Genomic DNA, 57671 nt, shown 5'->3' with positions numbered 1-57671 from the left:
CGTACAAACGCACCTTTCCATCACCAGAAAAACGGTTCCTTATCGTTTCAGCAAACGTGGGTATCGGCTCAAAAACTGTAACATCTGCGTCACAAATCGATCGAAACTTGGCAACGAAGTCTCCCGCATAACCACCAACATCCAAGATATTTGCGCCCTGCGGAAGATCGTATCTGAACCTGAGATCCTCGGATGGATTATTTGTAATCCATTGCTGATGAGACCTGTAGAATTCGTTCGTGACGTATTTCCAATAATGCACGCACCTCTTCTTGGCAAAAGACGCCTTGTATTTAAATGATCGAAGAATACTCAACACGGCTGGGCGATGTTCCACGTACGAGCGTGCTCGCGCTCTTAATCTTATCGGAAGAGGCAAAAACTCATTCTCTGCATAAAGTGTCCGTATGGGCTTTCTGTCACCCGCACTATTGGCAGCGCTCAGATCTTTTGCAACCTTGGCCAGCAACGCAAAAACGTTATGTTCATACATCACACGCCGGCGCGCTTCGCTTAGATGCTCACGATTTTGTTCTGCAATATTCGAATGTATGACTTCTTTGATGATGGCGACTGCATTCTCCGGATCATAAATATCGATTGCTCGGAATGCACCAGCAGGGAAATAGTCCGCTGCATTAGGACAACCGTGGTAGATAGGGAAAGTTGACGTCAAAAAAGGATCGGCAAGTTTTTCCGTCCAATAGTCATCAATTGCACAGTTCTCGAGAGCGATATGATACCTATATGCATCAAGGACGTCACGTTTATCTGAAAAATCAGCGATACCGCGCCCAAATACGTCGACCTCGTCACCTAACGCCTCTTTCAATTTCATGACGAATTCCAGCCTCGCACGGTGCTCTGCAGTGAATGTCTTATTTGACGACACGACAGACACAAGCTTCGATTTTTGCGGGGAATGTGTCTCGAACTCGTTAAACTGCATTGGAGATGCAAGAAGTTCACCTCCGGCAGACATAGTTCCAACATGCCAAGGAAGACCGGCTTGGGTAAGTATCCGCTTAGGGTGTGGAGTCTCTCTATCCGCAGTGATAACTGCATCAAATTGAGCCAAGAACCTTTGGTTGTATCTCTTAACGTTAGATGGCTCAGAGACGACGAAAACAGTCGGAACTGGCTTACGTAAAACCAGACTGCGCTCTGGAAGGGCATCATACACGAACACAACGTCCGCATCGTCTGTGTCCACAAAAAACTGCACATCCCCAAACGAGGTGCTTCCAGACGGAAGTTGACGCCTCCACGGCCAATTTGAATGCTGAGTAACAAATGCCGCTTTGATCATCAAACTATCCTTAACATCCTGCATGCACTCAATCAGCGACCCAATCCAAAACCGGAGCGACGATACCGGGTCGACGGGCCCGCCAATAGGGCGATGGGCTCAATCCGCCAGACACCTGGAGGAAAACACTCACTGGCGTATTACCTGGCTCTGAAAACCAACCCTGCCCGTGAAGAGAGGCAAAGAAATCCACTCGGTAACGACCTTCGTTCAAGAAATGAGCGGGTATTTTTGCTCTTATAACGTTGTATCCGATTTTCAACTCGGGCCAATTCTCAGCATCCTTGTCGGTCGTCACAGACCAAAATACGTGCTGACCATGTTCATCGATAACCACACAACCAAAATTCAACAAGGGACTGAGGCGATGGATATCGAGGTCAATCTCCACACCGAATTCTCGATTGCCTGGAATCGGGTGATCAAGTGTCTCGCCTGCCATGTCGGTTAGACGGAATGTTTTCAGTGAGAAAAAGTCACAGTCGAGTGGACCGTGTACATCCGCGCGGTGAAATCCCTGCAGTTTCCCGTCTTCACCCATCAGATACCGCGCGCACGTCTCTTGCACGTCTGTGCTATCGGCCTTTAACCGTCCGCGCTCCATCCAGATTATACGCGAGCAAAGCTGCATGACTGCATTCATGTTGTGCGACACAAACAGCACCGTACGACCAGCGCTGGCAACATCACGCATTTTACCGAGGCACTTGTTCTGGAAATCAACGTCACCAACAGCCAGTACTTCATCAATGATCATGATCTCTGGCTCCAGATGAGCAGCCACAGAGAAAGCAAGGCGCATTTTCATGCCGCTGGAGTAGCGTTTTATTGGAGTATCGATAAATTCTTCCACGCCGGAAAAAGCTACGATCTCATCGAAGCGAGCCTTGATCTCCTGTTTCCTGAGGCCGAGGATCGTGCCATTGAAGAAAACATTTTCGCGCCCGGTAAGTTCAGGATGAAAGCCTGTTCCAACCTCCAACAATGAACCAACGCGTCCGTTCAGAATTGCTTCGCCAGATGTCGGTGTTGTAATTTGGGAAAGGACTTTTAAGAGAGTACTCTTCCCGGCGCCGTTGCGGCCAATGATACCAACAACCTCACCTTCATTCACATCGAAGCTGACGTCGTTAAGCGCCCAAAACTCACGCGGCTGAGATGGCTGGCCATTTTCGGCGGCCTCTGCTCTCTTCCCTTTAAAAATAGACGCCAGCAAATCGCGCAAAGTATCATGAGCAGGTCCTGAGCCGCTCAGTTGATACCGTTTGCCAATACCATTCACACTGATGATCGGAGACATGATTAAATCCTATCGACGATCGTCGGTTCTAGCTTACGGAAAATGCGGAAGCCAAAGTTGAAAATGATCCCTGCCCAAAGCAATACAATTCCAACAGCAGCGAGAGACGGAAACGGAGTGCCGAGAAGCACAGCACGCGCTGTATCCAAAAGTGTGGCAACTGGATTGAGGATAAACACCCACTGATACTTCTCTGGAACGAAGCTAACAGGATAGATCACTGGTGTCAGGTACATCCCAATCTGAACAAAGAATGGTAGAGCAATGCTGATATCACGATAGATAGCGTTCAGCGGCGAAAGCATTAATCCTATTGCGTATCCGAGCAACCCGCCGAAAATTAGCAAAAGCGGTAGAAGCACCACATAAGGTGTAGGCACAACTCCGTAAATCAGCATAAGCGCCAGCAAAATAACAAGGGAGATGCATAAGTCCACCCCAGCGGATATTGCGGGAACCAAAGGAAGAATAATACGAGGAAAAAAAACCTTCGTGATAATACCTTCGTTTTTTACAAGCGCACCGGATGCCTCCACAACGACCTTGCTAAAATATTGCCAAAACAGCAGGCCTGAAAGGACGAAGACGGGATACGGAATGCCATCGGCAGGAATTTTTGCCAAGAAACCGAATATAACCGAAAAAATAATTGTCGTTATCAGCGGCTGCACCACGGCCCAAGCCACACCGATCACCGATTGCTTATATCGAATCTGGATTTCTCGCAAAGCGAGCGTCCAAGCGATATCTCGATTTAACCAAATATCCCTTAGACCGTCCCACACTGTTCGATCTGCTCGCGGTCGAATTACAACACGCGCTACGCCGTGTTTCGGGAGCATATCTGTCATTAGGCTAATTCCGTTTTGTTGAATTCTTAGTCACGTACTGCTTCCGACAGCAACTGCTTCTTCAATTGCCAAACGCAGTAACCCGAATTCTTCATCAAGCGGAAAATGATGATTACCGATAAAAAGCCCGGCGCCGTCGATAATCTCCGCGTTTGGAAGATTGCCGCTGATTGAATAATCAAACCATTTCAGAACTTCGTTCTTGGCGAAATTTCCTGCGACGATCGGTCGGACATCAATTTTATGATTATTAAATGCACTAACGAGCTGTTCGCGGGAGAATGGCGCATCCGGGCTAACAATCATTGAAAAGCCAAACCAGCTGCTTTCACCAATCTCGCGTTGGGTCCGTAAAAACGGATAATCGGCCAGGATTGCCTTGAACGTCTCGGCATTGCGTCTACGTTCACTGACAAGCGTTGGAAGTTTGCGCAGCTGAGCCAAGCCAATTGCACCACTCATCTCCAATGGCCTGACATTATATCCCGGCAAGATAAACCTGAACGATTCCGTGAAGGCGTCATCACTCTTAGGCGTTGTTATCTTATTGACTTTTGGCAGATTTCTCGTCCAGCCATGCGCTCTGAGCGCAAGCAATATGTGATAAAGCTCCTCATCATCAGTAATTACCATCCCGCCTTCCATGGTCGAGATGTGATGACTAAAGAACGCGCTAAAAGTGCCCATGATACCGTGTGACCCGGCCTGCCGCCCCTCGAAAGTTGCGCCCATCGATTCACAATTGTCCTCGATGATATCAATCTGTCGGTCACCAACGATCTTTCTAATCTTGGAAAAATCGTTCGGATTACCGAGTAGGTTGACGACCATAATCGCCCTGGTGGCCGGCGTTATTGCTCGCTCCAGTTTGCCGAGGTCATAGTTGAGGGTATTGATATCGATGTCCACGAACCGGAGCTTTAGTCCGTATTGGTGGAGTGGATAATACGTTGTGCTCCATGATACCGCGGGCACAATAACTTCGTCCCCCGGCAGCAATGGAGAATTGCTGCGATATCTGAGCGCGCCAACCATAATCAAATTAGCAGATGAACCCGAGTTCACCATGACGCAATATTTGCTGCCACAGTACTCAGCAAACGCCTGTTCAAACTCAGCCACGCGCGGCCCCATCGAGAACATGCCCGATTCGGTTACGCTACGAATTGCTTCGTACTCTTCTTCGTCCCAGCTCGAATTAGCCAGCGGATAAGTCATTTGCATCATCCAATGTCAAAAAATATTCATAGGCTTTCTGGATACCCTCCCGCAACGAAGTTGGGGCAGACCAACCCAAATTCTTCTGGCGAGAAACATCCAACAATTTCCGCATCATACCAACCGGCTTTGTGGTATCGAAGACGAAACTTCCATCAAATCCAATTACATCAGCCGCAGCCTGGTAGTACTCCAATACGGACAGATCAGAACCCAAGCCGACATTCATATCGCCAGGCAATTCCGAGGTGCGCTCGAGGAAGAACACGATCGCGTCCGCCAAATCGCCAGCGTACATAAACTCTCGCCTCGCACTGCCGTCCCCCCAAATCTCGACATGACGTTGTCCGGTGAGGCGGGCGACGTGCAGCTTACGAATGATAGCTGGAACCAAGTGAGATACTTTCGGATCAAACTTATCGTATTTTCCGTAAAGATTGCACGGAATCAGTGTCTTGTATTGCAATGTTGGATCTTCACTTCGCATGTAACCGCACATCCGTGCAGCAACACACTTAGCAAGAGCGTAGCCTTCATTGGTCGGCTCCAAGGCGCCAGTCAGAACATCTTCCTCACGCAGAGCGTTTGGACTGTTCTTAGGATACATACAAGAACTGCCCAAATTAAGGACAGTCTCAACACCAGCCTCGCGAGCTCCAAGTAACAGATTCTGCCCCATGGACAGATTTCGAGCCAAGAAAGCTACTGGCTCGCGGATGTTTGCCTGAATCCCACCGACGTGACCAGCACTATGAATGATCACGTCCGGACGATGTTTTTTCAACCAGGCAAACGTTGCACCGTGAGCCATGAGATCAAGTTCTGAACTACTCGGCGCAAGGACCTCGTGATGGCTCGCCTTAAGAAGCTCTAGCAGATTGCGACCAACCATGCCTGAGCCGCCGGTAACAAGAACTCGCGCCATGGTCAGACCTTCGCCGCATGACTTCGGTCAAGACAGCGCGCTTCTTCCAGATCGCTTGCAACCATTTCCTTTACCAAGTCGCGGAAAGGTGTCGTATGGCGCCAACCCAACTTGTCAAACGCCTTAGAAGGATCGCCAAGCAGCAGATCAACTTCTGTTGGGCGGAAATACCGAGGATCAATCTTCACCAACTCAGCGCCGCTTTTCGCATCGACACCAACTTCGTCTACTCCGGTACCGCTCCACGCGATTTCGCGACCAACTTCAGCAAAAGCAAGCTCTACAAATTCGCGGACAGCATGGGTTTCACCAGTCGCCAACACATAATCGTCGGATTGATCCATCTGCAGAATTCGCCACATGCCCTCGACGTAGTCACGCGCATGTCCCCAATCTCGCTTCGCATCCAAATTACCGAGATAGAGTGCTTTCTGCTGTCCAAGCTCGATCGCAGCAACGGCTCGTGTAATTTTTCGAGTAACGAACGTCTCACCGCGAAGCGGGCTTTCGTGATTGAATAGAATTCCGTTAGAAGCATGCATGCCATAGGCTTCACGGTAGTTCACCGTAATCCAATAGGCATACAACTTCGCCACCGCATAAGGGCTGCGGGGGTAAAATGGTGTCGTTTCTTTTTGTGGTATTTCTTGTACCTTGCCATAAAGCTCTGATGTCGACGCCTGGTAGAACCGCGTCTTGCCTTCGAGCTTCAACAGTCGAATAGCCTCAAGAATACGCAGCGCTCCGGTAGCATCAGCATTTGCAGTATATTCGGGAGTCTCAAAACTCACTTGAACATGACTCTGCGCCGCGAGATTATAAATCTCATCAGGCTGAATTTCTTGAATAATTCGAATAATATTCGTCGAGTCAGTCATATCTCCGTAAACAAGACGGAAATTCGTAGCCTCTTCGTGTGTGTCTTTAAACAGGTGGTCAATTCGACCGGTATTAAAGGACGACGACCGCCGTTTTACGCCCCAGACAGCATAGCCCTTGGAAAGCAGTAGTTCGGCCAGGTAAGCGCCATCTTGTCCAGTTACACCAGTGATAAGTGCGCGTTTTTGCAAAGATAAAATCCATATTTTAGTGATACGAACTTCGCGATCATGTAAAAAACCGTCGCAGAATTGACCACCATTTACACGAAGCACTACCTATCGACAACTGTCAAAATTCTACGATACCGCCGCTCCAGACCTGTAAAACCACCCTACTACTACCGCAACCGCCGCACACGCCATCCGGGTAACGGAGAAAGCTTGAGCCTCGGCCGGGACAAAAGCGATGCTGTTATCAACATCAAAAAACTTGCCAAGCGACGTTCACGCCATGCCGATGCCGCGCGTTCGTAAAACAGGTAGGCATCAGCGGTCTTGCGCAAGGATTTGTCGGTGGTTAGCGATGCAATTTTCTGGCGGATATAGGCGGACGCATTCGTTACAGCAACGAGGTTTGTATTATTGCCTCTTTCTACAGCGACACCGATCATGTCTTGAATTTTCAGCTCAAAGTTAGCCAACGCAATACGTACGAACCATTCATAGTCCTCCAAACGACGTAGACTGACATCGGAACCACCAGCTGAATTCATGATTTCAGCGCGATTTAGTATGATGCACGACCCCGGCGCGAACCAGCACCCTCGGAAAAACTCCTCCGGTGTGGAAGCAGGTAGAGGAACCCTCTCCTGCCATAAAACTCCACTCGGCAACACGTCCAACCAGCCACAGCCATAAACGGTTCGGCCTGGCACTGGGCAATGCTTCTCTGCGTCATCAAGATATGCCCACCGCGCTTCCATCGTGCCGGGGAGCAGCCAGTCATCACTATCCAGGAAGCTAACCCAATCGGTTTTGGCAATCTCCAAGCCGACATTGCGTGCGTTTCCCGCACCGCCATTCGCATCCAGCCGGACAATCCTTACTATGCCTGTTGATGCAGTACGTTCAGATAACACCAGCGGTTCCGGCGACGCATCGTCGATAACCAATACCTCTACCGGCCAAACATCTTGCTCCAAGATGCTATTTATAGCGCGCTCAAGTTTTTGCTGACGCCCATATGACGGAATTACAAACGTCAGTGGTATCTGTGCCTTCATCCAATTTCACCTGATAAATGCGTCGTTGCTGCAATCCGGATGTCGCGCATTGACATCATAAGTCGGACAATGGCAATGCAAACTAAACTCCAAGTCAAATTAGTTTGAGGAAACTCTACTTTTTGGAATGTGTCGCGCTGTTTTCGCCCTAAATTCTTGCACTTCAACTGAGATAAAAAAAGATGGCTGGCCTGGTGGTAATTTGTAACGACCTTGACTACTTCCTGCGGCACAGGGCGGAGGTCCCACTCAGAATTAAAAAAGAAGGCCATCAGGTTACGATTGTAACGGGAGGTCGATTTGGGCGCGCCTCGGATCAACCGGACCTTGATTTTGAGCACACACCGATTGAACGTTTTTCATTCAATCCGTTCTTAGACGCTGCTCTGACTATCAGGTCGTTGAAAATATTTCTTCGGACGAAACCTGAAGCAGTTCATCTGATAACTTTAAAACCCGCAATCTATGCCGGCATTGCCGCGCTAATTTCGCGAGCCTTAGGCCGAGGCCCACAGCGAGTTCTGATCACCATACCAGGTCTAGGGCGGCTCATGTCACCATCAAGTTCCCTGTCTGGGTTCATGGCAAATTTTGCTCGAAAACTGATAGGATTGGCCCTCAGATTTATCTCATCGCAAAAAGACGTTCATTTCACTTTCGAAACTCAACACGATTTTTCTGTTTTTGTTGAAAAAAAACTTGTCAAACAAGCTGGCGCATCTGTCATCAAGGGAGCTGGTGTCAACCCCGCCTTATTCTACCCGAAAGAAAAAAGCGAGCCGATGGGCGCTTTGCGGATTTTGTTTGCCTCCCGACTATTGAAATCAAAGGGCCTGGAGGCGTTCCTCATGGCGGCCCAAAAAAACGTCCATGGTCGTTCAATCCAATATATCGTGGCCGGGATGATCGAAGCAGATGATCCCGATGGCTATTCTGCAGAAGAACTGGCACGCAATCCAGCAATCACTTTTTTGGGTGAGCAAAATGATATGCCGTCACTTCTTAGGACCGTTGATGTCGTTTGCCTTCCGACTTTGTACGGCGAGGGTATACCCCGTATTTTAATTGAAGCAGCGGCCTGCGGTATAGCATCAATAGCGACGGATGTTCCCGGCTGTAACGAGATCGTGCTGAATGGCGAAACCGGGGTACTTATTAAGCCTGGAATGCTCCCTGAGATGGCCAATGAAATTGCGTCTGCAACCGATGCATACGCTAAAAACCCTTCACTATTGGCAGACCATTCACAAGCAGCCCTCACTCACTTCCGTGCAGGTGGATTTTCCGAAAGTTCTGTTATCGAGCATTTTGTTGAACTTTTGGGTTTTTCTGGCAGATCCCTTAAAAATTGACCAAAAGAGGAATAGGCGATTTCCGCCCACGCAAAACAGCGGTAAAACGTTGCAGTTGCGCCTTTTTAAACTTATTACCAAAATTTCAAGACATGAGAGATGTCGCATTATAAAAACATATCCATGTTTGATAAAGCTTCATGACAACCAACCTCCTTCGGCTGCGATTGCTCCGTGACGGAAATACATCTGCGGTAATGGCACCAGGCATCAGCGAATGGCATTTAGAAACATTATTTCGGTCGTTTTGAGCCTACCGCGCTGGATAAAGCGCTTCACTGCTCTATGCGTCGATAGCGCCCTTTGTGTCCTGACACTCTGGCTAGCCTTTTCTTTGCGGCTGGATACATGGGATTTCCTGTCGGGTGTCCAGCTTATGACAATCCCGGTTTCTCTCGCCATTGCTCTACCGCTCTTTGTCGTGAACGGCTTGTACAGAGCTATTTTTCGATACATTGGTTGGGCCGCGTTCCTGGCTATCATCCGAGCTATCGCGCTCTATGGCGTTCTGTTCATGCTGGTGTTCACCTTTATCAGCGTGCCGGGCATACCAAGAACCGTGGGCATCATGCAGCCCCTCCTCCTGCTGTTGGCCATCAGCATATCGAGATTGGTTACACGCCAGATACTCGGCGCTCCCTACCGGCGTGAACTCAGCAAAAACGCCCAACGCAACGTGCTGATTTACGGTGCGGGGACCGTAGGGCGTCAGCTTGCGAGCGCACTACTGAACGGCGGGCAGCTCTCGGTGCGTGGTTACCTTGATGATGACAAGCACCTTCATGGCGCGCTGATCAACGGTGTGCGTGTTTATGCACCCCACGAACTCAAAGATGCCGTGACTCTTTTGAATGTCAAAACCGTTCTTCTCGCTGTACCAAATATCAGCGCTGAACGCCGAATGGCGATTATAGAAAGCCTCCGGGGCGTTGGTGTTGCGGTTAGGCTAGTGCCGAATGTCAGCGAGATTGCACAGGGCCGCGTGCATATGGCTGACTTCCAGGAATTGGCCATTGACGACCTTCTAGGCCGCCCACCAGTCAAGCCGTTCGAAGAACTGCTCAAACGCAACATCAAGGACAAGGTTGTCATGGTGACAGGCGCCGGCGGCTCGATCGGCAGCGAACTGTGTCGTCAGATCCTGCAGATCGGTCCCGAGCGATTGATTCTGTTCGAACAGAACGAGTTCACACTTTATTCCATTCACGCCGAACTGGTGCGTAACGATCCCTCCAAGGAAGATATCGTTGTGGCACTTCTGGGCTCTGTGCGCGATGCAAAGCGCATGGCCGACATTATGGAGAGCTTCAAGCCACATACGATTTATCACGCTGCAGCCTATAAGCACGTCCCGATCGTCGAACAGAATCCGGTAGAGGGTATTTCCAACAATGTTCTCGGCACGCTTGAGACCGCCCGCGTGGCGATTGAAAAAGGCGTCAAATCATTCGTATTGGTCAGCACAGATAAAGCCGTTCGTCCGACCAACATCATGGGCGCATCAAAGCGGGTAGCAGAGCTTGTTTTGCAGGCTCTCGCCGTCAAGAACCCTGACATTACCTTTTCGATGGTGCGATTTGGCAATGTGCTTGGCTCATCCGGCTCGGTCGTGCCTCTCTTCCGGCAGCAGATTGCCAATGGCGGTCCAATCACGCTCACCGATTCAGAAATGACTCGTTACTTCATGACCATTCCTGAGGCATCTCAGCTTGTCATCCAGGCCGGCGCGATGGCAACAGGCGGCGACGTTTTCGTTCTTGATATGGGCGAACCCGTAAAGATTATCGACCTTGCCCGACGTATGGTCGAGCTGTCAGGCATGACAATCAAGGATGAGACAAATCCGGACGGTGATATCGAGTTCGTCATGACCGGACAAAGACCGGGAGAAAAGCTCTACGAGGAACTGCTGATCGGCGATAATCCTGCTGAAACGACACACCCTCGCATCATGACGGCCCGTGAGGAGTTCTTCCCCTGGCCTCAACTGCAATCCATGCTCGAAAAGCTGAAATCCGCGATGGATGTCAACGATCTCGTTGAGGTGCGCAAGCTGATGGGCACAATGGTATCGGGCTACCGACCAAGTGCGGATATCGTTGATTTGGTCATGATGCGGCAGCGGGAAAACGACACATTGTTAGACCCGTTTACCGAAACACCAACCGGTTAAGACGCATAGACAATATATCTGGTTACACAGCCATTTGAACAAAGTGCTCGATTGGCTGTTCACGCCGCTCGAGCGCTGGTGCAAATGCGTTGCCAATGCCAATCAAAACCGGCTCATCTACACCAATTTCAATAATTCCGGCATCAAGATCGCTCAACCGTCCGCACCAGCGCCGCTCTCCAGCTCGGGTGATAGCACTCATGATAACAAGGGGAGTGCAGTCGCTCATGCCATGTTCGATGAGGCGAGATTTAATTTCTGTTGCCGTACGACCGCCCATATAAAAAACCGTCGTCACAGTCGGGCTTGCCAATGCGTTCCAGTCGAGGTTTTCTGGCAAATGACCAAGGCGCGAATGACCCGTCACAAACCGTACCGACTGCGCATGATCACGATGGGTTAAAGAAACGCCAAGGCGGGAGGCCATAGCGCTCGCCGCAGTTACACCGGGGACAACCTCCACCGGAATATCCTGTGCTTCAAGCGCTGCAATTTCCTCCCCTGCCCGACCAAAAATCATAGGATCACCTGATTTTAGCCGCACAACCCTTTTGCCTGCCTTGGCGAAATTTATCATCATGGTGTTGATGTCTTCCTGCTTGCAACTGGTTCGACCTCCCCGCTTGCCAACCAGCATACGTTTTGCCTCACGCCGAGCCAGTTCCAGCACCTCATCCGACACAAGATCATCAAACAGAATAATATCAGCGGCCTGAAGTGCACGAACGGCTTTCAACGTTAGAAGCTCAGCATCACCTGGCCCTGCTCCAACCAGAGTAACCTTGCCGTACGTGCCTTCCCCGCCACCGAAGGCATGATGGATATCTGATATCAATTTATCCTGCATCAGTTCATCGGCTTTTTCCGTGAAAGCCCGATCAACAAATCGCTCCCAGAAATTTCGACGGGCATTGCCCGGCGCCAGTTTTCCATTCACCCGTTCGCGCAGGCTTTGCGCCATATCCGCCCAACCTTGCAACGAATGCGGCAACAAGGTTTCGATACGCCGGCGAATGGCCTGCGCTAAAATTGGTGCCGCTCCATCCGTGGAAATTGAGACGACAACAGGCGATCGATTGACGATCGAACCAAACTGAAACTGGCAGAACTGGGGTTTATCGATGACATTGGCAGGAACGCCTGCACGTTTCGCGGCCTCAAAAAACACCTCGGCATCCTGCTCATCGTCACAGTCAGCAATGGCCAGTACTGCGCCAAGAAAACACTCTGCAGACCATTCTGTATCGTGGTGAAGGATGGCTGCCGCCGGGTTTGGTAAGTCCCGAACCGTAAGCGAACACATTGTTTCACCAAGCGAGCGCTGCGGACAGTAAATGTGCAGTTGCGCTCCACAAGCGAGCAGAAGCTCCGCCTTCCACGCCGCAGCATCCGAGCCGCCGCACAGCACAACGGCTTTACCAGTTAAATCCCAGAACACAGGCAGTTTGGCCAGCGTCTCCATTCGCACCGCTTCATTTCTCTTGGTTTGCACGACATCCATGGATGATCCCTTCCATCGCAGCGGCCGATCTGTTGCAGGTCGCGTTGGTATTGAAAATGTGGCTGTTGTGTTTGAGCCTGCGCCAGGAGAAAATGGCGCATGCGTTTTCGGATCTAGGACCGCGACTAGACTGCGGTTACTCTGCCGCGATCATCAGCGCTTCAAGCGCAATGGCCAGCATGCCATTTACATTGCGAACGGGAATGGTTCTCACCTCCCCCTCATCCGCTCCCAAGGCCTTACCCGTCTCGAGCGAGATCACCCAGTTGTGCAGCGGACATGTCACCGAGACGCCATGCACGATACCTTGCGAAAGCGGACCACCCTTGTGCGGGCAATGATCTTCAATCGCAAAGACCTGATCCTCAGCGGTACGAAAGACAGCGATCTTTCCCATCGGAGTTTTCACACAGCGCGCGCCACGCAAAGGGATATCCGAGATATGTCCAATGTCGACCCAGTTGTTCATGCGTCTACTCCGCAGCCTGATTAAAGCCGATGGTCGCCATCGGATTGAACTCGTGTTTATGTTCGCCCGACACACGTTCGGACCATGGGTCGACCTGCGCAAATTTCTGACTGAACACAAAGCGGTCGTAATACGCGCGCCGCTTTTCGCCATCCTCCATGATCTGGCGGCGAACCTCGTCGTAACCGATACGCTTGGCCCATTTGTAGATGCGCTCAAGATACCGCGCCTGCTCACGGTACATCTGGGTCAGAGCCACAATGTGCTCCAATGCCTCATCCTCGGTCTTAACAAGACCAAGGACCTCGGTCCCCTTGATATCCAGACCGGCGGCACCGGCGAAATGGATTTCGAAACCAGAATCCACGCAGATAACGCCGATATCCTTGCAGGTCGCCTCAGCACAGTTGCGTGGACAACCTGACACGGCCAGCTTCAATTTTGCAGGTGTCCAGGAACCCCACATGAACTTTTCGATGCGCACACCAAATCCGGTCGAATCCTGTGTTCCAAAGCGGCACCACTGCTGGCCAACGCAGGTTTTCACCGTCCGCAGACCCTTGGCGTAGGCCTGGCCGGAAATGAACCCGGCCTTGCCAAGATCAGCCCATACCGCTGGCAAATCCTCTTTCTCGATCCCCAACAGGTCGATACGCTGGCCGCCTGTGACTTTCACAAGCGGAATTTCGAACTTGTCGACAACGTCGGCGATTGCGCGCAATTCATTGGCATTGGTCACACCGCCCCACATTCGCGGCACAACTGAATAGGTGCCATCCTTTTGAATATTTGCGTGAACGCGCTCGTTGATGAAACGGGACTGGTAATCGTCGGCATATTCATCTGGCCAGTCACAGACGAGGTAGTAGTTCAGCGCCGGGCGACATTTCGCGCAACCGCATGATGTCTTCCATTCCAGCTCCTGCATGACAGCAGGAATTGACTTCAGACCCTTGGCTTTGATCAGTCGGCGAACATCATCATGGCCAAGATCCGTACATTTGCACATCGGTTGAACGGCTGCCGGATTGTAACTGTCGCCAAGCGTCAGGGTCATCAACTGCTCAACCAGACCAGTACAGTTGCCACAGGAGGCAGAGGCCTTGGTGTGGGCACGAACGTCGTCAAGGCTCGTCAGACCCTTGGATGTAATGGCACTGACGATCTGTCCCTTGCAGACGCCGTTACAGCCGCATATTTCCGCATCAGCTGACAAGGCTGCCACTGCCGCCATCGGATCGAGCGGAGAACCACCCTGATAGGCTTGCCCGAAAATCAGTGTCTCCCGCATTTCGGAGACATTCGTGCCTTTCTTCAACAGGTCGAAGAACCACGAGCCATCCGAGGTTTCACCGTAAAGCACAGCACCGATAATACGGTTTTCTTTAAGGATCAGGCGTTTGTAGACGCCGGCCGTGGCATCACGCAGCACGATCTCTTCACGGTCGTCACCCTCGGCAAAATCACCTGCAGAAAACAGATTGATGCCTGTGACCTTCAGCTTAGTATTGGTAACGGAGCCATGATATTCCGCTTGGCCGCCAATCAGCCTGTCTGCCAAAACCTTTGCACTTTCATAGAGCGGAGCGACAAGGCCGTAGCACATGCCACGATGTTCGGCACATTCACCCAACGCATAGATCGAAGCATCAGAGGTCATCATACCATCGTCGACCACGATACCGCGGTTGACGGCAAGGTCGGCATCTTTTGCAAGGCCGGCGGACGGACGAATGCCGACCGCCATAACCACCATCTCACCTGCTATGATGCGGCCATCTTCGAGTTCAATACCCTCCACCTTGTCCTCACCGAGAATACGCTTGGTGTTGGCTTTGGTGATGATGTCAATACCGCGATCCGTAAGAGCCTTTTCCAGAAGATAGGCAGAGGCGGGATCAAGCTGGCGCTCCATGATGGTCGGCATCAGGTGAATGACGGTAACGTCCATTCCCTGGCGCTTCAGCCCATAGGCCGCCTCAAGTCCCAGCAGACCTGCCCCGATGACAATTGCTCGGCCGCCTCGCGCCGCAATGTCCAGCATCTTTGTGACATCATCCAGGTCGCGGTAAGCCAGAACACCCGGCAATTGATGGCCCGGCACTGGAATGATGAAGGGAGAAGAACCCGTCGCAATCACCAGCTTGTCATAGGAAACTGTAATCCCGTTTTCGCTGGTTACCGTCTTGCGATCACGATCAATTTCGGAGACCTTGGCTCCCTTGTGTAATGTCACATTATTTGCCGCATACCATTCATCCGAATGAATGATGATATCTTCATAATCTTTCTCGCCGGAAAGCACCGGTGACAGCATGATACGGTCGTAGTTAACTCTCGGCTCGGCATTAAAAATCGTAACATCATAAAGGCCTGGAGCCGTCTCAAACAGATTTTCTAGCATGCGGCCCGGAGCCATGCCGTTGCCGATAATGACAAGCTTTTGCGTCATGGTTTCACTCCGCTGCTTCAACAAAACGGTGACGTTCGTAAAGGAACTTCAAAACGGCTTCGCGGCATTTGAGGTAGGTTTTGTCGGCCGCAAGCTCGATCCGGTTGCGTGGTCGAGACAGCGGCACGTCAAGCACTTCACCGATATGGGCGGCTGGTCCGTTGGTCATCATGACAATGCGATCGGACAGCAGGACCGCTTCGTCGACATCATGGGTAATCATCACCATAGTGTTCCCGAGGCGGGCATGGATTTCCATCACCGCATCCTGGAGATGCGCACGCGTCAGCGCATCCAGAGCGCCAAACGGCTCATCCAGCAGCAGAATTTTTGGCTCCATAGAAAGTGCCCGGGCAATGCCGACACGCTGTTTCATGCCACCAGAAATTTCCGAGGGTTTCTTGTCCCGGGCGTGCCCCATCTGAACCAGATCAAGATTGCGCATGACCCAGTCATGCCTCTCGGATTTGCTCTTAGTGGAGCTGAATACTTTCTCGACAGCTAGATTGACGTTCTCGTAGACCGAAAGCCAGGGTAGCAGGCTGTGGTTCTGAAACACGACGGCACGTTCTGGCCCTGGTTCATTCACCTCACGGTTTTCAAGCAGAACAGCGCCGGACGACACCTTCGTCAGGCCGGCAATCAGGTTCAGCATCGTTGATTTTCCGCATCCGGAATGGCCGATGACCGACACAAACTCGCCTTTGTCGATGGTGAGATTGATACCTTTCAATACCTCGGCCCGAGAACCACCCTTGTCGAAATATTTGTCGATATGATCAAGCTTGAGATAAGCATTCATGATGGGCTCCTCAATTTGCCGCGGCGCCACGGGTGATGAATTTTCCAAGTGCGGCCACCAGCTTGTCGAGGACAAAGCCAACCACACCGATATATGCCAACGCGACGATGATGTCGGGCAGCCGGGATGAATTCCACGCATCCCAGATGAAGAAGCCAATACCGACACCACCCGTCAGCATCTCGGCTGCAACAATAGCCAGCCATGACAGGCCAACACCAATGCGAAGCCCGGTGAAAATGTAGGGCGCGGCGGACGGCAACATAATCTTGAAGAAGAATTCGAGCTGATTGAGCCGCAACACCTTGGCGACGTTGCGATAGTCCTGCGGAATGTTACGCACACCCACGGCCGTATTGATGATGACCGGCCAGATTGACGTGATGAAAATCACAAAAATTGCCGATGGATTACTGTCTTGAAACGCAGCAAGCGAAAGCGGAAGCCAAGCAAGCGGGGGTACTGTCCGCAGCACCTGAAAGATTGGATCGAGACCCCGCATGGCCCATATCGATTGTCCGATGACAGCACCGACCACGACGCCGGCAATCGCGGCAAGACCAAATCCGTAAGCGACACGCTCCAGCGACACCAGGACACGCCAGCCAAGACCGATATCCTGCGAGCCGTAATTGAAGAACGGATAGGCAATCAGGTCATAGCTTTCCTGAAAAACCTGGCTGGGAGGCGGCAAGGTCGCACCGGGGGCAGAACAGAGAAACTGCCAGATCCCCAGCATCATCACCAAGACCACCAGAGGAGGCAGTGTATTGCGTGCAGCAGCTACACCAATTTGGTCAAACCGAAAACGCGAAGCGGGCTTCGTCGTCAGTGTCACGACCGTCGCCTTGGAAATCTTCGGCTTTTCCGGTTGCGGTTGCAATTCACGGGCCAATGCAGACATGAATTATTCCTTTAAAATCAATTGTATGCCGTGGGGATATCCCCCCGTTCTGACCGCACCCAAGAGGGGAACGAAAGGGTGCGACGCTCAGGCATGACATATTCCCGCTCTCCTCCTCAGGAGGCAACTTTGATGCTGAGACTTTCGAGATAGGATGATGGGTTTTCCGGATCGAAGACCTTGCCGTCGAAGAATGTTTCCTTGCCACGCGAAGGTGAGGCAGGAATATCGGCAGCAGCGACGCCAAGCGCTTGCGCTGCTTCCCGCCACAGGTCCTCGCGGTTGACCTGATCGACCAGCGCCTTGATATCAGTGTCTGGTGCAAACTTGCCCCAGCGGGCATTTTCAGCAATGAACCACGTGTCGTGGCTCTTGTATGGATAAGACGCACCGTCTTTCCAGAACTTCATATAGAGATCACTGCCGTGAACGATACGTTCATTGCCGTAGTTGATGTCGCCTTTTAGGCGGCCCAAAACATCTTTCGGGGGCACGTTAAACCATTGACGCTTGCCAAGGATCGTCGACATCTCATCCTTGTTGTCCATGCTGTCGCACCACTGCTGCGCCTCCATCACGGCCATGAGCAGGGCCTTTGCAGCATTTGGATTTTTCTCGACCCAATCGGCACGCATGCCGAGCGCCTTTTCGGGATGTCCCATCCACAGCTCGCCGGTGGTACAGGCTGTGAAGCCGATACCCTGATTGACGAGTTGCTCATTCCACGGTTCACCAACACAGAAAACGTCCATGTTGCCAACCTTCATATTGGCGACCATCTGCGGAGGAGGAACGACAATGGTGGACACGTCCTTGTCGGGATCAATACCACCCGCAGCCAGCCAATAGCGGATCCACAGATCGTGTGTTCCACCAGGGAACGTCATGGCGGCCTTGATTTCCTTGCCTTCAGCTTTCTTTTTTTCAAACGCTGCCTTCAATTTCGAAGCATCAAGCTGAACGCCTGTCTCGGCATATTCCTTCGCAACAGAGATACCCTGGCTATCGAGATTGAGACGCGCCAAAATCGCCATCGGCACTGGTACATTATTCTGCGTAACTTTGCCGGTGTGCATGAGATAAGGCATTGGCGTCAGAATATGCGCACCATCAATGCCGTTGGATGCTCCACCCAGCACCAGATTATCGCGGGTCGCACCCCAGGACGCCTGCTTGATAACCTCAACATCCGGCATGCCATGTTTGGCAAACAGACCTTTTTCCGCGGCCACCACCAAAGGAGCGGCATCCGTCAGGGCGATATAACCAAGCTTTGCTCCTGTCACTTCTGGAGTGGCAGCGGCAGCAAAGGCACCGGATGGAAATGCTGACCGGACCGCCGTAATCAGGGCAGCGGTTGCTGTGGTTTTCAAAAGACCGCGGCGACTAACAGAACCCGTGAGTATATTTTTCATTCGCATGTTCCCCTTTTGGTGACCACCAGAACGGTGGTTTGTTTCTTGCGAAAAAAATCCGGAAATAAAAAAACGCCGCTCGGATATTGCGCCATCAGGATCCAATGTCCCGGGCAGCAAAACCTTGCGACGTCCGTGTCTTCTGTGGGTGCATATCCCGCACCCAGCTTGCCGCGATCTCCATTGACCGCTGCGCAAAATACAAAGCAATCAGTGTGCCAGTTCGAGAACCGGAAAACAAAGCTCTGTATTCAAACGATTATTTTGAACGGAAAATCAAAAGCCCATTTTTTAGGCCGCACAAGAATAGGGTGTTATTTATGCAATTGCTGCAAAGTACGAAACTTGTTTTGGGCAGTGTTTGTGCAGCTGGCAGATTTTATTCGTGATCGCGACGTGCAAGTTCGCCGGTTTTCCGGCGCACCGCGAATGCCTCAACGTAGCTTTCAATGGAGGCCGGATCGAACACATGTCCGTCCATGAAACGATCATCAGTATCAGCACCTTCAACGCGAATATCAGCATCAGACGGTATACTTACGTCCCCGAGTGCTGCGCGATAGATATCAGGCCGATATGAAGATGCGGCAGCATCGGCTCCTTGCGATGAAAAACTCGTCTGCCCCCAGCGGATCATCTGGCTATAAATCCACAGGGCCTGGCTCTGCCGGGGATAATTGGCATGGTCACCATGGAAGGTGAAATAACGGCTGATGACCCGACGGTTGCCGCGATCATCAATGTTGAACTCACCCGCCAGTACATGCCGTAAAATCTCAGGCGAAGCGCCGATGTAGCGCGGGTCAGCCAGCGCACTGCTGAGCGCATCATGGTTGTCAGGCACATCGCACCACCGCGCCGCCGCGTCCAGCGCAACGATCAACCGCGCCACACATTCCTGCTGTGTTTCTGCCCATTCAGGGCGCATGCCAACGACCTTTTCAGGTGCAGAAGGCCAGATGTCCTGCTTGGCGGCGACAATCTTGCCAACACCGCGCTCAGAGGCCACCATATTCCATGGCGCTCCGACACAAAAACCATCAATAGCGCCCGCAGCCAACGCATCCGAGGTGAGAGGCGGAGGCACGACCACAAGTTTCACATCACGATCAGGATCAATGCCGCCGGCGGCCAGCCAATATCGGAACTCATAATTGTGCGATGAGAACGGATAAGTCACGCCGAGGGTAGGCTGTGGCTCAGCCTGCTCACGCATAGTTTCAAGCACCCGCTTCAGTGCGACAGCGTTTTCCAGAGCGGTTGCCGTTTCCGAAAGACCGGTCGCTTCGCGCATTTTGACAAAAAGCCGACTGGATAAAGTGATCGCATTGCCTCCACGACCCAGCGAAAACGGTGTGATGGTCGGCGACGGGTTGGAGCCAAGGCCAAGCATCGAGGCGACAGGCATGGGCGACAGCATGTGCGCTATATCGAACTGGCGAAATGCCAATCTGTCGCGCACATTCGCCCAGGAAACATCCTTCACCAGATCAAGGCTCAGGCCTTCTTTGGCGGCAAATCCGAATTCTGCGGCAGCAATGAGAACAGACGCATCAACCAACGGAATGAAACCGGCGCGCAGTGTGCGCTGTCGGTCGTTACCGATCAATTCCGGCGCAGCATGAGACGCCGCGTTTTCACCCTGTTTGTTGGTTCCACTACCGTTTGCCGTCATGTCATTCACTCCACATCTACCGTCAGTGTGCGCGTGACGCCCGAGGTCAATTCTCCTGCGGGCGTTACATCAGCAAACCGGCAGCCGTCACCACGCTTTGCGCAATTTCAGACAGTTTTTTCTTTTCGTTCATGGCGGTCTGGCGCAGTAACGCAAAAGCTTCCTCTTCGGACAAACCACGCATTTTCATCAAGATGCCCTTGGCGCGCTCAACAATCTTGCGCTCTTCCAGCGCCGATCTCGCCTCCGCCAGTTCACGCTGCAGGCGGCTAAACGCATTAAAGCGACTGACTGCCATATCGAGGATCGGCTTAACCCGCTCCTTCTTCAATCCATCAACAATATAGGCGGAAACACCCGCTTCAACAGCCGCCTCAATCGAGGCTGTGTCAGAGCGGTCCACAAACATGGCAATTGGCCGGCCAACTGTCCGGGTCAACTGGAACAGATGCTCCATCATGTCGCGGTTCGGGTTTTCAATATCGATAACGATAACATCCGGACAGAGCGTCTCGATGGTACGCGCGACACCGTGAACCTCATGAATCACAGTGACACGGCTGTGCCCTGCCTCCCGCAAGCCTTCCTCGATAATGGAAGCACGGATAGCGTTTTCATCAATAACGAGGATCGTGAGGTCCGGGTGCATCATGGCGCAATTCATGACGCAGCGCAGCACCTTGCGCAATCCCCCATCATTCGAGTTCAGGGGATTGATGAGAATGTTCAGCCGGCCCTTGGCATGCGGGGCGTGCTAGCAAGTAGTTTCTGAGTGTAGAGATGGGAAGGGTTGGCGAGGATATCGCGTGTCGCGCCCTGCTCCACGATCTTGCCCTTTTCAAGCACGATCAACCTGTCGCAAAGCATGGAAACGAGTGCAATATCATGCGACACCACAACAAAAGTCATGCGTTTTGACAGGTCCCGCAACAACTCGATGATACGTGCGCGCGTGGAAAGATCGAGGGCACTGACCACTTCGTCAGCAATGATGAGATCGGGGCTTGAGACAATCGCACGGGCAATCGCAATACGTTGACGCTGACCACCGGAAAATTCATGAGGATAACGTCTGAGCGCATCCGCAGCCAGGTCAACCGCTGCCAGAGCCTGCGACACAGCCTGCATGATATCTGTTTCGATTTTGAGAGAACGCAGTGGTTCGGCAATAATGTCGAACACACGCTGACGAGGATCAAGCGACGAATAGGGATCCTGAAACACGGCCTGCACGCTGCGACGAAAGCCACGCATGAAACCGCTATTTTTAATATCAAGCGCCTCTCCGCGGAAAGAAACCTGTCCAGCAGACGCTCGCTGAAGCCCAAGCAACAGCTTCAGCATGGTTGTCTTACCTGAACCGGATTCGCCAACAATTCCCAGATTGCTGCCAGCCGCCAGCGTCAGGTTGATATCATGCAACACCGGTTTTCCTGCGGTGTAGGAAAACGACACATTGGACAAATTCAGCAGGCTCATGACGCAATCTCCAACGCCTTATCAAAGGCACGGGCAGCGGCAACCAACCCCTGCGTATAAGGATGCGCGGGTTGGGAAAACAGGGATCCTACCGGTCCTTGCTCAATCAACTCTCCTTGCCGCAAAACAAGTGCGCGTTCTGTTACCGTCGCAACAACTGGCAAGTCGTGACTGATAAACAGCAGCCCCATGCCTTCATCCCGCACGAGCGCCTCAAGCAGTTTCAGAATTTCGGCCTGCGTTGTGACATCAAGTGCAGTTGTCGGTTCATCCGCAATCAGCAGCTTGGGGCGGCAGGCCAAGGCCATTGCGATCGCCGCACGCTGCCGTTGGCCGCCGGAGATTTCATGCGGCCATGACGCGGCAATCCGCTCCGGATCCGGCAATGCAACGCGCTCCAGCAACGCCACAACCCGTTTGTGAATCTCGGCCTTCGAAGCTCTCTGCCCATCGCGTAAAGCACGGCGAGATACGACCTCTGCGACTTGGTCACCAATTCGCATCAATGGATCAAGCGCTGTCATCGGCTCCTGAAATACAGCCGCCACGCTGTTGCCGCGCAAAGGCACGAGATCACGGTCTTTCGCCCCGATCACCTGCTGTCCATCGAGGATGATGGAGCCGCTTGCTCGCATGGCGTCGGTCAGCAGGCCCATAGCAGCAAGCGCCGTCAATGATTTGCCCGAGCCGGACTCACCAATAAGTCCAACCCGTTCACCCTGTGAGATCGAGAAGGAGATGCCGGAAACCAGCTTGCGGCCTGCGGTTTCGATGTCAAGATTTTCAACCGACAGCAAAACGCTCATCTCTGTCTCCTGCGTGTTGGATCTGCCGCATCACGCAGGCCATCGGCAAACAAGTTCAACCCAATCACCAGAGACACCAGAGCAAGACCCGGAGCAATGGCACCAAAAGGTGCTGTATAAACGGATGCCTGTGCTTCCTGCAGCAATCTGCCCCACGATGCATTGGGGGGTGGCGCGCCAAGTCCAAGATAGGAAAGCGACGCCTCCGCAATGACGGCCAAGCCGAATTGCAAGGCAAAATTGACGATCAATGTCGGCCAGATGTTGGGAAGGACGTGAATACGAACGATGCCCAGCCACGAGGTTCCAGATATTCTGGAGGCCGTTATGTAATCCATCGCCAAGACACGCTTTGCCAGAATGCGGGTCAGTCTGGCGACAATGGCAGAACCGGCAATACCGATGGCAAGGATTGCAGTCCAAAGGCTTGCTCCATCGCTTGAGGCGACAATCAGCATGGCCAGAAGCAGTGTCGGAAAGGCAATCAGAATATCAAGCGTCGCGGCCAGCACATCATCCAGTGTCTGCGTTGCAAATGCCGAGAGTATGCCAATCGTCACGCCGATCAATGCACTGATGGCAACCGCACCACAGCCGACAATCAGAGCGATCCGCGAGCCAATCATGATTTGTGTCATCAGGTCGCGGCCCAGCCTGTCCGTTCCCGCCCAATGAATGAGCGATGGACCTTCAAGCCTCCCACCGACCATGTCACTAACACCGTAAGGTGTCCAAAACAGTGACAGAAGCGCAATTGCCAGATGCAACCCGACAAACAGACCACCAATCAGCAGCGGCAATGGCAGTTTTGTCTTCCCTTCGGTTGTCTCCACAGGAAGGGTCATATGATGATCGCTCATGCGCCACCTCCTGCTACACGATTGCGCAATCGCGGGTCGATAATTCGTTGCGCCAGATCAGCCGCAAAACCGACAAGCAGCACCAGCAGTGTCGAGATAAAAAGCACGCCCTGAACATTCGGATAGTCGCGCTGTTCAATGCCCAAAAGCAGCATGGAGCCGAGGCCGGGAAGCGAAAACACCCGCTCAACCACCACAGCGCCAAGCAATGTGGACGCCAGTTCGATACCGATAATGGAAATGACCGGCACCGCGCCGTTTCGAATTCCGTGGCGGATTAGCGCCTGAGAAAACGTCGCGCCGAGCGCGCGTGCGGTGCGCAGATAATCACTGCCCAGCACATCCTGCGTCGCAGAGCGCACATAGCGGATCAACGAGGCTGACATGACGATGGCGATGGTCGCGACGGGAAGCACGAGGGATTGAAATGCGGCAGGCGCGGTTTGCCACCCACGAGACGGAAAGCCGCCCGATGGAAACAGCCGTAGGTTAACCGCAAAAATGCCGACCAGCAGGATGCCGATCCAGAAGACCGGAACCGCGATACCGAGCTGTGAAACGACTGATATCACCGTCCCATACCAGCGGTTCTGGCGCACCACCGACAAAATCCCGAGCGGAACAGCAATCGCGATTGCCACAAAAAACGCCATCAGCGTCAGCGGCACGGTCACGATCAACCGCTTGCCAATTTCAGACAGTACAGGCGCGCCACTGACGAATGACTTTCCAAGGTCAAAGCGCGCAAGGCTGCTGATAAAGCGTAAAAACTGCTCATAAAGTGGCAGATCGGAACCAACTTGCCGGCGTGCGGCCTCAATCTGCGCGGCATCGGCACCGACAGAAACAAGCGCATTGGCAGGATCGCCGGGCAGCAGCCGCAGCAAAAGAAACAGGACGAGAGAAGCGATAACGACCGACAGGACCAGAATGGCCGAGCGGCGAACAAGATAGGAAAAAATGACGCTTACCTCTCAAGCATGAGCTACCGACTTCCGGTCCGCTCATCGGCTGACATTTCACAGTTTGCTGCTGACCATTTCATACAAGATCAACGGATTACAGCAAACGCAGCAACGCCGCCGGAAAATAATTCGGGCGGCGTTCCGTGTCGAGTAAAGAGTTTCTCTGCTTATTCGGCTTTGGTGATGTCGTAAGCGAAGAACTGCGAGTTCAATCCGTTCAGCGAATAACCGCCGACCGATTTTTTCGAAACAACGATCTGTGGATAGAGATAGAACCAGTTGCTGGCTGCATCTTCGGCAATGATCTTGTTTGCTTCGGTCAGTTTTGCAGTCTGCTCATCGGTCGTCGCACTGGCTTCCGCCTGCTTGATCAGATCAACAACCTGAGGGTTGTTATAACCCCAGTAGAAGTCCGGGTTACCGTAGAACACGATATCGCGGTGGTTCACGTGCTCCTGCAGGGTCGCCTGGAAATCATGCGCCTTGTAGATTTTCGTGTACCACTCATTGGCGGTGATGATGTTGATGTTGACCTTCACGCCCACCTTGGCCAGTTCGCTCTGGATAAACTGGGCAGCAATCGGATGCGGGTCGTAGTTCGGCGTGTCGATTGTGAAGGTGAAGCCATCGGGATAACCGGCTTCCTTCAGCAATTCCTTGGCGCTTTCAGGATTGTAGGCGTCGACCTTGGTCAGATCGACATACCATGGATCTGTTGGCGGCACGAAGGAACCGATCAGAGTACCATAATCACCCCAAACGGCCTTGAGCAGCTTTTCATCATCAATTGCGCGGGCGAGCGCCTTGCGAACCTTGACGTTGTCGAATGGTGCAACGCGGTCATTATACGCAAGGAGAAGCTTGGTGGTGGACTTGCCTTCGCTGACGGTAAATTCAGGATTATCCTTGAACTGCGCCAGAGAATCCGGGCTCTGCACCGAGGTGATCACATCAACCGAACCGGTCAGCAGCGCATTGTTCAGCGCAGTTGCTTCGGTGAAATACTGAAAAACAACTTCGCCATTTTTCGGCTTTTCACCCCAGTATTTGTCAAAGCGCTTGATGGCCAGCGACGAACCACGACGCCAATCTTCGAGCGCATATGGACCGGTACCGTCTTCTTTCGCCTGTAGATCGGTTGCCTCGTCATTGACGATCCAGACATAGCTGAGATTGTATGGCAGCGAGATCGACCGGGACGAGAGCTTGATGACAACAGTCTCGTCGTCAGGGGTTTCGATACCGGCAATTGTCTTCAGGCTGTTCTTGCGCGAGCTTTTCGATTCCGGCGCAGCAACGCGCTCAATAGAGAACTTGACGTCCTTCGAGGTCAGCGGCGCACCCGAATGGAAGGTCACACCAGGCTGAAGTTTGAAGGTGTATGTCAAACCATCTTCGCTTGCAGTGAACTCTTTCGACAGGGCGGGCTGTACGGAGCCATCATCATCAAGGCGGAAAAGCGCTTCATAAACGTTGCCATTAAAGGCTTCGTTGATACCCTGACCGGCACCGGCGGTGTTATCAAGGTTTTGCGGCTCATAGAGCGAACCGATATTGATTGTGGCATCCGGATTGTTTTCAGCAGCAAACGCATGGGTGAACACGCCGGCTCCAAGCACGATCGCAAGTGCGGTCGTTACAGCCCGGTTGGTGTGTTTCATGGTGCCGTTGCGGGTTTTGAAACCGCTCATGTCATTCTCCTGTTCGAAATTGCTGCCTGTTGTGGCTTGCCGTCGACAGAGATTATACAATCACGCAGATAGGATCGATATCTGCCGGAACAACTATTTATAATTGTTTTATAGAAATTTATCTCGACAAAGGATCGCTACGTAGAGATTTTTTGCTGAATTGACAGAAGCATGTTTTCGTCGGACAGGATAAACTTCAATCCATCACATCTGGAATCGACGACAAGAGGACATTATGGCGGATATGGATCGCAAACGGGCGCAGCAACTGCTGGGCGCCGAGGGGCTGGACGGCATGGTTTTATTCCAGCCGGAAACCTTCCGTTATGCGACCGGCATAAGCGCGGGCGTTGCCACCATGTGGGGGCGTGCGGGCTCGGCTATCGCACTGGTCCCGGCCAACAGCACATCGAGGCTCGCCGCAGTCGTCAGCGACCATGTTTATGCCGGTACAGGCAATTTGCGCCAATCGATCGATCTGCGTTCACACCGCATCTGGATCGATGCCGTGTCTCTTCATGAGACGGCCTCCGTTTCAGACATCAATGCGGCCTATCGCAACAGCAATAATATTGGGCCGAGGCCTGAAACCTTTGACCAACAGGCATGTTTTCAACTGCTGGCCGACATCATAAAGGAGCGTGGTCTCGATCATGCACGCCTCGGTGTCGATCTCGAGTTCATGCCCGCAGCCGATTTTGCGAAACTGAAAAAGACGATCCCGACAGTCAACTGGCAGGACGCGTCCGGCATCGTCAAACGGCTGCGGATGATCAAGAATCCCCCTGAAATCCAGCGTTTGCGCAATGCTGCATCCTATGCGGAAGCCGGGCTGCAACTGCTGGCAAAGTCAGCAAAATCTGGCTCCAGCCTCAAGGATTTGTCCACCGCATGGCTCACAGGTGCGACAGAAGCAGCGATCGCAAATGGTGGGGTTCTTTCAGGACACTGGGATTACATCTCCATCGGCGCAGATCTGCAAAACATGGCAGCAACTGTTAAAGACGGCGACCTGATAAAGGCCGATGTCGGTACGCTCGTCGGCGGATACTCATCCGATGGAGCGCGAACATTCGTCTTTGGTCAGCCCTCACCACTCGCCAGCGAAGTCTACAAGGCGTTGCTTGAAACGTTTCTTATCGGGGTGGACGCACTCAAACCCGGCAATACATTCGGCCAGGTCCACGCAGTCATGTTGGCAAACATGCGCAAGCTCGGCTTTGAAGAATATTATCGCGGCCATTTCGGCCACTCGGTTGGCGCCGCAGTTGGCATCGAAGAATGGCCATTTATTTCACATGGCAATGACATCACCATAGAACCCAATATGGTGCTGGCACTGGAAGCGCCATTTTATGCCAATGGCCTGGGTGCCCTGATGATTGAGGAGCAATTCCTGATCACATCCACTGGCGCAGAAACCATGAACCGTCTTTCTCGCGAGCTCGTATCGATCGTTTGAAATTCAGGAATTGATGCGTCAGTCGGTCACTGGCGCATCACGCATCTGCGCATTATCTTCAACGGCAAGCACCCAACGCCATTTGTGCGGAAATCACCAGCCACCATGAGCCAGCCTCCAACAGTATCACCTGACAAAAAAGCCCCTTCTGCAAAGCGCGATGAAGACGGAAACTTCATTCTCGATGCAGAATTCATTGCCAGCCGCTTCGGCCTGCAGGAAAATGCCGTGCGCGACTTGATGCGGCGCAACCTCGTTCACAGCCTGGTCGAGGAAGGTCGCGACACTGACGCCAACACTTGGCGGCTTACCTTGCGGTGTGGCAACCGGCAGTGGCGGGCCATACTGGGGATCGATGGCGAATTACATGACGAGACCATCCGTTTCGTGTCACCTCAGTCACGATAAGGCACTGATAAAACTTGTGAACATCGCCTTTTCCAAGTATTGACTTTATACCCTCTGGGTATGGAACCCATCGACGTGAAAACAAGCATTAGAACCATTGCCAAATTGGCGGGAACCTCCGTTACCTCAGTCTCGCGCGTGCTGAACAACAGCGGCTACACGTCCGCAGATGTGCGTGAAAAGGTCGAAGCGGCAATCAAGGAACTCAACTACACGCCGAGCAAGGGGGCGCGCATGTTGCGCGGCGAACCAAGCCGCATGATTGGTTTGCTGTTGCCATCAATCGATCTGCCGTTTTTTGGTATTCTTGCCCACAGCATCGAACAACAGCTTTTTGAACGGGGCTATCAGACGCTGATTTGCAGCACCGCTGAAAACCGTGAACATGAAGAACGCTACATTTCCATGCTGTTGTCGCAGCGTGTCGATGGCGTCATCGTTGCAAGCGCCTTTGGCGACCTGTCGCATTTCCGTTCTCTCGCCAGTACACAAATTCCAATCGTCGGAATTGACCGCGAAATGAGCGGCATTTCCAAAGATGCTGTTATGGCTGACCATATCGAGGGTGGACGCATGATGGCGAAACATCTTCTCGACCTTGGCCACCGCAAAGTCGCCGTCATCGGCGCACCCGGTCACAGCCAGCCTATTCAACTGCGCCTTGAAGGTGTTCGCCAGGAACTTGCCGCTCACGGACTTGCGCCCGCCAAGGAAGCAATCGGCGAGGAACATCGCTTTGCGGAAATCCACGAAATGGCGCAACAGCTTTTACGCGACTGCCCCGACGTAACGGGGCTGATTGGGACAACCGATATTGCCGCGATTGCCGCCATTCATGCCATTCATCATCAGGGGCACTCTGTGCCGCAGGATTACTCGGTAATCGGCTTTGATGATTTGCCGGAAGCGTCGCACATGTTGCCGCGCCTTACCACTATTGCACAGCCCATTCGTGAGGTTGGTCTGCAGGCTGTCGAGCGGCTGGAAAAATTGATTGATGCACACCGCAAGGAAAAGGACCTTCCAGCCATGGGAGTGCTGCGCTTGCCGGTTACGCTGGTTAAGCGTGAATCCACCGGGCCTGCACGGCTTTAACCCGGTGGCAATATTGCGGTCACGACAGAACAGAAGCTGAAATCGAATAACGTGTCGTCAGGCTCTCACCGGCCGTAAAACGCCACGCTGTTGGCACACCAGCCTGATTGAGCGGATTTGAGGCCACTGAAATGCCGACCCCCAGATCGAACGCCGCCCTCACCGGCTCTGCCCCGAGTGCCAGATGTCTGTTGAGCCACGGGCGCTGGCTGCGGCCGCGATTGGAAATCCACAACATCAGGCTCGGGAAGATTTCACGATCCCATTCAAGAACGGTGCAATAATTCTGCTCAAGATTGTCGAGAGCCAACCGCCCTTCAATGCCCGTTACCAGAAGAAGATTTTCGGATTGCCCGGCAAATGGCAAAGCGGTGGCATCGACCTCATCGCCGTCGCGGCTCTTCAAAGCGGACAGGTTTGTGAAACATTGATCCTCTGCAAAACGCGACAATGGCTGGCGTTCATCCAGAGGGTGTGTCCACACACCACTGTGCGGACCGGTGTGAAGCCTGATGGCACCAGGCGTTTCCGGCAAAGCAAAACAGGGATGCAGGCCAATCGGTATCTCGCAATCGCGCCGCGCCGTGATCGTCAGCTCAAATTCGAGCCCCGCTTTACCGGTCACAGCTACAATACGCCGTTGCAGGGATTTGATCACGCTTTCCCGAGGATATTCAATTTCCGCAACAAGCTCACCATCACCGCCAGCCGAGATGGCCCAATGGTGGTTTGAACCAAAGCCATGTGGATCCTCGAATGCAGGATCAGAGATGACGGCGCGTCCTTGCGCCTCGCGCCAGCGTTCGGGAAGTGGTCGATCCGGAACCGCACCAAATGGCACGCAAGGCCATTCACCGCGCAAACGCTGAAGGATGGCCGGTTGATCGGCCATATCCTCATTTGCCCAGGGAGCAACATGCAACGGCGACACTGACCGCCCATCCTCGAGGATAAAAGACACCGGTCCCAGCATGCCGCCCAGACTTTGCAGTGCTGCCTCACCCCGATCCCATAACATCGACAAATTTTGCATGTGCTTGTCTTCCTCAGCCATGGCCGGCATGTGGGCGATCGATGATCAGATTAATGAATACAGCGCCAAGGATCAGTGCGCCACGAACCACCTGCTGCGCGTAGGGGTTAAAGCCCCACAACGTCATAGCGTTCAAAAGCACACCTAAAAACAACACGCCAACAAAGGCTCCCCATATCGATCCTTTGCCCCCAAACAGGCTGACACCGCCGATGATGACAGCAGAGATGACCTCCAATTCCATGCCTTTAGCAATGGTCGGATTGCCGGAATTGAGAAGCGACGAATAAACGATGCCACCCGTGACAGCAAAAAGGCTGGTGATGATCATGCACAAGGTGCGGGTGCGGCTCACAGCAAGACCTGAAAGGCGCGCTGCCTCCGCATTACCACCGATGGCGTAGACCGAACGTCCAAAGCTGGTGTAATTGGCCAGAACGTAAGCGATAATAAAGGCAATCAACAGCAGATATACCGGCACCGGAACGTGGAATATGCGTCCGCTTCCGATGAAATAATACCATGACGGGAAGGACTCGATCGGTGTTCCGTCGGTGATCAGATTGGCCAAACCGGCAAGCGTTGCCATCATCGCGAGCGAAGAAATAAAGGTCGGCACCATGAAGCGGTTTCTCAACCAGCCATTAAAGATGCCGATGCCGGCGCCGAAAGCGAATGTCAGTGCAAAGGCCGCAATAACGACCCATATGGCGGGCTCAAAGTCACCGCCTGATATCCATGACACCAGCCACGCGACAAGACATGACGAGGCCGCCACCATGGAGCCGACTGAAAGGTCGATTTCACCAACAATGATCAGCAGTGTCATGCCAAATGCGATCATGCCAGGCACGGCGATGGTGCGCAAAATATTGAGTTGGTTATCAAGCGACATGAACCCCCGTGCGGTGAACGCCACCAGCACGTAAAGGCCGATGAGGATGATCAGCATGGAGTTCCGCCGTGCGAAGGTTCCGATTTTTCCGCCGGAAAGCGTCATGGAAATCTCCTGAATTCAATGGGTTTGGTGCCGGACCATGCAGGCGGCATAGAGGGTTTTGGGATCAAGCTTCTCATTGACGAATTCGTCGGCGATAACGCCGTCGCGCAAGATGAGGATGCGGTCACAGCATTCGACCAGATCTTCCAGTTCGGTGGAGACCACAATACTGGCAAGGCCGCGCGTCGCCTGTTCCCAGATGATGTTGTAGATCTGCTGTTTGGCCAGCACGTCAACGCCGCGCCCCGGCTCGTCAAAAAGCAGTATGCGAGGATCGTCATTCAGCCAGTTGCCGACAACGATTTTCTGCTGGTTGCCGCCAGAAAGGCTCGACACGGGCAAGGATGGGTCGCCAACCTTGATCAGCAAATTGTCGATCTGCCGTTTGACATAAGGGTCTTCGCGACCGGTGGTTATGAAACCGAGTTTGCCAATGCGTTGCATGGCGGCAAGACACAGGTTTGCATGACTGGACAGAATTTGCGCCAGTCCTCCATGCTTGCGGTCTTCGGAGGTGTAGCCGATACCAAATGCTTTCATGACAGGGATGGAGACATTCGAAACGGTTTTGCCATCAACGACAATTTCACCCGCATCATGCGGTCCTGCGCCGTAGATCGCCCGCAAAAGCTCCGTTCTGCCCGAACCGAGCATTCCCGCAATACCGACCACTTCACCGGGGTAAAGGTCGAAGGAAATGTCTTTTAGCAATGGGGCAAGCGACAGGTTGCGCACCGAAAGGATTGGTTTGGTCCGCTCTTTGGGGTGCAACGGGCGATGAACCGGCTGGATTTCCCCAAACATCATTTCAAGAATGACCGCAGGTGTCGCCTCCTCAATCGAGCAGGAGCCCGTGAAAACACCATCCCGCAGCGCTGTAACCGTGTCGGCAATCTCGGTCAGTTCTGCCAGTCTATGCGAGATATAGATGATCGTCACACCGCGATCCCGCAGACGCCGGACAAGTTCAAACAATTGTTTGACTTCAGCCTGGGCCAGCGCCGAGGTCGGTTCGTCCAATTGCAGTACAATCGGTTTGAACGACATCGCCTTGACGATTTCCACCACCTGCTGGCGTCCGACGGATAAGGCACCAGCGGGAATATCCGGATCAATGTCACCCGCCCCCATATCATTGAGCAGTTGGGCCGCACACTTGCGCAACGCAGGCCAGTCAATAAACGGCGTGCCTTTGCGCTTGGGCAAACGTCCCATGAAGATGTTCTCGGCCACACTCAAATGTGGCACAAGGCTTAGTTCCTGATAAACCGTGACAATACCCGCTTCCAGCGCGTCCGATGGGCGCGAAAAGCGGCATACTTCACCATTCAGAAGGATCTCGCCCTTTGTCGGTTCGGTGGCACCGGACATCATCTTGATGAAGGTGCTTTTACCTGAACCGTTTTTACCAAGCAGGGCGTGAACCTTCCCCGGTTCAAAGGAGTGGTTGAAGTCGTCGAGCGCCGTCACCCGGCCATAATGCTTGGTGAGGCCACGCAATTCGAGGACGGAAGACATACGTTCTCCGTTATGTTGTCTGGAGGGTGGGAGAATACGCACGGCATAAATTGATTATGCCGTGCGCGTTTCCTTACTTCTTGAGGCTTTCGGCAAAGGCCTTCACGCCGTCAGGATCAGCGCGTGACAGCAGCAGAGCCGGAACGGTCGTCTGTTCAGCCACCTTGTCGCCCTTAAGAATGGAAAGAGCGGCATCGACACCCTGTGCGCCCATGTCGAATGGAGACTGCGCCGTAACGGCCTGCAGAACATTGTCATTGGCCATCAAGCCTTTGGCAAGCTGTTCGGAACCGTCGATACCGAAGACATAAACGGAACCAGCCTTTCCAGCATTGCGCACAGCCTGCATGGCACCAATCGTACCACCTTCATTGGCCGCGTAGACCACATTGACGTCAGGGTTGGCAGTGAGAATGTCGGTGGCGACAGACACTGCCTTTTCCGGAAGCCATGCGTCCTGTTCGGTCACGACATCAACGGTATTGCCTTCAGCTGCAGCTTCCTTGAAGCCTCCTGTGCGCTCACCACTTTGTTCCGGCAGCAGCGACTTGAAGCCCAAAATGGCAACCTTTGCCTTACCGCCCAGAGTTTCAGTGATGAATTTGCCTGCCGCCTTGCCGGTGGAAATGCCAAGATCCTTGTTTGAGGTCGAGAAGGTTGCCTGTGCAATACCGGCATCGGTCAGGCCACCGTTGACGGCGACTACGACGATGCCTGCGTCACGGGCGCGCTTCAGAGCTGCGGCCGAGTTCTTGGCAGACACAGGAGCAATGACGATCGCATTCACCTTGCGGGCGATATAGGTATCGATCGCCTGCGTTTCCTTGGCCTGATCGCCATCGATATTGATTTCAAGAATTTCCGCACCGGCTTTTTCAGCTGCACTGCGCATCCCGGCCTGCAGGGATTTCATGAACTGGTCGCCCTGGAACACGATGCTTGCCACCACCGGTTTGTCGGCAGCCTGTGCCAGCATTGGCGCCATGCTGACAGATGTAATCAAACCCAACGCCGCGGCTTTAAGATATGCCTTCATGCTATTCTCCTCCCTTGTGTTGATGGTACCGGCCTTCGCATACTCCTTCTGCGAAAAACCGGGATTTAGCCGAATGCCGGTCTCGTCTCCTTTGTTTCCTCAACGAGAACGGACATATGCGGAATTCCATCGGTGGCGGTTGCGCCACCGAGACAATGGGCCGCTGCGCGATGCGCGACAACGGCAATTCTGGCAGAGGGCCAGCCCTCATGCAGGCCGTAAAGAACAGCGGCACAGAAAGCATCTCCGGCACCGACCGGGCTAACGATATCTTCTACTGCGACCGGAAGCGAGTGGGTTGTGATCGCCTCGCATCCACGCTCAAGCCATAAAGAAAGCTCTGGTGCATGGATGATTGCGCCACGCCGCACGCCACCAGCCAGCAAACTGGTGCCAGCCTTGTGAACGGCATCAGCGAGCAACTTGCCTTGACCGTCACGAACGGCAATTCCCGTCGCCCGACCGGCTTCGATCTCGTTTATGATAACGTAATCGCAATAGGGCAAAGCAACGCCAACCTGACGCTGGAAGGCAGGGTCCTCGCTGGAAACGAAATCCACACAGGTCAACAATCCGGCCTTTTGCGCAGCTTCCAGCAGATGACTGGCACCGGAGCGACCGTCACCATCAAGCTTGTCCAACCCCGGCAGCAACATGAGATAGCCCAGATAAAAAAGGCGATACCCCTGTTGGGCATAGGATGCCATGTTGATTGACGCCTGCGTCATGTCATCATTGGCACCCCCATGGTAGAAGAAGGTCCGGCTTTGCCCAGGAACCGTCATCACATGGGTATGGGCTGTGGCAGCTTCACCTGACGACACCATGCCTGAAACATCGATGCCGTGTTGTGCAAGACGTTCGCGGACAAACAAGCCATCAGCATCATCACCAAGGCAGCCGGCTGCAGAAAGCCCGCCGGGAAAACCAAGCGAAGCAAGATCAGTGACAACATTGGCGGCTCCGCCACCAACGCCGATGTCTTGATGCAAGATGTGCGTGAGATTACCCTGCTCCGGCCAATAGGACAGAGCATGGACGCGGTCCACGATGAAATTTCCGGCGCAGACAATACCTCCAGAATGTCCGCCTTTTGTCTCCTCCCCCAAAGACATCAGCCGCCCCCTTCATTCCAGAGAGGCCGGAAGGGTGGCTCGTCCTCCTCAATGTCCGCAAAGCGTCCAATCGGTTCAAGGAAGAAGTTGTCGTTGCGGTCATCATTGACCTGGCTGACCTCGCCGACCAGCACCGGTCCGTCACCTGCCTTGCCGTAGAACCGGTGGTAAAGGCCAGGATGGATCGTCACGCTCTGTCCGGGAGACAGCTCAAGCTCTTCCCACTGCGCCAACAGCTGTGGCAGGCCGTCAACTAGCACAACAACATCCTCACTGCTCGACGTACCATCTTCATTCGCAGCACAGAACTCGATCACCAGCGTACCGCCGCCACGATTGATGATGTCTTCCATCTTGGCTTTGTGAAGATGTGCGGGCGTCATTTGCCCTTCGGCAACGAACAGCAGTTTTTCAGCGTAGGTGCGTTCCTCTGCCTGCCCAATGATGCCGTTGCGCAGGCAAAAAAGCACAAGACCACACTCGGCAAACTTGCCGCTGCCAAAGTCTGTCACATCCCAGCCCAATTGGTGGGCACGCAGATAAGCAGCATCTTCGGGTCTCGCTGCAAGTGTTTCACCAGTCCAGTCACCCCACACCGGAAGCGACCATTTCCAGTTATCCAGCATCTCGACGGCAAATTTGAGGGCCGTGTTTATTTCGGAGCGCTTCATCAGGACGCCCCCTCAGCATAATTGACGGAAACAACGCGATTTTCGCGGCCAGACTGCAAGGCCGCCGTCAACACAGCATGATGTGCAGCGGCTTCCTTCGGTGTCGCGCAATGGAAACCTCTACCATTACCACCCGCCAATTCGTCAACGAATGCGGCCCACATTTGCTGGATGGCATCGGCAAAACCGAATTCGAAAATCTTGCCTGTTATCGCAGGGAAAAGCGAACCATATCCGAGATCTTCGGTGCTCCAGGCCTGGCTGGCGCCACTATAGTCCATCCACTGCCACTGGCGTGGAGACTTGGTGCTGAAATAGGCGCTCTTTTTCATACCGAGAATGCGGATATACCAGGTGTTGGATTCACCGGGCGCAATACGCCAGGTTTTCAGCACCATGGGAAAGTCCTGATCCTGCGTCGTGACACGAGCGCTGATGGTCGCATTGTCCCAGGTGGTGCAGGGTGCAACGCCGCCCTTGCCGTCTGGACGTTCCGTTACCTTCTTCACCAATTGCGCGTGAAGGGTGGAAGGGCGCCAGCCGAGACGCAGCGGCACATGCAACACGTGCATGCCAAGATCACCCATGCAGCCGTAGGCGCCGTTGATGTGTTCCATACGCTTCCAGTTGATCGGCTTTTGCCGATCAATGTCGGAAGCATGCAGGAAGCCTGCTTCGACTTCCAGGATCTCACCCATCTCGCCACTACGCGCCAGCTCAATGACTTTCTGCGCACCGGGAAAAAACGGCATTTCAGACGAGCAACGCACCACGAGCTCAGGCTTTTCACTCAAAACCTTCATGATCTCGCTGTTTTGCAACTGATCCATGCCAAACGGTTTTTCGCCGAGCAGGTGTTTGCTGGCCCGCAGGATATCCGTGTAGAATTCGGCATGCAGGACATGCGGAACGGCGCAATAGATGGCATCCACATCCGGATTGGCCAGCAGTTCCTTATAGTCCGTTGTGCGCTGTCGAACGGTTGGTACGTTGTCGCTGAACCAGTCCATCAAGGTGGTGTTCGTATCGCACACCGCAACAATTTCTGGTCGTGCTTTCGCATCCACCAGGTGCAGCCAACGCGCGGCCGCACTTGCAAATTCACGACCCATCAGACCGCAGCCGATAACGCCGAAGCGGAAAATCTTCGTCATAACATTCCTCCCTTTGTTACCGCACGGTTAGCCGAGATGGCGTGCCGCTTCCTCTGCAGTTACACCGTCGTGAACGATAGCCATCAGCGCCTGTGTCATGCCCTTGGGATTGTTGTGCTGGATTACGTTACGACCATAGACAATGCCGCGAGCGCCCTGCTCCATCAGCACCTTGGTGCGTGACAGGATTTCCTGATCACTGACGCGGCCACCGCCACGCACCAGCACGGGAAGCCCCTGCGCAATCTCGATAACGCGGTGATATTCTTCAACGTTGTCGCATGGATCGGCCTTGATGATATCAGCGCCCAATTCGGCAGCCTGGCGTACCAAAGGCAGGATTTTATCAATCGCGCCGTCAACCATATAAGCGCCATTGGAATTGTCCTGCATGACCAGAGGCTCAACCATCAATGGCATGCCGTAGATTTCGCATTCGCGCTTGAGAATGTTCACATTGCGCACGCAGGCCCGGTAAACCTCAGGCTGGTTCGGCAACATCAGTAGATTGACCACCACGCAGGCCGCATCCAGCACAACGCCCTGTTCGACAGCCCGGTCAATCACTTCTGAAAACAAAACGGATGGCAGCGGATTGCCGTAGATATTGGCAATGTCAGTGCGCAGCACCAAAGCCGGACGCTCCTTGCCTGGAATAGCCTGAAGAAGAGGTGCTGTGCCCGGGGGAAGCTGAATGGCATCCGGTTTTGCTTCAGCAATCACCTGAATGGCGGTTTTCATGTTTTCAATGCCCGCAAGGAACGTGCGCTCATTGAACATGCCGTGGTCGATTGCCACGTCAAAGCAGTTTCCGGACGTGCCGAAAAGACGATTGAGGCGTGCTGCCTTCATGATGGTTCCTCCCAATATGGTAACGTTTCCATATTTTGCTATCGGGTTCAAGAGCGAGCGTCAACAAAATTGTGGTAACGTTTCCACATTTTGTTTCAGATATTCGAGCATAGGCAATTCGAAGCCATTGAAACTAATCAGACGGCATTGGTGTGTGTCCCGCAGGAATTAAGGGTTTGCTTGCCATTTGGGCGTATCGTTCTAACGTACCAGCCCCGCCTTGCCGTTCTTGTTCGGCGCCCTTTCAGGACCAAAATCTTGCCACGCACAGCCATTTCACCGCAATCGACAGGTGTCGTTATCCTTGGCGGAGCGCACGGAGCACTGGCATTGGCAAGAAGCCTCGGGCGCTCAGGCATAAAGGTACATTATATCAGTAATGATTCCCCCCTCACCGGCTGGTCGCGCTTCGTGCAAAAGCAGATCAGATGGCCAGGCGCGGACCATGCGGACGCAACCGGCTTCCTTGTGGATTTTGCTCGTAAAAACGCATTGCAAGGTAGTCTTTTGGTGCCGGCCGGCGACGCAGAGGTTTTACTGGTCTCGCAAGAGAAACAGATCCTGCAAGCGGAATACCGCATCATGTTACCGCAATGGCAAGAGCTGCAATGGCTGTGCGACAAACCTCTTCTCTACAAGCGTGCAGAGGAACTGGGGCTGCAATATCCACGCACATACGAACTGGCATCCACCGAAGAAGCGCACTTGCTGGCGCCCACATTCCCAGTGATCTTGAAACCCAATATGGGTGGTGGAAACAGCCGAATCGTCAAGGCAAAAGTCATCAGGGCTGATGACAAGACGACATTTATTGACAGTTTCACCGATGCTGCCGGAGAAATTGGTGCGCGCAATGTTGTTGTGCAGGAACTTATCCCTGGCGGTGGTGAAAGCCAGTTTTCCTATGTCGGCTTGTGGCATGATGGAAAAGCGGTGGCTGAATTCACGGCGCGCCGCACCCGGCAATATCCGGTCGATTTCGGCTTCACCAGCACCTATGTCGAGGTCGTCAGCGAACCTGCACTGATCGAAGCATCGCACAAGCTACTCTCGTCCCTGACATTTAGTGGTCTGGTCGAAATTGAGTTCAAACGCCATGCTCTCAACGGCACCCTCAATATTCTCGACGTCAATCCAAGACCCTGGGCCTGGCTCGCACTTTCAGCCGCAGCCGGTATCGATTTCGGCCCAATGATGTGGAACATCGCCCAAGGATATCAGACACCAGTATCTGCCACCGCAAAGCCCGGAACAGCATGGATTTACGCTGTTCGAGACCTTGCTGCGGCCATGACACTCATCAAACGCGGCAAGCTGCGAATGGGAACGTTCATCCGTTCCTTCACCAAAGTGCGCGCCGTGGCGGCGTTTGCCTGGAACGATCCCCTGCCGGGCCTGCTTGACCTGCCGTTAACCGCATGGCGTGTATTGACACGCAGAGTACTCAACCTGTCAAAGAAGTAAAATCGCGAGACAACCGGACCGATCCCATGTTCTCTTTGAAATCCGCAAAGCGCATCCTGAAATATGAGATTATCAGGGCCGGTCTCGAAGTCTCTGCCATCCCGGTTATTCGGGCCTTGTTTCCCAAAGCAGGTGGACGGGGCCTCATTTTCACCCTGCATCATGTCCGCCCGGATGCGCCACCCGCCTTTGGCCCGAACGCCATTCTCTCGGTCACCCCGCAATTCCTGGAAGAGGCGATCAACGCCGCGCTGGAATTGAACCTCACGCCGGTACATTTGCATGATCTGCCAGCCCTGCTGAGCGACCCGACAGATGTCAGGTCTTTTGTCGCATTCACGTTGGATGACGGCTATCGCAACAATGCGCAGTTTGCGGCGCCTATCTTCCGCAAATACAAAGTTCCCTACACGATATTCATATCCCCGGGCCTCACACAACGCACGCGTTCCATGTGGTGGGAAACCGCGGAGGCACTGGTCCGCCAACAGGACAAATTTGACTTTGATTTTGGCCAAGGCACTGAAACCATAATAGCAGCAAGCCTAACGCAAAAATACGATGCGTTTGACCGTCTGGCCGCCTTCGTGCACTCAAATGATGAGGATGTCGCCGTTGCACGCATTGACGCGGCAGCGCGTCAGTATGGCGTCGATCCGCTCAGCATTGTCGATAATCTCATCATGACAACGGATGAGTTGCACCGACTGGTAAGCGACGATGCATTTGCGCATATGGGTGCGCATACCATGACACATGTTAATCTGAAACGTGTCGACCAAGCACGACTGGAAAGTGAAATCCGCCAGTCAATTTCGACATTGCACGGCTTTACAGGCGTCAAGCCGCGCTCGTTCTCTTATCCCTACGGCTACAAGTCGGCAACGGGAGAACGCGAAGCGGATGCCGTTCTAAGTGCTGGCATCCCGGTCGCCGTCACCACGCAACCGGGTGTTCTGTCGAACGCCAGTCTTGACACCATGGGACTTCTACCTCGCGTTTCCCTGAACGGCCTTTTCCAGAAAAAACGCTATGTGAAAACACTGGTGTCCGGCATCCCGTTCAAGATTGCAAAATAGACGGGGGGCGGAGCATCCTCAAAGCCTGCGCCCATCAGCGCCAAAGATGTGTGTATTTGCAAGCTCAAACGCCAGCGGAATGGTTTCACCAATCCTGATGTGCTTTTGGCCATCCAGTAGCACCGTCGCGGACTGGCCATCCACTGTATTGGTGTAGACAACGGTCGAACCACCCAAATGCTCGACAAGCTGAATTGCGCCCTGACCAAGGGTGGCTGACTGTGCCTGCGGTTCAACATGTTCGGGCCGCACACCAAAAGTCAGCGGCTCGCCGTCTTGTGCCGCCAATGGTTTTTCAAGCTGTATTTTCTGGCCTGCAACCTCCAAAGTTCGCTTTGAACCATCGTCGGCCGCCAGCTTCGCACTGAGAAAATTCATCTTTGGCGAGCCAATGAAGCCTGCAACGAACTGGTTTGCCGGGTGGTTGTAGAGGTCAAGCGGCTTGCCAACCTGCATGATATGTCCGTCCCGAAGCACAACAATCTTATCGGCCATGGTCATGGCTTCCACCTGATCATGCGTCACATAAATCATTGTACTGCCAAGTGTCTGGTGCAGCTTGGCGATTTCAACGCGCATCTGCACGCGCAGTTCGGCATCAAGGTTGGACAGAGGTTCATCGAACAAAAATATCTTGGGTTCGCGCACAATTGCACGCCCAATCGCAACACGCTGACGCTGGCCACCGGAGAGTGCTTTTGGCTTGCGCTGCAACAGTGGATCAATCTGCAGAATATCAGCTGCCTTTTTGACGCGTGCTTCGATTTCCGGCTTCTTGTAACCGGCCGTTTCCAGACCAAAAGCCAGGTTCTTATAAACACTCATATGCGGGTACAGCGCATAGGACTGAAACACCATGGCGATGCCTCGCTTGGACGCAGCCGTCTCATTCACCCGCTCACCATCAATACGCAATTCGCCGCCGGAGATTTCTTCCAGCCCGGCAATCATGCGCAACAGCGTAGACTTGCCACAGCCGGAAGGACCGACAAAAACCGTAAACTCACCCGGCTCAATTTGCAGGTCGATGCCGTGGATGACTGGCAGCGAACCATAACGTTTGACGATTTTTTCCAGTATAATGCTGCTTGCCATATCGTTTCCTCCCGTCCGGCAGCCTAGATCCAGCCTGTTAAGGCCGCCAGCTCTTGTACTTCGGATGGGCCTGCGTAATCGGCAGAGCAACATCGCTGTTGGTATCGTTTGAATGATAAATCGCCGTCAAAAGCTCCAAGGAGCGGTGCGCGTCATCACTCGTCACCGGCGGGCGTTCTCCTTTTTCAAGCGTCTCATAAAAGGCTGCCATCTGGCCGTTGAACCGTCGACCAATCGACGGCATTTCTTTAACAAGCTCAGCGATTTTCAAACCAATCTCTTCATTTGCAGGAATGATCTGCCACGGCCCATCCCCGGGCGAATAGGCAGAATGCACGCTTTCGAAGGTGACATTTTCAAATGCGAGTCGGAGGCGGCTGATCTCTTCCTGAGACCCCAACGTGCAGGTGGCGGAAACAAGCGCACCATTTTGCATGAGAAGGCTGGCTGAAACACAATCCTCAACCTCAATGGCATTGACTCGCGTTGCCGTGCGCGCAAAAACACGCTCAACCGGTCCCATGAGATATGTCAGCATGTCATGCAGATGGATTGCATGGGTCATCAGCACGCCGCCAAGCTCGGTTGCCCAGCGTCCACGCCACGGATTGTCGTAATAATCGGCAGTACGCTTCCAGAAGGTTTCTGCAGTCCCAGCATAAGGTTTACCTGCCAATCCGCTTTCAATGATGTGACGCGCCTGAGCGACACCTTCACCATATCGGTACTGGAAAATCGGCATGAGAACGCCTTTTGCGGTCTGTTCGGCACGCCTTACTTCATCCACTTCCGCCAATGATCCTGTCAGCGGCTTTTCGCAAACGACATGTTTTCCTGCGGCAAGCGCCTGCAGAATGAGCTTGGTATGGGTGGCGGGCGGCGTGCAGATATCGATGATGTCGATATCCTCCATAGCCATCACCTCATCGGACAGGCGTGTCCGCGTTTTGACACCGAACTCGTCAGCAACCGCATTCAGCCTGACCTCATCGAGATCACACAACACAGCAACTTCATATTTGTCGGCATGCGGAAAATATCCCTCTTCCATATGCGACTTGCCGATACCGCAGCCGATAACGCCGACCTTGTAACGCTTAGCCATGGATTTTATCCTCCGCCAGCTTCTGGGCCTTCAGGGCTAGTTCCATCGCCGCGTAACAACGGGCCTGCGGCATCGCCGTTTCGGTACGGTTGCGGATATCGGCAATCAGTTGCGCACCATAGGGAAGCTGCACATTAGAGCAATCGATGTATTGAACACCCTTTTTGTCGCTGAGGAACAGGTGATTGCCACCTTCACGACCAGCAACGTCAATATTTTTGCGCAGTTCGATTGCGCCTTCCGTTCCAGTGATAAACAGACGACCATCACCCCAGCTCGGCAACCCTTCGGGTGTAAACCAGTCTACTCGGATAAAGCCATCGGCATCAGCAGTCGAAAGATGGATATCACCGCTGTCCTGCAGGCCAGGAAACTGCGAATTGGCACGGTTTGAAACCGTTGCCGACAGGATGTCGGCCGTATCTGACCCCGTGAAAAACAGGAATTGTTCGCATTGGTGCGACGCTATATCAACCAGAATACCGCCGTATCGCTCGCGCTTGAAAAACCACTCGGGTCGGGTCGGTGCGCGCAAGCGATGTGGCCCAAAACCGGCCGTCGACACCACCTTGCCAATTGCGCCAGCGGCAATCAGTTCTCCCGCTTTTACGGTCGCTCGATTTTCGAAATGCTCTGAGTAGAGAATAGAGAAAATGCGGCCAGTGTCTTCCTGAACGCGTTTCACCTCGGCAAGTTGTTCAAGCGTGGTCATTCCAGGTTTATCAACCATCACATCCTTGCCCGCCTTCATCGCTTGGATGGCGATGCCAGCACGCTCATCGGGGATGGCGGCGCTGATAATCAGATCGATGGTTTCGTCTTCAATAAGGCGGCGCTTATCATCAAACCGCTGTGCGCCGGGGAATTTCGCGCTGTAGGCCTGGGACAAGTCGTCTTCCACTGCATGGAAACCGACAAACTCAGCGCCCGCATCCAGCAGGCAACGGGTTTGCCCGGTAATGTGGTCGTGGTTGATGCCTATGGCTGCAAATCGAACAGGTTTCATGGGTATGCCTTGGCGTTTCAGCGTTTCATGCCGGTTGTTGCGATGCCTTCGATCAGAAGGCGCTGGAAAAACAGGAAGAAGAGGAAAACAGGTATCAGCGACAGGTTGGACATGGCGAACAAGGCTGTCCAGTCGGAGCTACCGGTGGAGTCGATGAAGGACCGCAGACCAAGCTGCACCGTGTAGGTATTGATATCGTTCAGATAAATCAGCGGCCCGAAGAAATCGTCCCAAGTCCAGATGAAAGAAAAGATCGCGGCAGTGGCAAGGACCGGCAAAGACAAGGGCAGCATGATCTTCCAGTAGATACGGAAGGGGCTGCATCCATCCATCACCGCAGCCTCGTCCAGTTCTCGCGGAATACCACGGAAGAACTGCACCATAAGAAAGATGAAGAAGGCATCGGTCGCCAGATATTTTGGCACAATCAACGGCAGTGATGTGTTGACCCAGCCAAGCTCCAAAAACATGATGTACTGCGGAATGAGCACAACGTGATAGGGCAGCATCAATGTGCCCAGCATCAAGGCAAACCAGAAATTGCGCCCACCAAACCGTAGTCTCGCAAAGGCGAAGGCCGCCAGCGAACATCCGACCACATTGCCTATGGTTGCCAGCACTGCGATGAAAAACGAGTTCCAGAAGAACTGGCCGAAACTGACCTGCAAACCTGTCCAGCCACGGATATAACCGCCGAGATCAAGTGCCGATGGAATAAGCGACGAGGAGCCGAACAGTTCCTCCTGCGGTCGGAACGAGCCGGAGATCATCCACAAAATGGGATAGAGCATGCCGATCGAACTGATGATCAGGGCCACATGCAACAAGGTGGAGCGAAGCGGCGAACGTTGAACTTCGGTTCCCGGACGTGGGGCGGTAACAACATCAGTCATCGTAATGCACCCAATAACGTGCGCTGAGGAAGGAGAAGGCTGTGAACAAAGAAATGATGACAACCAGTATCCATGCCAAAGCGGAGGCGTATCCCATACGGAAGAAACCAAAGGCTTCCTGATAGAGATACAATGTGTAGAACAATGTCGAATTGATCGGTCCGCCGGTACCCTCGGAGATGATGAAGGCTGGCGTAAATGCCTTAAAGGCGTCGATTGTCTGGATCACCGCATTGAAGAAAATCACTGGCGTCAGCAGCGGCAACGTAATGCGGAAAAATTGACGTGTTTTGCTGGCACCGTCCATTTCAGCCGCTTCATACATGTCCTGCGGGATTTGGCGAAGGCCGGCCAGGAAGATGATCATCGGCGAGCCGAACTGCCACACGGACAGGATAACCAGCGTGTAGAGCGAATAATCAGGGTTGGAGACCCAACTTGGTCCCTCGTAACCGAACAATTGCCACAGGATCATGTTGACGAGACCGTCGGAGGCAAACAGCTGGCGCCACAATACCGCAATTGCCACACTGGAACCGAGAAGCGATGGCAGGTAGAAGATAGCACGGTAGAGCGTCAGGCCCTTGATGCCGCGATTGAACGCCATCGCAACCAGCAAGGCAAAAGCCAGCTTCAGCGGCACCGACAGCAGAACATAGGTAAAGGTCACCTTCATCGCTGCGGCAAATTTCGGATCCGCCGTGGCAATGCGCACATAGTTGGATGCCCCAACCCAGTCGGGCGACTGCAGCAAATCGTAATTGGTGAATGACAGGTAGAGCGAGGCCAAAGCAGGGCCCAGCGTCAGGCCGAAAAAGCCGATCAGCCATGGCAGCAGAAACATATAGGCGTGGAAGTTGCGATCAAAAACACGACGCAAACCGCCCCGTTTTGAGAGAGCCGTTTCACGGCCCTCCCTCGCAAGAATGTCAGACTGCATGGTCATTTGCGATTACTTCCGCTTCAGAACAGCTTCAGCTTCTGTGACAAGGCGCTCACCGCCCTGCTCCGGCGTCATTTTCCCAAACGATACTTCCTGGCTGGTGCGGGTCAGTACGAACGCCAACTCCCCGGCGCCGGGTGGTGGTGCAGGCGGCAAGTCACCGACATCAGGGGTAATGTCGGCGATATATTTCACCATTGCCTGGCTGACGTCGTTCAGCTTTGGACCCAACTGGCTACGCATGGCTTCTGATGCTGGCACGCCGCGTTCCACACCCAGGATATCAACGCCTTCCGGCTCCGATACGAGGAAGTTGATAAATTCAACCGCCGCTTCAGCACCCGCACTGCCATTGGCAACGCTCATCAGCATGGACGGCTTGAGATAGTGACCGGATGGCGAATCCTTGGAAACCTTTGGATAGGAGGTCAACGACAGCTTAGCCTTGTTGAGTGCCTGATAGCCGACAAACTGGTTGGAGTGAGCAAAAGCCGTCGCCGACTTGCCCGTGGTCAACGGGTTTGTTTCAATGTTCAACTGATCAAGGGCCTGGATATCTGCGGGAACACAGGCGCCAGCTTCACGCATCTTGGCCCACATCGTAAACCACTTGGCGGCATCGCTAGCATCGTATCCCAGACCGCCTTCCGGCGTGAATAGTGACTTGCCGTTCTGGCGCAGCCAGTTTTCGTAACTGGGCTCTAGACCACTGGAGTCAGCCGTTGCAAAATAACCGGGCTTTGGTTTGTTCTTGCCAAAGATCGTGGCATTTTCTGCAAACTCTTCCCATGTCTGACCAACTGATGGTGGCGTTGCCTTGGCTTTTTCCCAGGCTGCAGCATCAAAAAACATGACGCTGGAATTCACACCGAGATTGACGCCGTAAAGCTTGCCATCCACGCGGCCGGAATCGATGTTCATCTTGCCGAAATCATCAATTTTCAGCGCCTTGCCAATATAATCATCAAGTGGCGCCAGCGCGCCGCGGCGCGCATATTCAAAAATATAACGGTAATCCATCTGGATCAGGTCTGGGGCATTGCGCCCGGCAACCTGTGTCGCAAGGCGTGGCCAGTAATCACTCCAGCCTGCGAATTCTCCCGCAATCGCAAGGTCGGGCTTTACCGCCTTATAGGCCTCAATGGCCTTGTTGGTACGGTCAGCTCGCTCCTGCGAACCCCACCATAACATGCGGAGGCGCGCAGCCTGCGCATTGGCAGAACCACCGCCAAGAGTTGCAAGAGTTAAGGCCGCAAGGCCTCCCGAAAGCACAGTGCGCCTGTGAAGCGTCATGGACATTGGCAACTCCTCCCATATTGAATGCCAATTGATGATGCTCGAGAACAGCTATTGCTGTTTTATAACTAATTGGTTACATGGGAACACTGATCGAGCGCATTGTCAAGCGGGTGTCGTGATGGATAAAACAAATACGAATAACAATATTGATCCGGACATAAACGAGAGCGTGAAGCCTGTTCGCAAACGCGGGTCTACACAGCAGCGCAATCCAGAACGGACACGCGCGGCCATTCTAGAGGCGGCCCGTCGCGAGGTCGCAGCGAAGGGGCTGGCCGGAGCACGTATCGATGTTGTGGCGCGCAGGGCCGGCACAAACAAGCGCATGATTTATCACTATTTTGGTGACAAGGATGCGCTTTATCTTGCAGTCCTTGAAGACGCTTATCACCACATTCGTCACGCAGAACACAGACTGGACCTGACCCACAAGGCACCGTCTGCAGGTCTAAAAGAACTCGCGCTTTTTACCTGGCATTACTTTCTGGATCACCCGGAATTTCTCAGCATTCTCGCAACTGAGAACCTCAATCAGGCCCGCTATCTCAGGCAATCCACAACGATTACCGAGATGCATTCCAACTTTATCTCGGAACTGGAAAACGTGCTGAAGCGTGGCGCTGAAAGCGGTGAATTTCGAGCCGGCCTTGATCCGGTCGACGTTTATCTGACCATCGCTTCACTCGGATTTTTTTACCTGTCGAACCGCTACACGCTTTCAACAATTTTCCAGCGGGACCTTGCCGCACCGGCAGAACTCGATCGATGGGGACAGCATATTGTCGATACCGTGCTAGCCAGCATAAGACCCTGACGTCACCATCGATTCAGATACATCTGATGCCTTAAAGGCGCGCGCCGCTGCGCGCCCGTCGTTGCATTGCATCACCCTTGCCGCCTCACGGCACAGGAAAATGGCGCCTCCATATTTTGAAAAACATCTTGACAGAACAGGCCTTTCAATTTCACAAATAACCAAATGGTTACAAGTTGCCATTGTCTGAGGAGACACCGCCTTTGGGAGAAGGTGGTCATGGGAGGAAATATCATGAAACGTATTGGCGTCATCATGCATGGCATTACTGGCCGCATGGGTTACAACCAGCACCTTGTGCGTTCTGTTCTTGCCATTCGCGATCAGGGCGGCGTCACACTAAAAAGTGGCGAAAAAGTTATGCTTGATCCGATTCTCGTCGGGCGAAACGGTGAAAAAATCGAGGCTATTGCCAAGAAACACAACATTGCGCGCTGGACGACAGATATTGACGCCGCATTGGCCAACCCGGACGATACGCTGTTTTTTGACGCTGGCACCACCCAGATGCGCGGCAGCCTGCTGACGAAGGCCATCAAGGCGGGCAAGAATGTCTATTGTGAAAAACCGATTTCCGACAACATGGAAGAAGCGATTGCAGTTGCGCGCCTTGCGGAAAACTCGGGCATCAAACATGGCGTTGTACAAGACAAGCTGTTCCTGCCGGGCCTGCGCAAATTGGCAATGCTGCGCGATAGCGGCTTCTTCGGCAAAATCCTCTCGGTTCGTGGCGAGTTCGGCTATTGGGTGTTTGAAGGTGACTGGCAGCCAGCGCAACGTCCATCCTGGAATTATCGCCTGCAGGATGGCGGCGGCATTATTCTCGATATGCTGTGCCATTGGCGCTACGTGCTCGACAATCTGTTTGGTGAAGTCAAAGCTGTGAGCTGCCTTGGTGCAACGCATATTCCACGGCGTTTCGATGAACAAGGCCGCCCTTACGTTGCCGACGCCGATGACGCCGCCTATGCCACATTTGAACTTGAAGGTGGCGTTATCGCTCACATCAATTCGTCATGGGCAGTTCGCGTTCGTCGCGACGATCTCGTCACCTTTCAAGTGGATGGCACCCATGGCTCTGCCGTGGCCGGCCTGACGAAATGCTGGACACAGCATCGCACCAACACACCTAAACCGGTCTGGAACCCGGACCAGCCGCAGACAATCGATTTTTACAAGACATGGCAGGAAGTGCCTGACAACACCGCGTACGACAACGGCTTCAAAGCCCAATGGGAAATGTTCGTTCGGCATCTGGTTGACAATGATCCTTGGCCATACGGCCTGATCGAAGGCGTCAAGGGCGTACAGCTGGCGGAACTGGGGCTAAAATCCTGGAAGGAACGCCGCTGGCTCGATGTTCCGGCCATTTCCTGAGGGAGGCGACAATGACCGAACTCAAGCTGCCGAAAGATGATCGCTCGATCGAGCTTTACACACTGAGTGGTACACCTATAGCGCTCGAAAAGCGCAGTGCCGCAGATTTTAACCGCGTGGCCTTTGCAGCCGCCCATGTTGTCGCAGACCCATTTGCAGAAAACGACCCATGGCTGACCCCGGCCATTGACTGGGAAGGCACGCTGCATTTCCGCCACCGGCTGTGGGATTTGGGGCTCGGTGTTGCCGAAGCCATGGATACCGCCCAGCGTGGTATGGGACTAGCATGGCCACAGGCGCAGGAACTGATTTCCCGCTCCCTGAAGGAAGCTGCAAGTCGCAAGGACGCATTGATCGCCTGCGGCGTCGGTACTGATCATCTGGTCGGCACCGATTACAGCCTCGATGCGATTGTTGACGCCTATCTTGAACAGCTGGATTTCGTGCAAGGCGAAGGTGGACGGGTCATCTTGATGGCAAGTCGCGCATTGGCGGCCGCAGCAAAATCACCTGACGATTATCTCGAAACCTATGCACGGGTTCTCGCACCGGCAAAAGAGAAGGTTATCATCCACTGGCTGGGTGAAATGTTCGATCCCGCGCTGGAAGGTTATTGGGGATCGGGCGATCATATGGCGGCGATGGATACCTGCCTTGGAATGATTTCTGCCAATGCCGACAAAATCGACGGCATCAAGATTTCTCTTCTTTCCAAGGAAAAGGAAATATTGATGCGTCGCCGGCTGCCATCTGGTGTGCGCATGTATACCGGCGACGACTTCAATTACGCCGAACTCATTGCCGGTGATGAGCACGGCCATTCCGACGCTTTGCTTGGCATTTTTGATTCCATCGCGCCCGCCGCGTCCAAGGCACTCGCCAGTCTGAAACGTGGTGCCAACAATGAGTTCTTCGACATTTTGGAGCCAACCGTTGCGTTGTCGCGCCATATATTCAAGGCACCAACACGTTTTTATAAAACTGGCGTTGTCTTCCTTGCTTACCTCAATGGACTACAAAACCATTTCACCATGATTGGTGGACAGGAAAGTACCCGTTCGACTCAACATTTTGCAGAGCTGTTCCGATTGGCTGACAAGGCCAATGTCTTGGCGGACCCGGATGAAGCCACACATCGCATGAAAGCATTTCTCGCTGTTCGAGGTGTCAATTGAGATGTCCGAAACACCTGTCTTGAAAATCAAGGACGCCGCAATTTACGAACGGCGTCTTGCCATGCGGGTGCCGTTTCGTTTTGGTGCGGCCACCGTAACCGAAGCAACGCAGGCTTTTCTCTCGCTGACGATCGAGGACAGCAAGGGACGCGTAGCGGAAGGTTATGCAGCCGAGTTGATGGTGCCCAAATGGTTCGACAAGAACCCGGATCTTGGAAATGCCGAGAACGAAGATCAACTGCGTCAATCGCTGCATATGGCGGTCGCCCTTACTAGAACGGCAGAGCTTGCAACGGCTTTTGAGCTTCATGCGAGGATGGAGCCTCAGCATCACAATGATGCGGCAAAGCGCGGTTTTAACGGCCTTATCGCATCATTTGGACTTGCCCTTGTCGACCGTGCCATTCTCGACGCACTTTGCAGGCTCAATGATTTGTCCGTTACAGACGCAATCCGCATAAACCTACCCGGCATCAATGCATCGACCACGCCCGATCTTGCCGCATTTGATATGCGCGTTTTCCTCGAAGGTTTAAAACCACAACCAAGCCTCTTTCTGCGTCATACGGTCGGCTACATAGATGCGCTGCGACCTGATGACATCAAGGCCCCTCGCCTCAATGACGGCTTACCGGAATGCCTGGAAGAAGAAATCGCGACCTACGGCATACGCTACTTCAAGCTCAAGGTATCGGGACGACCAAAAGAAGACACGGAAAGACTGAAGGCCATAGCAGCAGTTCTGGCGACCCTGCCAGACTATCGGGTGACACTTGATGGTAACGAACAGTTCGCAGATGAAGACAGTGTGCTCGATCTATTGGCGCGGATTGATGCTGAACCGGCACTTGCACAGTTGCGACGCTCCCTGCTGTTCATCGAACAGCCGATAGCCAGGCATAATGCTTTCAATCAATCTGTATCCCGCCTTGCCGCCAAGGTACCGGTTGAAATTGATGAATCGGATGGCACACCAGACGCTTTCCTGTTGGCGAAAGCGCAGGGGTATCGCGGCATCTCATCGAAATCCTGCAAGGGCTTTTACCGTTCGGTTCTGAACGCCATGCGCATTTCAAAATGGAATGGCGAAAATAGCGGCGGTTACTTCATGTCGGCGGAAGATTTGACTACGCAGGCTGGCATTGCAGTTCAGCAGGATTTGGCGCTGGCCGCCCTGCTCGGCCTTGGCCACATCGAGCGAAACGGTCACCACTATGTTAACGGCATGGCCGGAGCAACAGACAGTGAAAACCACGCCTGGCTGAGTGCGCATCCGGATCTCTACCGTAATGCAGGCGACAGCCGAGCCAAACTCAATGCCGTCAACGGCCAGATTTCTTTGGCGACAGTTATCGCGGCCAAGGGGCTTGGGGTGGCAGCCAATGCGGCGAAAGCCACATTTAGCGCCTTGGAAACATCTTCGTCAGATCAGGAGAGAACATAATGACTATCGACGGTCTTTCGATCAATTTTGCGACAATCAAACAGGGTGGTTCATTCGGCGCACTGATCGATGCCTGCCTTGCCCATGGCATCACCACCATTTCTCCGTGGCGCGATCAGGTTCACGGTGTTGGTCTGAAAGAGGCCGCCACAATCATCGAACAAAACGGCATACGCCTCAGCGGCCATTGCCGCGGTGGGTTTTTCCCCGCACCGGACGAAGCCGGACGACAAAAAGCTCTCGAAGATAACCGTCGCGCGGTAGATGAAGCAGCCGCCATGAACGCAGATTGCCTGGTCATGGTGGTCGGCGGATTACCACAGGGCTCTCGCGATATTGTAGGAGCAAGACAAATGGTTGAGGATGGCATGGCGGCACTTTTGCCCTATGCCCGTGCGGCCGGCGTTCCGCTAGCCATCGAGCCTCTTCATCCGTTTTATGCCGCAGATCGCGCATGTTTCAACACACTCAAGCAGTCGCTCGACCTTTGTGACAGGCTGGGAGACGGCACAGGCGTCGCCATTGATGTGTATCATGTGTGGTGGGATCCCGAGCTTCAGGAACAGGTGGCACGCGCTGGTCGCAACGGTCAAATTCTGGCGCATCATATCTGCGACTGGCTTGTCCCAACCACGGACCCGCTTAATGATCGCGGCATGATGGGAGATGGCGTCATCGACCTGAAAGGCTTCCGGCGCATGATAGAAGCTGCCGGTTTCCATGGCCCCCAAGAGGTGGAGATTTTCTCGCACCGCTGGCTGGCCCGTCCAGTGGACGAGGTACTGTCGACAATCGTCCAGCGCTACCAAACCGTTTGCTGATGCATATCGAACGGAAAACAGGCGATGGCGCACCTAACGTTGGGTCTGCTTGCCACATTGGGTTTAACATCCATTAGAGCCGAACTAATTGCGCCAGTATGTAAAGCTGCCGTAAAATGCATCAGCCGCCGACATAAAAAACGGCCACATCCCACCAGTCTTTTCCATTGGCCAATCGCCTTTGCCGCGCTGCGTATCCCCCATCTAAAACCAGAAATTGCTGTCTAGGGACACGCATCAAGGGAACAAACAAGCCTGGCCAATCATTTCCCAATCCTGAAAACATAAGCAAGGATTGGCACAGTATGCGTATCAACGAAGGCTTGGAAAAGACAGCAACAGGGAAACTCTGGACGCTGGAATTTGCCGACAGCCCCGTTATTGCCACTGCCATACATGACGGACATGCGGTGCGCGCCGACATCAGCGATATCATGGCACTTTCGGCTGATCAAAGGCTGCGTGAAGAAGATCCGTTTACCGGCGAGATTATTCGCGACGTCCAGAACCGCATCATCGTCCATCACTCGCGGTTTGAAACCGATCTCAATCGCGCCAAACCGGATGCGGTCTACACCAGACCCGAACAATCCTGGGGTCTTGAGGTCTGGAAAAGGCCCCTGTCCCCTGACGAATTTGAACAATCCCTTTCATTTCATGATGACTATTACGCAACGCTCGAAACTGTGTTGAAGCGCATGGAAAAGCGGCACGGCCAGTTTATCGTTCTGGATGTCCACAGCTACAACCATCGCCGTGGCGGCGCAGATGGTGCCCCTACGCCGCAAGCTGACGCCCCTGATATTAACATCGGAACATGGTCGATGGATACGCAGCGCTGGAGCAGTGTTGTAACGGCACTCGGACAGCTTTTTGCATCACGCCGGATAAAAGGCCGTCTTTTGGACGTCCGCGAAAATGTGGCCTTTCAGGGCAAGGGTGAGCAGACCCGTTTCATTCACGAGCGGTTTCCGCAAACCGGTTGCGCAATAGCAGTCGAATTCAAAAAAATCTTCATGGATGAATGGACAGGCGAGCCAGATCAGCAGGCGATTACCGAGTTGAGAGAACTTGTATCAGCGGGCGCCAAGATGCTTGAGAGCTTGGTTCGGGATGCCAGATGAGCGTTGTTCCTCTGATCAGTACAACAGCGAGCGACGAACTGCTGGATGATGTCGTCAACTGTCTTCAGGCGGGCACTCCCGTTCGCCGAGATATCGGCACGGCGGGGCGTTTGCACATCGACCGGCCATTGCCATTCCTGTGTGTTCACATTGCAGGCGGTACAAAGGACCTCGCTGCCCGCGATGTCGTCGCTGCAAATGCATCTTATCTCATTGCCAATACTCTGAATGAAGCCGCCCCGCTTATCCGGGCAGTCGGCAACGCCATGCGAAAGACCTTTGGCGCATTCATGCTACTGGATGTCGGCGAACTCGAACATGACATCCTTCTTGCCGATGACTCGCCATATCTTCCACATTTCAATGTCTCTGTCTCAGCGAGCAACGGGCCTGAAATACATATCGCCATGGAGGCGTTCATCAAGGCTGTCTGCGATGCAGAGGTCATGTTCCGAATACCGCGTATTACAGCGCCGCGTCCAGAAGACGACCCTCAGCTTAAATTGCGCAAAGCTGGCATCGATTTTCCCAGTATCACCGTGCGTTATGCACCAATCTATCGACAACCCGAATCCGGTGCTTTTTATCCAGACCTGCGGGAACGTCTGATCTCCAACATTTCCGATGCAGGGTTACAGGCTTTCGCGGCCTATAGCAGCAAGACCGGAGCGCTCGAAACTGCTTCACACCGCGCACTTGGCCGTAAAGCTTTCGTCGACGCTGTGCGTCGTGCAGATCGTGCTATGGACGAGATCGTTTCTTCTTTCGACTTTCTACTCGCCGTCACGCCCATCAATGCCGGTCAGGCATTCAAGGAGTTTGAAAAAAGCGATTTTGAGCGTGAGCCAAAGTTCCTCTATCGTCCATTGGGCGTGGACGTGGAAGCACAAAAACGAAAACTCTATTCTATTGCTTTCGAACATCTGGAAGATCCGGTTCTTTATCGTCTTTACAGAGAAAAGCAGCAGGAGACAGACCTGCAACTGACGATGTTACGGTCGTTGAACACCCACCGCTTCACGGATTTCAGCCGCGCCCTTTACGGTCCGGTCGAGGACAACCTGCTCTCTCTTGCCAAAGATGTGCTTGCACATTGCAAACTGGATGAAGATGCAAGCGAGATTGCCATGGCAGATTGTTATGAGGTGGCTCAAAAGTCCCGTGACATGGTGGCGGCATATCATGATGTTTCACCCGAGTTTTCGGCGAGGGTTGAAATACGGGACGACTTGCCACCCGGCCTTATGGTCACCGGCAGCAAGTTGCTTGTCTCACGCCATACATTGATGGAACGGCGACGGATCGATGCCCTTCTTTCCCACGAAATCGGCGTGCATCTTTTAACATACTTCAACGGCTCCTCGCAGGGCCTGCGAGTATTCAGAAATGGCCTTTCCGGCTACGAAGGTGTTCAGGAAGGGCTGGCCGTGCTGGCTGAATATCTCACCGGCGGCATGACTCGCGAACGCCTGCGCCTGATTGCAGCGCGGGTCGTTGCCTGCGCGGCCATGCTTGACGGCGCATCATTTACCGAAACATTTCACCTGATGACCAAAACCCACGGACTTAGTGCTGCGGGTGCTTTCAACCTGACACTGAGGATTTATCGCGGTGGTGGCTTGAGCAAGGATGCGATCTATCTTCGCGGTCTGGCCCAGGTGGTCTTCCATCTGCGCGATGGCGGCTCACTTGATCCATTCTGGATGGGCAAAATTGCTGCCGATCATTTTCCCATTATGCAGGAATTGGCACAACGTGGCCTCCTGCGCTCACCAAATATTTATCCGGCATTTCTCGCTGACGAAAGCGCAAAAAAGCGACTGGAAGACATCAGCAAGGGATTGCCAATATCGGACATGGCAAATCTTTAGGAGGGACATATGCGTATTGCATTTTTCGTAAATTCCATCGAGTCAGAAGGCCCACAGTTTGCAACCGCACTGATGGCTATGGCAGCACTCAATCGCGGACATGAGGTCGTATACCTCTGCCCCGGCGATTTCAGCCTGCGTGATGACGACAGCCTCGCTGTTCATGCAGCAGTGTTACCACACGCTAAATATAAGAAGCCGGAAACCTTCCATGCCGCTTTGCAGGACAAGGCTCTGGAACGCAAGACATTCGATGTTAGCGAAATCGATGCATTGATGTTGCGCAACGACCCGTCGCTTGACCTGACAGCCCGCCCTTGGGCAGTTCATGCCGGTGTGCTGTTCGGACGAATGGCGGCAGAACGCGGTGTGGTTGTCCTCAACGATCCCGAGGGACTGACAAAGGCCCAGAACAAGCTCTATTTTCAAAGCTTTCCGGAAATTGTGCGCCCTACCACACTGATCACCCGTAATCCGGATGAACTGCGCAGCTTTGTGGAACAGCATCCCAAAGGGGTTGTTGTAAAGCCTTTACAGGGATCAGGCGGAAAGAACGTATTTAAAATCAGCTCCAGCAAGGAAGCCAACCTTAACCAGATTTTCGAAGCTATCAGCGTCGAAGGCTATTTGATTGCGCAGGCATATCTGCCAGCTGCGACCGAAGGTGACGTTCGGTTTTTCATGATGAATGGCAAGCCACTTGTCCATAATGGCGTGCATGCGGCGCTGAGACGCGTCCCTGCCAAGGGCGATCTGCGTTCCAACATTCATGCAAAGGGGACTGCGGAGGCCGTAAAAATCAATGACGACATTCTGGCGCTTGCAGAGGTCATGCGTCCCAAACTGATTGAGGACGGAATGTTCCTTGTCGGCCTCGATATTGTCGGTGACAAGATATTGGAAGTGAATGTTTTTTCGCCGGGCGGCCTGTGGAATATCAAAGAATTGAGCGGTGTAGACTTCAGCGACACAATCATTCAAGCAGTCGAGCAAAAAGTGACCATGCAGAAAGCAGCCAGCAAGCCGATCTGCAACCGCATCCTCGCGGCCATCTAAAACACTTCGCAGAAAAAATGCCCGGCAAAAATGCCGGGCAAGTGGGGAGGAGTTGGGCTGATGCCCCGGGACACGGGCCGCAATGGAGATGCGGCCCGACAGAAGATGCGATATATCGGCTTAAGCACACCCCATATAGGGGCGAAGATTACGCCGGTTTGGTATAGTCGAAACACCTTTTGCGCGGTTAAGCGCCAAGCACTTTAATGTGCGCCTTCGTACTCCAGAGATGCACCAATCAGTTCACGCGCATAATCATGCGTGGCACCGTTTCCAGCGATGGCTTGGCGCGGCAGGATTTCGGTAATTTCGCCCCGCAACATCACCGCAAAGCGATCACACATGTGATCAACCACAGCCAGATCATGGGTGACCATGATGTAGGTAAAACCACGCTCTTCGCGAAGACGCTGCAACAGGTTGAGAATTTCCGCCTGAACAGACACATCCAGTGCCGAAGTTGGTTCATCCAATAGCAGTAAGGATGGCTCCAGGATCAGCGCACGGGCAATAGCAACGCGTTGGCGCTGACCGCCGGACAGCTGGTGGGGAAAACGATCAAGGAAGGAAACCGGCAAGCCAACATCGGTGATGGCCTTGCGCATTCGCTCTTCCCTGTCTCCCAGCTTGTGGATGACCAGCGGTTCATTCAGAACTGTGCGCACCGACTGGCGCGGATGCAAGGAACCATATGGATCCTGAAACACCATTTGCAGGATGCGGCAACGGTCGATCAGCGGCATATCCCGAACGGATTTGCCGGCGATCAGCACCTCACCCTTCCAGAAATCCGTCAGCATGGAAACGCAACGCAGAACGGTGGACTTGCCAGAGCCGGATTCTCCCACCAGTCCGAAACATTCTCCCGGCTGAACAGAAAACGATACACCGGGCAGAACCTTGACCGCATTGGGTTCAGTACCGAAGGAAATGGAAAGATCGCGAGTTTCAACAGAAACGGACATCAGACAGTTTCCTCCAGCCATTCAGGACGACGGTCGAGCACCGCAAGCGGCGCACGCGCGCCGCCAATACGCGGCTGTGCAGCCAGCAGACCACGCGTGTAAGGATGTTGCGCATTATCGAGATTACGTGCCTCAAGGGTTTCCACAACGCGGCCGGCATACATGATAAGAACGCGGTCACAGAAATTGCGCACCAGATTAAGGTCGTGACTGATCATGATCAGGCCAATACCGCGATCGCGGACAAGACTGTCGAGAATATTGAGCACCTGAAGGCGCACGGTCACATCAAGCGCCGATGTTGGCTCATCGGCAATCACCAGATCAGGATCGGCCAGCAGCATCATGGCAATCATCACACGCTGGCCCATACCGCCAGAAATCTCGTGCGGATACTGCTGGTAGACACGCTGTGGGTCACGGATCTTCACCGCCTCCAGCATGGCCAGTGCCTTGTCTTTGGCTTCCGACTTGGCGCATTTGAAATGCCGCAAATAGGTTTCAGCCACCTGATCGCCCACCCGACGGATCGGGTTCAACGAAAA

51 protein-coding genes (1 of these 51 running past the window's edge) are annotated in these 57671 nt (G+C 53.4%); 15 read left to right on the top strand and 36 right to left on the bottom strand.

What is annotated here, in order from left to right:
• The 7 genes from M2418_RS12035 to M2418_RS12005 form a co-directional block, all read right to left on the bottom strand.
• Nucleotides 1–1309: the 5' portion of an FkbM family methyltransferase gene (locus tag M2418_RS12035; RefSeq protein ID WP_259146768.1), read on the bottom strand. It extends 383 nt beyond the left edge of the window; only the first 1309 of its 1692 coding nucleotides appear in the window; it begins with the start codon at nt 1307–1309; the stop codon falls past the left edge of the window.
• 28 nt (nt 1310–1337) lie between these two features.
• The gene (locus tag M2418_RS12030; RefSeq protein WP_405049423.1) at nt 1338–2612 is read right to left on the bottom strand and encodes a polysaccharide ABC transporter ATP-binding protein; all 1275 of its coding nucleotides are present in this window, start codon (nt 2610–2612) and stop codon (nt 1338–1340) included.
• A complete protein-coding gene (locus M2418_RS12025; RefSeq protein WP_259146764.1) occupies nt 2612–3460 on the bottom strand; it encodes an ABC transporter permease in 849 nt (282 codons plus the stop codon). Before M2418_RS12025 ends, M2418_RS12030 begins: the two co-directional genes overlap by 1 nt.
• Nucleotides 3461–3490: 30 nt before the next feature.
• Nucleotides 3491–4678, bottom strand: coding sequence for a DegT/DnrJ/EryC1/StrS aminotransferase family protein (locus M2418_RS12020; protein WP_259146762.1), 1188 nt, complete (start codon nt 4676–4678; stop codon nt 3491–3493).
• The gene (locus M2418_RS12015) at nt 4659–5603 is read right to left on the bottom strand and encodes a GDP-L-fucose synthase (protein ID WP_259146760.1); all 945 of its coding nucleotides are present in this window, start codon (nt 5601–5603) and stop codon (nt 4659–4661) included. Before M2418_RS12015 ends, M2418_RS12020 begins: the two co-directional genes overlap by 20 nt.
• Before the next feature lie 2 nt (nt 5604–5605).
• Nucleotides 5606–6673 carry a GDP-mannose 4,6-dehydratase gene (gene gmd, locus M2418_RS12010; RefSeq protein WP_259147362.1) on the bottom strand — a complete coding sequence of 356 codons (1068 nt, stop codon included), beginning with the start codon at nt 6671–6673 and terminating at the stop codon, nt 5606–5608.
• 149 nt (nt 6674–6822) lie between these two features.
• The gene (locus tag M2418_RS12005; protein ID WP_259146759.1) at nt 6823–7707 is read right to left on the bottom strand and encodes a glycosyltransferase family 2 protein; all 885 of its coding nucleotides are present in this window, start codon (nt 7705–7707) and stop codon (nt 6823–6825) included.
• Nucleotides 7708–7889: 182 nt separating this feature from the next.
• Between M2418_RS12005 and M2418_RS12000 the strand changes: the two genes are divergently transcribed.
• Nucleotides 7890–9059: a glycosyltransferase gene (locus tag M2418_RS12000; RefSeq protein WP_259146758.1), complete on the top strand. Its 1170-nt coding sequence runs from the start codon at nt 7890–7892 to the stop codon at nt 9057–9059.
• Between the two features lie 217 nt (nt 9060–9276).
• Nucleotides 9277–11232: a nucleoside-diphosphate sugar epimerase/dehydratase gene (locus M2418_RS11995; protein WP_259146757.1), complete on the top strand. Its 1956-nt coding sequence runs from the start codon at nt 9277–9279 to the stop codon at nt 11230–11232.
• A 22-nt stretch (nt 11233–11254) separates the two neighbouring features.
• Here the strand turns inward: M2418_RS11995 and cysG are convergent, their stop codons facing one another.
• The 13 genes from cysG to M2418_RS11930 all read right to left on the bottom strand — a co-directional run bounded on the left by cysG (nt 11255) and on the right by M2418_RS11930 (nt 26251).
• Entirely contained in the window at nt 11255–12733 is a 1479-nt protein-coding gene (gene cysG / locus M2418_RS11990) for a siroheme synthase CysG (protein WP_259146756.1), read from the bottom strand.
• Nucleotides 12734–12869: 136 nt separating this feature from the next.
• The gene (gene nirD / locus M2418_RS11985) at nt 12870–13202 is read right to left on the bottom strand and encodes a nitrite reductase small subunit NirD (protein WP_259146755.1); all 333 of its coding nucleotides are present in this window, start codon (nt 13200–13202) and stop codon (nt 12870–12872) included.
• 4 nt (nt 13203–13206) lie between these two features.
• A complete protein-coding gene (gene nirB / locus M2418_RS11980; RefSeq protein WP_259146754.1) occupies nt 13207–15654 on the bottom strand; it encodes a nitrite reductase large subunit NirB in 2448 nt (815 codons plus the stop codon).
• 4 nt (nt 15655–15658) lie between these two features.
• Entirely contained in the window at nt 15659–16456 is a 798-nt protein-coding gene (locus M2418_RS11975; protein ID WP_192489293.1) for an ABC transporter ATP-binding protein, read from the bottom strand.
• Nucleotides 16457–16466: 10 nt separating this feature from the next.
• A complete protein-coding gene (gene ntrB, locus M2418_RS11970; protein ID WP_250985160.1) occupies nt 16467–17360 on the bottom strand; it encodes a nitrate ABC transporter permease in 894 nt (297 codons plus the stop codon).
• A gap of 116 nt (nt 17361–17476) precedes the next feature.
• Nucleotides 17477–18775 carry a CmpA/NrtA family ABC transporter substrate-binding protein gene (locus M2418_RS11965; protein ID WP_259146752.1) on the bottom strand — a complete coding sequence of 433 codons (1299 nt, stop codon included), beginning with the start codon at nt 18773–18775 and terminating at the stop codon, nt 17477–17479.
• A 379-nt stretch (nt 18776–19154) separates the two neighbouring features.
• On the bottom strand, nt 19155–20450 hold the full coding sequence (locus tag M2418_RS11960) for a CmpA/NrtA family ABC transporter substrate-binding protein (RefSeq protein WP_259146750.1): 1296 nt from the start codon (nt 20448–20450) through the stop codon (nt 19155–19157).
• A 64-nt stretch (nt 20451–20514) separates the two neighbouring features.
• Nucleotides 20515–21114: an ANTAR domain-containing response regulator gene (locus M2418_RS11955; protein WP_259147361.1), complete on the bottom strand. Its 600-nt coding sequence runs from the start codon at nt 21112–21114 to the stop codon at nt 20515–20517.
• A 62-nt stretch (nt 21115–21176) separates the two neighbouring features.
• Nucleotides 21177–21929 (bottom strand): ABC transporter ATP-binding protein, encoded by a 753-nt coding sequence (locus tag M2418_RS11950; RefSeq protein WP_259146748.1) that lies wholly within the window; start codon nt 21927–21929, stop codon nt 21177–21179.
• On the bottom strand, nt 21926–22735 hold the full coding sequence (locus M2418_RS11945; protein WP_259146746.1) for an ABC transporter ATP-binding protein: 810 nt from the start codon (nt 22733–22735) through the stop codon (nt 21926–21928). Before M2418_RS11945 ends, M2418_RS11950 begins: the two co-directional genes overlap by 4 nt.
• On the bottom strand, nt 22732–23580 hold the full coding sequence (locus tag M2418_RS11940; protein ID WP_405049422.1) for an ABC transporter permease: 849 nt from the start codon (nt 23578–23580) through the stop codon (nt 22732–22734). Before M2418_RS11940 ends, M2418_RS11945 begins: the two co-directional genes overlap by 4 nt.
• 11 nt (nt 23581–23591) lie before the next feature.
• The gene (locus M2418_RS11935; RefSeq protein WP_259147359.1) at nt 23592–24557 is read right to left on the bottom strand and encodes an ABC transporter permease; all 966 of its coding nucleotides are present in this window, start codon (nt 24555–24557) and stop codon (nt 23592–23594) included.
• 170 nt (nt 24558–24727) lie between these two features.
• Nucleotides 24728–26251: an ABC transporter substrate-binding protein gene (locus M2418_RS11930; RefSeq protein ID WP_259146741.1), complete on the bottom strand. Its 1524-nt coding sequence runs from the start codon at nt 26249–26251 to the stop codon at nt 24728–24730.
• Between the two features lie 235 nt (nt 26252–26486).
• Between M2418_RS11930 and M2418_RS11925 the strand changes: the two genes are divergently transcribed.
• The 3 genes from M2418_RS11925 to M2418_RS11915 all read left to right on the top strand — a co-directional run bounded on the left by M2418_RS11925 (nt 26487) and on the right by M2418_RS11915 (nt 29216).
• Nucleotides 26487–27713, top strand: coding sequence for a Xaa-Pro peptidase family protein (locus M2418_RS11925; RefSeq protein ID WP_259146739.1), 1227 nt, complete (start codon nt 26487–26489; stop codon nt 27711–27713).
• Between the two features lie 105 nt (nt 27714–27818).
• Nucleotides 27819–28121, top strand: a complete 303-nt coding sequence (locus tag M2418_RS11920) for a DUF6522 family protein (RefSeq protein ID WP_250985151.1) — start codon at nt 27819–27821, stop codon at nt 28119–28121.
• Between the two features lie 75 nt (nt 28122–28196).
• Nucleotides 28197–29216 carry a LacI family DNA-binding transcriptional regulator gene (locus M2418_RS11915; protein WP_259146736.1) on the top strand — a complete coding sequence of 340 codons (1020 nt, stop codon included), beginning with the start codon at nt 28197–28199 and terminating at the stop codon, nt 29214–29216.
• A 19-nt stretch (nt 29217–29235) separates the two neighbouring features.
• Here the strand turns inward: M2418_RS11915 and M2418_RS11910 are convergent, their stop codons facing one another.
• From M2418_RS11910 to M2418_RS11875, 8 genes are all read right to left on the bottom strand, one after another.
• Complete coding sequence (locus tag M2418_RS11910) at nt 29236–30249, bottom strand: hypothetical protein (RefSeq protein WP_259146734.1); 1014 nt, start codon at nt 30247–30249, stop codon at nt 29236–29238.
• 13 nt (nt 30250–30262) lie between these two features.
• The gene (locus tag M2418_RS11905; protein WP_192489304.1) at nt 30263–31249 is read right to left on the bottom strand and encodes an ABC transporter permease; all 987 of its coding nucleotides are present in this window, start codon (nt 31247–31249) and stop codon (nt 30263–30265) included.
• A 15-nt stretch (nt 31250–31264) separates the two neighbouring features.
• A complete protein-coding gene (locus M2418_RS11900) occupies nt 31265–32767 on the bottom strand; it encodes a sugar ABC transporter ATP-binding protein (RefSeq protein ID WP_259146733.1) in 1503 nt (500 codons plus the stop codon).
• A gap of 73 nt (nt 32768–32840) precedes the next feature.
• A complete protein-coding gene (locus M2418_RS11895; RefSeq protein WP_259146732.1) occupies nt 32841–33803 on the bottom strand; it encodes a substrate-binding domain-containing protein in 963 nt (320 codons plus the stop codon).
• 65 nt (nt 33804–33868) lie between these two features.
• Nucleotides 33869–34918 (bottom strand): carbohydrate kinase family protein, encoded by a 1050-nt coding sequence (locus M2418_RS11890; protein ID WP_259146731.1) that lies wholly within the window; start codon nt 34916–34918, stop codon nt 33869–33871.
• Nucleotides 34918–35589 (bottom strand): D-lyxose/D-mannose family sugar isomerase, encoded by a 672-nt coding sequence (locus tag M2418_RS11885; protein WP_259146730.1) that lies wholly within the window; start codon nt 35587–35589, stop codon nt 34918–34920. The genes M2418_RS11890 and M2418_RS11885 overlap by 1 nt, the downstream gene beginning before the upstream one ends.
• Entirely contained in the window at nt 35589–36743 is a 1155-nt protein-coding gene (locus tag M2418_RS11880) for a Gfo/Idh/MocA family protein (protein WP_259146729.1), read from the bottom strand. Before M2418_RS11880 ends, M2418_RS11885 begins: the two co-directional genes overlap by 1 nt.
• Nucleotides 36744–36770: 27 nt before the next feature.
• Nucleotides 36771–37595, bottom strand: a complete 825-nt coding sequence (locus M2418_RS11875; protein WP_259146727.1) for a class I fructose-bisphosphate aldolase — start codon at nt 37593–37595, stop codon at nt 36771–36773.
• A 258-nt stretch (nt 37596–37853) separates the two neighbouring features.
• Between M2418_RS11875 and M2418_RS11870 the strand changes: the two genes are divergently transcribed.
• Both M2418_RS11870 and M2418_RS11865 read left to right on the top strand, forming a co-directional pair.
• Nucleotides 37854–39059: an ATP-grasp domain-containing protein gene (locus M2418_RS11870; protein WP_259146726.1), complete on the top strand. Its 1206-nt coding sequence runs from the start codon at nt 37854–37856 to the stop codon at nt 39057–39059.
• A 26-nt stretch (nt 39060–39085) separates the two neighbouring features.
• Complete coding sequence (locus M2418_RS11865; RefSeq protein ID WP_259146723.1) at nt 39086–40138, top strand: polysaccharide deacetylase family protein; 1053 nt, start codon at nt 39086–39088, stop codon at nt 40136–40138.
• Nucleotides 40139–40156: 18 nt separating this feature from the next.
• On the opposite strand, the gene M2418_RS11860 is transcribed toward M2418_RS11865, so the two are convergent.
• The 6 genes from M2418_RS11860 to M2418_RS11835 all read right to left on the bottom strand — a co-directional run bounded on the left by M2418_RS11860 (nt 40157) and on the right by M2418_RS11835 (nt 46479).
• Nucleotides 40157–41233, bottom strand: a complete 1077-nt coding sequence (locus tag M2418_RS11860; RefSeq protein WP_250985141.1) for an ABC transporter ATP-binding protein — start codon at nt 41231–41233, stop codon at nt 40157–40159.
• A gap of 37 nt (nt 41234–41270) precedes the next feature.
• Nucleotides 41271–42338 (bottom strand): Gfo/Idh/MocA family protein, encoded by a 1068-nt coding sequence (locus M2418_RS11855; protein WP_259146719.1) that lies wholly within the window; start codon nt 42336–42338, stop codon nt 41271–41273.
• Complete coding sequence (locus tag M2418_RS11850; RefSeq protein WP_259146718.1) at nt 42331–43344, bottom strand: Gfo/Idh/MocA family protein; 1014 nt, start codon at nt 43342–43344, stop codon at nt 42331–42333. The genes M2418_RS11855 and M2418_RS11850 overlap by 8 nt, the downstream gene beginning before the upstream one ends.
• A gap of 17 nt (nt 43345–43361) precedes the next feature.
• Entirely contained in the window at nt 43362–44237 is an 876-nt protein-coding gene (locus M2418_RS11845) for a carbohydrate ABC transporter permease (RefSeq protein WP_259146717.1), read from the bottom strand.
• The gene (locus M2418_RS11840) at nt 44230–45081 is read right to left on the bottom strand and encodes a carbohydrate ABC transporter permease (protein WP_405049421.1); all 852 of its coding nucleotides are present in this window, start codon (nt 45079–45081) and stop codon (nt 44230–44232) included. Before M2418_RS11840 ends, M2418_RS11845 begins: the two co-directional genes overlap by 8 nt.
• 108 nt (nt 45082–45189) lie before the next feature.
• Nucleotides 45190–46479 carry an ABC transporter substrate-binding protein gene (locus M2418_RS11835; protein ID WP_259146716.1) on the bottom strand — a complete coding sequence of 430 codons (1290 nt, stop codon included), beginning with the start codon at nt 46477–46479 and terminating at the stop codon, nt 45190–45192.
• Nucleotides 46480–46597: 118 nt separating this feature from the next.
• On the opposite strand from M2418_RS11835, the gene M2418_RS11830 reads away from it, so the two are divergent.
• The 8 genes from M2418_RS11830 (at nt 46598) to M2418_RS11795 (ending at nt 56161) form a co-directional block, all read left to right on the top strand.
• Nucleotides 46598–47293 (top strand): TetR/AcrR family transcriptional regulator, encoded by a 696-nt coding sequence (locus M2418_RS11830; protein WP_250985347.1) that lies wholly within the window; start codon nt 46598–46600, stop codon nt 47291–47293.
• 234 nt (nt 47294–47527) lie between these two features.
• On the top strand, nt 47528–48670 hold the full coding sequence (locus tag M2418_RS11825; RefSeq protein WP_259146715.1) for a Gfo/Idh/MocA family protein: 1143 nt from the start codon (nt 47528–47530) through the stop codon (nt 48668–48670).
• Nucleotides 48671–48681: 11 nt separating this feature from the next.
• Entirely contained in the window at nt 48682–49845 is a 1164-nt protein-coding gene (locus tag M2418_RS11820) for a dihydrodipicolinate synthase family protein (RefSeq protein ID WP_259146714.1), read from the top strand.
• Nucleotide 49846: 1 nt separating this feature from the next.
• Entirely contained in the window at nt 49847–51289 is a 1443-nt protein-coding gene (locus tag M2418_RS11815) for an enolase C-terminal domain-like protein (RefSeq protein WP_259146713.1), read from the top strand.
• Nucleotides 51289–52110: a sugar phosphate isomerase/epimerase gene (locus M2418_RS11810; protein ID WP_259146711.1), complete on the top strand. Its 822-nt coding sequence runs from the start codon at nt 51289–51291 to the stop codon at nt 52108–52110. The genes M2418_RS11815 and M2418_RS11810 overlap by 1 nt, the downstream gene beginning before the upstream one ends.
• 305 nt (nt 52111–52415) lie before the next feature.
• On the top strand, nt 52416–53234 hold the full coding sequence (locus M2418_RS11805) for an N-formylglutamate amidohydrolase (RefSeq protein WP_259146708.1): 819 nt from the start codon (nt 52416–52418) through the stop codon (nt 53232–53234).
• A complete protein-coding gene (locus M2418_RS11800) occupies nt 53231–55105 on the top strand; it encodes a flavohemoglobin expression-modulating QEGLA motif protein (protein ID WP_259146705.1) in 1875 nt (624 codons plus the stop codon). Before M2418_RS11805 ends, M2418_RS11800 begins: the two co-directional genes overlap by 4 nt.
• A 9-nt stretch (nt 55106–55114) precedes the next feature.
• Entirely contained in the window at nt 55115–56161 is a 1047-nt protein-coding gene (locus M2418_RS11795; RefSeq protein ID WP_259146702.1) for a glutathione synthetase, read from the top strand.
• 203 nt (nt 56162–56364) lie between these two features.
• Here the strand turns inward: M2418_RS11795 and M2418_RS11790 are convergent, their stop codons facing one another.
• Both M2418_RS11790 and M2418_RS11785 read right to left on the bottom strand, forming a co-directional pair.
• Nucleotides 56365–57126: an ABC transporter ATP-binding protein gene (locus tag M2418_RS11790; RefSeq protein WP_192489323.1), complete on the bottom strand. Its 762-nt coding sequence runs from the start codon at nt 57124–57126 to the stop codon at nt 56365–56367.
• Nucleotides 57126–57671: ABC transporter ATP-binding protein (locus M2418_RS11785; RefSeq protein WP_259146698.1), on the bottom strand; the 546-nt coding region annotated here is incomplete at its 5' end. The genes M2418_RS11785 and M2418_RS11790, both read right to left, overlap by 1 nt.

Origin of the sequence: Rhizobium sp. BIGb0125 (genome assembly GCF_024810055.1) — a bacterium.
Taxonomy (GTDB): Bacteria; Pseudomonadota; Alphaproteobacteria; order Rhizobiales; family Rhizobiaceae; genus Agrobacterium.
Note: the sequence above shows the minus strand (reverse complement) of the source record. Positions and strands in the feature narration are given on the sequence as shown.

What these genes read in the sequence shown, in the direction of transcription:
- M2418_RS12025 (WP_259146764.1), bottom strand. Translation starts at nt 3,460, where the DNA reads ATGACAGATATGCTCCCGAAACACGGCGTAGCGCGTGTTGTAATTCGA.
- M2418_RS12020 (WP_259146762.1), bottom strand. Translation starts at nt 4,678, where the DNA reads ATGACTTATCCGCTGGCTAATTCGAGCTGGGACGAAGAAGAGTACGAA.
- M2418_RS12015 (WP_259146760.1), bottom strand. Translation starts at nt 5,603, where the DNA reads ATGGCGCGAGTTCTTGTTACCGGCGGCTCAGGCATGGTTGGTCGCAAT.
- M2418_RS12005 (WP_259146759.1), bottom strand. Translation starts at nt 7,707, where the DNA reads ATGAAGGCACAGATACCACTGACGTTTGTAATTCCGTCATATGGGCGT.
- M2418_RS12000 (WP_259146758.1), top strand. Translation starts at nt 7,890, where the DNA reads ATGGCTGGCCTGGTGGTAATTTGTAACGACCTTGACTACTTCCTGCGG.
- M2418_RS11995 (WP_259146757.1), top strand. Translation starts at nt 9,277, where the DNA reads ATGGCATTTAGAAACATTATTTCGGTCGTTTTGAGCCTACCGCGCTGG.
- cysG (WP_259146756.1), bottom strand. Translation starts at nt 12,733, where the DNA reads ATGGATGTCGTGCAAACCAAGAGAAATGAAGCGGTGCGAATGGAGACG.
- nirD (WP_259146755.1), bottom strand. Translation starts at nt 13,202, where the DNA reads ATGAACAACTGGGTCGACATTGGACATATCTCGGATATCCCTTTGCGT.
- nirB (WP_259146754.1), bottom strand. Translation starts at nt 15,654, where the DNA reads ATGACGCAAAAGCTTGTCATTATCGGCAACGGCATGGCTCCGGGCCGC.
- M2418_RS11975 (WP_192489293.1), bottom strand. Translation starts at nt 16,456, where the DNA reads ATGAATGCTTATCTCAAGCTTGATCATATCGACAAATATTTCGACAAG.
- ntrB (WP_250985160.1), bottom strand. Translation starts at nt 17,360, where the DNA reads ATGTCTGCATTGGCCCGTGAATTGCAACCGCAACCGGAAAAGCCGAAG.
- M2418_RS11965 (WP_259146752.1), bottom strand. Translation starts at nt 18,775, where the DNA reads ATGAAAAATATACTCACGGGTTCTGTTAGTCGCCGCGGTCTTTTGAAA.
- M2418_RS11960 (WP_259146750.1), bottom strand. Translation starts at nt 20,450, where the DNA reads ATGACGGCAAACGGTAGTGGAACCAACAAACAGGGTGAAAACGCGGCG.
- M2418_RS11955 (WP_259147361.1), bottom strand. Translation starts at nt 21,114, where the DNA reads ATGAATTGCGCCATGATGCACCCGGACCTCACGATCCTCGTTATTGAT.
- M2418_RS11950 (WP_259146748.1), bottom strand. Translation starts at nt 21,929, where the DNA reads ATGAGCCTGCTGAATTTGTCCAATGTGTCGTTTTCCTACACCGCAGGA.
- M2418_RS11945 (WP_259146746.1), bottom strand. Translation starts at nt 22,735, where the DNA reads ATGAGCGTTTTGCTGTCGGTTGAAAATCTTGACATCGAAACCGCAGGC.
- M2418_RS11940 (WP_405049422.1), bottom strand. Translation starts at nt 23,580, where the DNA reads ATGACCCTTCCTGTGGAGACAACCGAAGGGAAGACAAAACTGCCATTG.
- M2418_RS11930 (WP_259146741.1), bottom strand. Translation starts at nt 26,251, where the DNA reads ATGAGCGGTTTCAAAACCCGCAACGGCACCATGAAACACACCAACCGG.
- M2418_RS11925 (WP_259146739.1), top strand. Translation starts at nt 26,487, where the DNA reads ATGGCGGATATGGATCGCAAACGGGCGCAGCAACTGCTGGGCGCCGAG.
- M2418_RS11920 (WP_250985151.1), top strand. Translation starts at nt 27,819, where the DNA reads ATGAGCCAGCCTCCAACAGTATCACCTGACAAAAAAGCCCCTTCTGCA.
- M2418_RS11910 (WP_259146734.1), bottom strand. Translation starts at nt 30,249, where the DNA reads ATGCAAAATTTGTCGATGTTATGGGATCGGGGTGAGGCAGCACTGCAA.
- M2418_RS11905 (WP_192489304.1), bottom strand. Translation starts at nt 31,249, where the DNA reads ATGACGCTTTCCGGCGGAAAAATCGGAACCTTCGCACGGCGGAACTCC.
- M2418_RS11900 (WP_259146733.1), bottom strand. Translation starts at nt 32,767, where the DNA reads ATGTCTTCCGTCCTCGAATTGCGTGGCCTCACCAAGCATTATGGCCGG.
- M2418_RS11895 (WP_259146732.1), bottom strand. Translation starts at nt 33,803, where the DNA reads ATGAAGGCATATCTTAAAGCCGCGGCGTTGGGTTTGATTACATCTGTC.
- M2418_RS11890 (WP_259146731.1), bottom strand. Translation starts at nt 34,918, where the DNA reads ATGTCTTTGGGGGAGGAGACAAAAGGCGGACATTCTGGAGGTATTGTC.
- M2418_RS11885 (WP_259146730.1), bottom strand. Translation starts at nt 35,589, where the DNA reads ATGAAGCGCTCCGAAATAAACACGGCCCTCAAATTTGCCGTCGAGATG.
- M2418_RS11880 (WP_259146729.1), bottom strand. Translation starts at nt 36,743, where the DNA reads ATGACGAAGATTTTCCGCTTCGGCGTTATCGGCTGCGGTCTGATGGGT.
- M2418_RS11875 (WP_259146727.1), bottom strand. Translation starts at nt 37,595, where the DNA reads ATGAAGGCAGCACGCCTCAATCGTCTTTTCGGCACGTCCGGAAACTGC.
- M2418_RS11865 (WP_259146723.1), top strand. Translation starts at nt 39,086, where the DNA reads ATGTTCTCTTTGAAATCCGCAAAGCGCATCCTGAAATATGAGATTATC.
- M2418_RS11860 (WP_250985141.1), bottom strand. Translation starts at nt 41,233, where the DNA reads ATGGCAAGCAGCATTATACTGGAAAAAATCGTCAAACGTTATGGTTCG.
- M2418_RS11855 (WP_259146719.1), bottom strand. Translation starts at nt 42,338, where the DNA reads ATGGCTAAGCGTTACAAGGTCGGCGTTATCGGCTGCGGTATCGGCAAG.
- M2418_RS11850 (WP_259146718.1), bottom strand. Translation starts at nt 43,344, where the DNA reads ATGAAACCTGTTCGATTTGCAGCCATAGGCATCAACCACGACCACATT.
- M2418_RS11845 (WP_259146717.1), bottom strand. Translation starts at nt 44,237, where the DNA reads ATGACTGATGTTGTTACCGCCCCACGTCCGGGAACCGAAGTTCAACGT.
- M2418_RS11840 (WP_405049421.1), bottom strand. Translation starts at nt 45,081, where the DNA reads ATGTTTCTGCTGCCATGGCTGATCGGCTTTTTCGGCCTGACGCTGGGC.
- M2418_RS11835 (WP_259146716.1), bottom strand. Translation starts at nt 46,479, where the DNA reads ATGTCCATGACGCTTCACAGGCGCACTGTGCTTTCGGGAGGCCTTGCG.
- M2418_RS11830 (WP_250985347.1), top strand. Translation starts at nt 46,598, where the DNA reads ATGGATAAAACAAATACGAATAACAATATTGATCCGGACATAAACGAG.
- M2418_RS11825 (WP_259146715.1), top strand. Translation starts at nt 47,528, where the DNA reads ATGAAACGTATTGGCGTCATCATGCATGGCATTACTGGCCGCATGGGT.
- M2418_RS11820 (WP_259146714.1), top strand. Translation starts at nt 48,682, where the DNA reads ATGACCGAACTCAAGCTGCCGAAAGATGATCGCTCGATCGAGCTTTAC.
- M2418_RS11815 (WP_259146713.1), top strand. Translation starts at nt 49,847, where the DNA reads ATGTCCGAAACACCTGTCTTGAAAATCAAGGACGCCGCAATTTACGAA.
- M2418_RS11810 (WP_259146711.1), top strand. Translation starts at nt 51,289, where the DNA reads ATGACTATCGACGGTCTTTCGATCAATTTTGCGACAATCAAACAGGGT.
- M2418_RS11805 (WP_259146708.1), top strand. Translation starts at nt 52,416, where the DNA reads ATGCGTATCAACGAAGGCTTGGAAAAGACAGCAACAGGGAAACTCTGG.
- M2418_RS11800 (WP_259146705.1), top strand. Translation starts at nt 53,231, where the DNA reads ATGAGCGTTGTTCCTCTGATCAGTACAACAGCGAGCGACGAACTGCTG.
- M2418_RS11795 (WP_259146702.1), top strand. Translation starts at nt 55,115, where the DNA reads ATGCGTATTGCATTTTTCGTAAATTCCATCGAGTCAGAAGGCCCACAG.
- M2418_RS11790 (WP_192489323.1), bottom strand. Translation starts at nt 57,126, where the DNA reads ATGTCCGTTTCTGTTGAAACTCGCGATCTTTCCATTTCCTTCGGTACT.